Here is a 45,015-nt window from a genome sequence, read left to right as displayed (position 1 = left end):
CCGGAATGGACGCTTGATCTTCCCAATCGCGGCTTTGAACTGAAGAAGGTAAGCGGGATCGACTTCCGGATCGGGCTTGGGATCGCCTGGAACAGAGAAGACCCGACCGCTGGCCGCGACGACATTGTCGACATCGCACGGTCGCTGGCAAGGGCAGGGCGGCAATAGGTACTCGCAGTTACCGCGGCTGGGAACAGCTATTACCTGGCGGTGCCGCGGCTGATCCGCCCATGCCTTCCTGTCTGTCGATTTTCGGGCTTTACCCACACCATCCCGTAGCGGCTGTCCTGTCTACCGCTGCCGTTCTGGCCATTCGGGTCCGGACAGGCGATCCAAACCCCGGCTCAATAGCCATTGGAACAATTCAGAGGTCGCGGGCCTCTATTGGGTCTCGCCTACTGCCAGTGGCGCCCCTGGTGATCCACAGAGGGCAATCCTCCCCGCTGGGTCAAGTCTGCCTTCGTCGAGCAGTAGCAGAGGAGGTGGCGCGGTGCGCGAACCCTCCCGCCGCCGCTCAGCGCGGATTTATGGGCGACGTGTTGGCCGCTCGTGCGATGCCTCGATAGCGATCGGGACACCACCGTCGTGCATCGACATGTCCTTGGCTGCCCGCAGATCGTCGGTGTCGTGGCCCTCGTCGAATTCATCAAGGACTAGCCGGAGGATCGTTGCAGCTTCCTTTTTCTTTCCGAGGTCCGCTTCGAGTGCAGCGAGATCGCACGAGGCGCGCAGTTCCCAACCGCGTGCGCACATCTTTCGACTGGCGGCGATGGCACCTGCAATGCAATGGCATGCCTCATCCGAAGCGGAATTCGCTCCCAAAAGGTTCCCCTTTATTCGCAGAAGTTCCGGGCCGTAGCAGAAGTCCCCTTTGGTTTCGACCGATTGGATGGCTTTCTCGACCCGCTCCAACCCTTCGTTGACTTTGCCGAGCGCCGCTAACCCTTTTATCAGCGAGATTTCCAGCATGGTGGTGAAGACCTCATAGGTGGAGGCATGCAGCCGTTCAATGCATCGGCGGAGGCTGTCGACGCCTGCGCTGGGGTCTCCCCGGCGGATAGCTATTTCCGCCTCGAAGCCTCTCGCTACTGACACGTATGGCGACAGGGAGTGCAGCCCGGCACGCGAAATCAGCCAATCAATGTGCTCTTGCGCACTCTCCAGGTCGCCGCGCCAGAGGAAAACGGCGATGCCACCGAGCAGCGCGATGCAAAGTGTCAACGAATGATCCGCCTCCGCCGCTTCCTTGATCGCTTGCCGCGCCCGGACGGCCGCTTGGTCAGGGAAGCCTTGAAGCCAGAGATTCCTGGCAAGGATCCCACCTGCTAGCCCACGCCCCTGGAAACCGACATAGCTTCCCGGCGCGCGGCTGGGAAGCGGATCGCTCGCTAACGCAGCCTCCAGTTCGAGCCTGGCACGGCCAAGTTCGCCGCCGAAGTGCAATGAATTGCCCAGAAAGAAGTGCCCAAGCGAAATCGCGGACGGCTCCTCGGTCGCCTCAGCGACGGAAGAACAGCGATAGGCACACTGGAGTGCCGATTTGAAATCTCCCGTTCGCAGATGAAACATGTTCAATGGGCCGAGGACCTTCAGTTGATCGACCGCATTCCCTCGACCTTCGGCAATCTCCAGACCCCTTGTGAGCGCGGGGAGCGCGTCACGGCCGCCGTGGAGATACATGCGGGAGATTCCAAGGCCAGCCTGAAGATGCATCTCCTCACGGCTTTCCCGATAATGGTCGCCCATTGCAGAAAGAGCGCGTTCGGACCAGCGCTGGCATTCCGGAAAGAGCGACATCGCCTGAAATACCGGAACAGCCGCGGCAGCCAAGCTGATACCGACATCGACATTGCCGCTGTCGCCGAACGCCCATTCCAGGGCCGCCCGGACGTTATTGATGCCAAGGAAATAAGGCAGCCGTTCAGGTCCGCTCGAGAGCGTTGGCCAATCCGGGCCAAACTGCTCCAACCAACGTCGGTAGTACGAGGCGTGGCTCGCCGCCAGGTCGGCAAGCTCATCTTCAATCTGGCTATTGAGTGCGTAGGCGCGCGTTGTATCGAGCAATCGATAGCGCATCATCGCGCCGAACGAGTTCGCGCTCAGCAGAGACTTCGCAACAAGACTGTCGATGGCACCAAAGAGTGCAGGTCGGTCAAGAGACGGTGTTGCGATCACCTCCCAGGCGGCATCAAGCGTGAAATCGCCAACGAAGATGGCCAGTCTCCGAAGAACGGTGCGATCGAGGTCGGACAGCAGCCCGAAACTCCAGTCGAGCGTCGCCTGCAGGGTCTTCTGACGTGGCGGCGCGTTGCGCGATCCCACCCATGCCAGGGCAAGATGCTGATCGAGCAGGGCAGCCGTCTGGGAGAGGCCATAGGCCTCAACACGTCTCGCGGCCAGTTCCAGCGCAAGCGCCATGCCATCGAGTTTTCTGCAAATCGCCGCAATGATGCGAGCATCGTCGTCGGTGAGGGACAACGGCACTCCGCTCGCGGCGATGCGCTCGGCGAACATCTGGGAAGCCGGATAGGAGAGAATTTTCTCGGCAGTCATTTCCGGATCGACCGGTGCACAGGCCAGCGTGTCGAGCTTGTAGATACTTTCGCCTTCAATCCTGAGGGCTTCGCGGCTCGTGACCAGGATGCGGACGTGCGGCGCGGCATCGATGATGCTTGCCGCCAGGTCTGCGACGGTATCGACCAGATGCTCGCAGGTATCGAACACAAGAAGGATACGCTTATCTCTGAGGTAGGCGAGCAAACTGGGGCGCACGTCATCGGAGCCGACGGGTATTCCGAGCATGGACGCAAGCGCGGGTGAAACGAGCGATGGATCGCTTAGCGTCCCGAAATCAGCAAGCACCGCAGCTCCATCGAACGCTCCCGCCAGTTGATTGGCCAATGCTATTGCGACGGTAGTCTTCCCGACGCCTCCACCTCCCACGATGGAAACAACAGGAAATCTCGACAGCCTCTCGGAAAGGTCAAGGATATCACTTTCGCGTCCGACCATACGTTCCAAGCGGTTGGGAAGATTGGCATGCCTGAATTTCACCGCGTCATCACCGGGGACCAGCGCAGCGGACGAGCCTGAGATCGGGGCAACGAAGCAGTAGCCGCGGCCGGGGATGGTGGTGATGTAGCGTGCACCGTCCCGCCCATCGCCAAGGGCTTTACGCAGCCCGGTCATGTGAAAGCGAAGGTTGCCTTCCTCAACGATGACGTCGGGCCAGACCGCCGACATTAGGTCCTGCTTGGTCAGCAGCGTATTGGGAGCCGAAGCAAGAGCGATCAGTAGGTCCAGCGCCCGCGCGCCAAGTTCGACAGGAACCCCTTCCTTCGCAAGGAGGCGCTGACCCACATTCAGACAAAAAGGGCCGAAGGACAGGTCACCTGCAGCATCGCCTGTCGCCCGCGTCATTTCATGCCCCCTAACCAACTCCACCGTGCTGTTTATACTCCAACCTCTTTTTCGGAGCCACGGTGGCTCAACATTCTGTCTGCGCACTTCGGGGATCAGACAAGATTGTAGAAGGCATGGATGTTGCCATGTGTTGCCCGGCAGTATGGGCACTCAAGTCGAGCAGCTTCAACCAAAGCAGACGCAACTTCCCGATCCAGGCCGGGCAGGTAGATATCAAGGCGAACGCCGACGACGTATCCCTGGTCGTCCGAGGATAACTCCACATTGGCGTATATCCTGACATCCGCGTGGAGCTTGATCCGCCTGATATCGGCGACATGTTTCAATGAACTTGCGAAACTCGCCGACCATGCGATCGCGACGAGCTGCTCAGGGTTCGTGCCTAGCCGATTGCCGGCAGGATTTGAGAGCCTGATATCGAGAGCACCGTCCGAACTGCGCGCGAAGCCGTTCTCTCGGCTGCCAATCGTTTCTGTCCTGGCAGTATGCACATGTTCCATGATCGTACCCCGGGGGAAGGAGGGAGGCGCGCGCATATGCGCGCGCCGGACAAAGGTCAGCCAGACTTCCGCAGACTGCGGAACCCGGCCCGCACTTCATCGACGAACAGCTTGGGCTGTTCCCAGGCGGCGAAGTGACCGCCCTTTGCCACCTTGTTGTAGTGGATGAGGTTGGGGTAGGCGGCTTCGGCCCACTTGCGCGGGGTCTGGTAAAGCTCATCCGGGAAGACACTCACCGCGACTGGTACCTTGACGCCCTTGGGCGCAAAGAAAGCGAGCTTGTTTTCCCAATAGAGGCGGGCGGCTGATACGCCTGTGTTGGTCAGCCAGAAAAGCGTGACGTTGTCGAGCACGTCGTCCGGGCTGAGACCTTCCTTCTGGCCGTCGAAGGAACGGGCGATCAATTCAAGGCTTCGGGCGTCGTGGTCGAGCATGTAGGTCGCAAGCGCGATCGGCGAGTCGGCCAACCCGGTCAGCGTCTGCGGTCGTGTTCCCATCAGGAAGGCGTAATAGACGTGCTTGTAGAAGAAGACGAGCTGGTCGTAGGACCTCCGCTCTTCGTCCGACAAGCCTTCCGGAGCAGGAGCGCCGGCAAAGGATGCGTTGTTGATCTCCACAGGAATTGCTCCGGGCATGTTCGTATGGATGCCGAGCAGTTCGGGTGGCGCTTGGACGCCGATCATGTCGGTGACCACCGCACCCCAGTCGCCGCCTTGGGCGACAAAGTTCTTGTATCCCAGCCGCCGCATCAGGGTAGTCCATGCGGCCGCAATGCGTTCCGGCCCCCAACCGGTGGCGTCGGGCTTTCCGGAAAAGCCATAGCCGGGCATGGACGGGATGACGACGTGGAACGCGTCAGAGGCATTGCCCCCATGGGCTGTCGGGTCGGTGAGAGGGCCAATGATCTTCAGTTGCTCGACGATCGAGCCCGGCCAACCATGCGTCACGATCAGCGGCAGCGCGTTTTCATGCTTTGAACGAACGTGGATGAAGTGGATATCGAGGCCGTCGATTTCCGTGATGAAGTTCGGCACGGCATTGATCCGGGCTTCGACCTTGCGCCAGTCGTAGTTGGTCTGCCAGTGTCGCAGTACCTGCTTGATGGTCCTGAGCGGTACGCCTTGCGAGAAATCGCTTACCGTTTCGTTCTCCGGCAAGCGGGTATGGGCAAGCCGGTAACGGAGATCATCAAGATCGGCTTCCGGAACGTTGACCCGGAATGGACGGATTGCTTCGGGATCGGTCGACGCGATTGAACGCCCAGGAAACACGTTTGCGATACCGAGCGCGGCGATGCCGGTTGCGGCGGCACCCAAAAGTCGGCGTCGATCGAGGTCGATAACTTCGGTTCTGGTGGTGGTCATGGTCTCTCTCCTCGAGAATGGCGGTTGAGAGTCTGCACCGTTGTGCTGCCCGAAAAGCTACGCCGCGGAGCTGCGAAGCTCACGTTAGGCGTTGTTAATCCTTGTTTGTTGGAGGGCTGCGGCAATCAACGTCTAACAACGCCTAACGTGCGATTTCGGTCGTGCGGAAGTACTTCTGTTGGCAGCACAACGGTGCAGACACTCAACCAACACAGAGGAGTTTCGCCATGACACACAAGGTTCTGTTCACGGGTAAGACGCACAACACCAACGGCCGCGATGGCGGCGCACGCAGCAGTGATGGCCACCTGGACATCAAGATGACACAGCCTCATCCAGCCGCAGAAAATCTGTTCGGTGCCGCCTGGTCGGCCTGCTACATGGGCGCTATCGAGTATGCGGCATCGTTGAAGCACATCAAGCTTCCGGCCGGTGTCGCGGTCGACGCCGAGATCGATCTGAACCTGGAGGAGGGTTCGTACTTCCTCAGCGCTCGCTTGAATGTCAGCGTTCCTGGCGTCGACCCCGCAGTGGCAACCGAGCTGCTGCACGACGCCCACAACATTTGCCCCTACTCGAAGGCAACGCACGGCAATGTCGATGTTGTGACAACCCTCATCTAACGGAAGCGCGCCTTGCCTGCCCTGCCACGATGGCAGGGCAGGCAAGCAAATCTTTGATGTAGGAGGCTTCAATGGACAAGGCATTCCGATACCTCGAAGCCAGCAGCGATTTCGCCGAACTGCTGGATACGACAGGCTACACGCCGTTACCCGACGACTGGCTGATTGGAGTAACCGACGTCGTCGGTTCAACCTCAGCTATTGCCCGCGGGCAGTACAAGGATGTGAATTACGCGGGCGCTTCGGCGATAGCGGCGCTTGGCAACGCGTTCGGCAATTACGACTTTCCATTCGTTTTCCGCGGCGATGGTGCAGCGTTTGCCTTTGATCCCGATGCAAAGGAAGTCGCGATTAGCGTCCTGCGGCGCGTCGCAGGCTATGCCCGCGACCATTTGCAGCTCAAACTCAGGATCGGCCTGGTGGCCGTGAAAGACATCCGTGCGGCCGGAAGCGATGTGAAAGTCGCGCGTTACGCGGCGTCGGAGGCCGCCACGTATGCCATGTTCGCCGGCGGCGGGTTGAACTGGGCTGACCGGGAGATCAAAGCTGGGAATCACACGCTCCTGCCGTGTAAGGCATACGCAACGCCCGATCTCGAAGGGTTGACTTGCGAGTGGGCACCCATCGCAAGTCGGCGTGGCGAAATCCTCTCCCTTCTGGTGGAGCCACAGGACAACAGTAGCCCCGAGGCCTTCACCTTGCTGGCAAGGCGACTGCTTGCCCTACTCGGTGTAGAAGATGGCTCATCACGTCCCGTTCCCGAGGATGTCGTGATCACCAGCTCCGTTGCTGACTATCTCGGCGGCAAGGGGTGGACAGACGTCGTTCTCAATTCCGACTACAGACGATACGACGATGTCCTTCGCCTGACCCTGGACTGTACGCCGGAGCAGATCAAGAACGTCGAAGCACTCCTGACGCCGGCGCACGATCGGGGCGAAGTCTACTTCGGCCTGCATCGCCAATCTCATGCGCTGATGACCTGCCTCGTCCCAGTCGGTGCTCGAGGGTCCCATCTGCACTTCCTGGATGGGATGGGGGGCGGCTATACGGCCGCGGCCTCACGGCTCGAGACACAGAAGCACGCTCATCAGCCGCGTTGACGCGACCATCAAAATCTGGCTTCGGACGCCGAGAATCCGAAGATTTACGACTGCTAACGTTTTTCAAACACTAGAGATATTTCATGACCCTCAACCGTTTCGCTCCCGCTATTTTTGTGTTTCTCTGGTCAACTGGCTGGATCATTGCGAAGTATGCGGCTCTTCACTCCGAGCCATTCTCGTTCCTCACGGTCCGTTACGCGCTCTCGGCGGTTGCCTTCTGCGCTATCTCCGTTGCCATCAGGGCGAAATGGCCCAGTGGCGCTTTGGCGTGGCGGGCGGTCTATTCGGGCGCTTTCCTGCACGGCTTCTATCTTGGCGGTGTCTGGTGGGCGGTGGCGCACGGGGTGCCAGCCGGCATTTCCGGCATCGTTGCCGCCATGCAGCCTCTTCTCACGGCACTGGCGGCCAGCATCCTCATTGGCGAGCGGCTGCGCCCTTCACAGACGGCGGGCCTCGCACTCGGATTCGTCGGCATCGCTGTCGCCATTTCACCGAAGCTCATGCAACCCGAGGCGTCCGATCTCCTTCACGCTGGCGTTCCGCTCGCCGTTAATCTGGTGGCCATGTTCGCTGTTACCTACGGGACGATTTATCAGAAGAAGCACCTTCAAGATGGTGATCTGACCGCAATTGCGACGTTGCAATATCTTGGTGCGTTGGCCTTGACCGCCCCCTTCGCGCTCGCCTTCGAGACGTTCCGCTTCGATGGCACATTCGAGACCTACGCCGCTCTGGCCTGGTCGGTACTCGGGATATCGGTGGGAGGTATTGCACTGCTTCTTTATTTGATCCGCCGAGGTCAGGTCTCGCGCGCTGCGTCCCTGATCTATCTCTGCCCGCCTACGGTGGCGATCCAGGCTCTCATTGCGTTCGGCGAGCCACTTACCCCTCCACTCATCGTTGGCACGGTGATTGTCGCCGCTGGGGTTTACCTTGCCAATCGGAAAGCACCCCGAGCCGCGAAGGCATGAGGTATTCCATCTGCTCGCAGCGGCTATGGGCCTCTGCGAGCAGAGAATGTTCAGCGAGCTTTCCGCAGGCTTCGCAAACCTGTCCGAACCCTCATCGACCTCAGTGGCGGTCATCGCCCAGCGAGGATGCCGTCTACGTTGGTCGCCTCGACGCAGGAAGTCGGCAAGCTGGTGAAGCTCCTCGCCAAGGCCAAGGAAACATCAAGCCTGACGGGAACCCACCCGACCTGCTATCGCCCTTGGGGCGGTTATACGTCGCTTTTCAATTTCGATCGTTTCCAGTTGAATCGCCTGCCCGTGTCGCCGGGCAAAAAGTCGTTGCTACAGAGGCATTTCCACCGTTCTCAACACTGGTCTGCGTCAAAGACACGGCTGAAGTAACGGTCGGCGACGAGCGGAGTTTCGTGCGTGAAACGAGTCTGCCTATATTCCGCAGGGCTAACGTAGGCATTGGCTTGAATAGGCGATACGTCAACGTCTTCCGCTTTCCGGATGGCCCGTTCGCGATAGATGCACCCAGGTGGAAACACCGCAAGCGGAATCGGATCAGCCCCGCCGGATAGGCTTCGGTTACCTACCCAGCACAGCGGTTCCTCCCACTTGGCAATGCAGGCACCATCTTCCGGCTCACGCTTGACAAGGGCAAGATCGAGCTCTCCCGCTTGAAGAAGCCTCGACCTGGACAAAGGCAAACACCTCTTTTGACGCGCCTTCATTGAGCGCTAGCGAGAAGCGGCCAGCCATTGAAAGCAGATTGCTAGCCAACTACTCGTAATTTGCTTCGCAAAAATAAGACGACGGGTCGGCTCGACAGCAACAAAGAACTGCTACCGTGCGATGCCGACGAATGCAGAAGATCTCATAGCAACCGCACATCCTGCTTGCGGACGCCCGGACGATTGTCGTAGAGACTACAAAAGTTTCAGTCCGTGGAGCGATCGGCAACAAGGGGGGCCGACCTCGTCAATGAACCTGGGGGGCGCCACCCACTCGCGCTGACGCAGGCCGAAAACTACAGCCTCCGGTGGTCCAGAGACTAGCGGAGGCTCAGAAAACCCAGCCCCCCGAGACACAGGGGGAACAAGGGTATCATATCACTACGAAACAATCGCAACCAACGATTTGCGAAAAATGGAGAGAGAGGCAAATGCGGTTTAAATTCGGGGAGAACTGGGCTGACTTCGTCGAGAAATCCTTCTCCGAAGAAAAGGTTCAAAACTCGATGGATCACATTAGGCGATTTCTTCGTTGTGAAAACCTTCAGGGCAAGAGCTTCCTCGATATCGGCAGCGGATCTGGCCTACATTCATTGGCTGCATATCGACTCGGAGCCAAGAAAATAGTCAGCTTCGATTATGACCCGAGTTCGGTTGCTACCACAGAAAAATTGAGACAGTTAGCAGGTGCCCCTGAACATTGGTCCGTAATGCAAGGCTCCGTACTGGAGTCTCCATTTATGGAAAGCTTCGAAAAATTCGACGTCGTTTATTCGTGGGGTGTGCTTCATCACACCGGCGACATGTGGAGCGCAATACGCAATGCTATGATTCCGTTGAAGGAAGGTGGTGTATTCTACACTGCTCTGTATTCGACGGAAATGTATAGCAACCCTCCGTCCCACCGTTGGTTAGACATTAAGCGCCGCTACAACTCGGCGTCTGAGATTAAGAAGCGCCGGATGGAATGGCAATATGTGTGGGATACGACTTTCAAGCCCGCATTGCGGGCCGGACAAAATCCGTTAAGGATCATGCGGAATTATGGCGAGCGCGGCATGACATTCTGGACTGATGTGAAAGATTGGCTTGGCGGATATCCGATGGATTTCTCCGGCTATCGCGAGACCGCGCAGTTCTGCAAGTCTGAAAAGAATCTTGACCTTGTGAACTCGCTGACCGGCGAAGGTAACACGGAATTCCTATTCACGGATCTCAGCAAAAATGGGCAATGGAGCGAAATCGAAGCTAACCGAAAGCAAATCCCGTTGAGTGGTCCTTTTGTTGCAGAGGGGCGCTATTGCTTCAGCGCCGATCTTCATCTCCTGGCCGAGGCTGCGGATTTCGATGGTCATCCCAAGCGTTCGCGCCTTATGCTCTACGAAGACGGCGCACCTCTCGGGTTGGCGCATTTTTCGCACGAAGATATCCGTATTTTTGGAGCCGGTCGTTTTGTCCATTGGGCGACAAGAATTTATTTCTCGGCTTCCGATTGCACAAATCCTGACTTCAACGGCCGCGCTTATTCTTATGTGGAGAACTGGTAGCTCCATCTGGCTGCGTTGCTTGAGTGTAATTCTTAAAGTCGAGCATTGGGCAATTTGGTGATGGTTATGGTCCTGCTAATCCGCACTGGCATCGCCACCGGCAGTGAAGCTTGGGATTCGACGCGCCGAGATTTCTTCCCGTTATGCCGTGTGACGTAAGGTGATGTCGATGATTATAGTGCAATTAGTAGGGACTGATTAAAATGTGCGGAATTGCCGGACTTCTATCATCACACAGCTCAAGATTTTCTACCGATGATTTTGTGTCCCAAGTGACGGGTATGATGAATTCGCTCCGCCATCGCGGTCCTGATGGTTCTGGTCTCTGGGTCGATCCGGATCGGCGAGCGTGTTTGGGCCATCGGAGGCTGAGCATTATTGACATCACGTCCGCCGGATCACAGCCGTTCCTATCCCGGGACGGCCGCTTCGTACTTACGTTCAATGGTGAGATTTATAACTTTCTGGAAATCCGAGCGGAACTTGAAGCGGAAGGTGTTCGCTTTCGCAGTCGCAGCGATACAGAGGTTCTTATTGAGAGCCTTGCCCATTGGGGGCCGGCGGCGATCGCTCGTTTGGACGGTATGTTCGCGTTTGCGGTTTTCGATACCAAGACGGGAGAAATGATCATTGCCCGCGACCCATTCGGGGAGAAGCCATTCTACTATACGACGCTTGCTGATGGAACGTTCGCATTCGCATCGGAATTGCGCGCTTTGGAAGTATTACCTGGATTTGACACCAGCGTCGATCCGAATGCCATCGCCGAATATTTCGCCTTTCAGTACATTGGAGGGGCACGCTCTATTTACAGCTCGGTCTTTAAGGTCATGCCGGGCCATTATGGAGTGATTGGGCCGAACAGGCCACTTGAATTTATTCGGTATTTTGCCTTCGAGCCGAAAAACAACGCACAGCCGGAAAGGAAGCTCTCCGACCTCGCAGACGAACTTGAGGACATACTGGTACGAAGCCTTGAGAGGCGGCAGATCGCGGACGTCCCACTTGGGGCGTTTCTCTCTGGGGGCGTGGATTCCTCAGTCGTTTGCGCTCTGGCAACGAAGCGTTTGGGCACAGATCTGCATACCTATTCGATGGGCTTTCAGGGTTCGTCTTCCAGTGAGCATGAAGTTGCTCGTGCCTTCGCGGATCATCTCGGCACGCGCCATCATGAGCAGATCATCGCGCCGGACATGGTGGACTTTATGATGTCAGCGGGGAGGGTCTTTGACGAGCCAAACGGTGATACGTCCTGCATGCCGACCTTTCTCCTGTCGCAATTTACGCGGCAGGATGTCACGGTGGCACTATCGGGCGATGGTGGAGACGAACTCTTTGGTGGCTACGGACGGTATATAGCCACGTTAGCTGAGCATGAGTTCGGCCAAAAGGGAGAATTCTTTTCCTGGAGGCCCGGTGACATATACTACGGTCCTCGAATTCTATCTATGCCGCTTGGACGCATGACGGATCTTTTCGGACAGATTCCAGTTCCACTGAAGAACCATGTCCGGGCCCTGAGGGAAGAATTGAACAAGTCGGGCGACGGTCTGCTCGCCGCTATGCGGCGAACGGACGTCGACAATTATCTTCCAGGTGCCGTTATCCCAAAAGTGGACAGGATGAGTATGCAGCATGCTCTGGAAGTCCGCACGCCATTTTTAAACGTCGAGCTTGCACGCTTTGCCGAAAGACTTGCCAACGAGCATATGATAAACCTCGGCAAAGGAAAGAGAATCCTGCGCGAAGTCGCCTATCGGTACTTGCCTCGCCATCTCATCGACATGCCTAAGCGAGGCTTTGGGCTTCCCATGGGCCTTTGGGGACAGGAAAATCTAGTCTCATTGATGAAGTCTAAGCTCGGGGGGGATAGTCTGCTCCGCGCTTTCCTCGGCGATAGCCCAATAGACCACCTGATGGCACGCCACGAGCGCCGTGATACCTTCAATCTCTACGAGCTGTGGCCGATCCTCATCTTGGAACAATGGCTCAGAGCGCGCGATGTGAAACTGGAGCCATATCGGCCGCCAGCGACGCTGGGTTCCTCCTTCTTGCCTAAACTCAATGGTTTCGCGATTGCGGAAAAAACTTACCTAGTCTCCCGTGGACAGGATTTCGAGGAATTGAGATCGAATTGGGGCGGGCTGGCCTGGCCACCTGGACTGGATTCGATTTGCGCAGACCTTTACGACAGAGCGCGGGCTTCTGTGGATGGCGATCCAACACTGACACTGCCGGTCTGGGGGCAGTCATTTGATTCCGCGACGAAGGGAGTGGAAGATCTGCGAGGCAGTACAATGATCTTCACGGATCCGGATGCCGCTCATCATCTCGACACAGCAGAATTGGAAAAGCTAACAGAGCTAGGCGTTCGTCGCGTGATCTGCCTCCATCGCGGCTCTCCCGACCGCTATGAAGACATACAGCTGAAGCCCCGAAGTCTCGGGCTGAAGTTGAGGCAGAAATACGTGCTGAGGAAAAAAAGGCTGGCCACGTTCTCAGCCAAAGCGAGAAGGATTGTCCGGCCAGTCTCCTCTATGGGCCGCGTCGGCGGGCACTTGTTCCACAGCGGTCCCCATAAGGAGATCGTGCGCGAACCTGGCGTCGAAGTGACATCCAGATATGCGATCTTCGAGAATGACCGACAACTGTCTCCTGTCCAGATGGGGCAGGACGAGATTAAGGAGTTTGGCGGCGGGCGCAATTGCGTTGTCGACCAGATAATATGCCTTTCCGGTACGGCGGCGCATCCGGATGGGGACGCTACGTATTGGGTTGTGCCTGTGAACAAGCAAACACGCAAGATGCTTAGCTACGTTCGGACGCCAACCAAAATCGCCCCGTCTGTCTCGGAGGTGGGAGGCAGGCTCGTCGAAGAAATCCACCCCAATCCTCTGACGCACGAACAGACATGCCATATCATCGCGACGACCAACTTCTACCGAAAACTGATCGACGAATTGCCACCATCCCGCCCCAAGAAGCCTTTAGCGCCCGGGGCGAAGATTGCATTGATCACCCATGCCTTGCCACCTGGCGGTGCTGAGCGCCAATGGGTATATTTGGCACAAACACTCAAAAAGGAGGGATACGACGTCAGCGTCGTTACTCATTCGACTTCAGACGAGGGCAACGATCATTATCTCAATCTACTGGGCCAAGCGGGTATAGAGGTGATTGATGCGCAGGGCATGCATCTTATCCCCGAATTGAGCTATCTGCGTCGCCGCTACGGAGACGGCTTTCCGAATATGTTGGGGCTTGCCGGCTTTAGTTCAGCCATGCGTGCTTTGCAGCCGGATGCGGTCATCGCGCAACTCGATGAACCGAACATTGTCGCAGCGACGGCGGCGTTGATACACGGCGTGCCGCACATTGCCATGTCGTTCCGTAACTATAACCCCAGTAACTTCGAATATTTTTATCAGCCTTGGTTCTTATGTGCATATAAGGCCCTGGTCGACACCGGTCGGATAGCGCTTACCGGAAATTTCAGCGAAGCCAATGTCGACTACGCCCATTGGTTGAAAGTAGACCCGAAGCGTATTCATACGATTACCAACGCCATCGATGAACAGATGTTCCCTCTAGCGACTCCCGCAGAGGTTGCGAGACTTCGACTGGAACTTGGAATTAACGAAGCGGACCGAATTGTTTTGGGCGCGTTCAGGTTATCGGAGGAAAAACGTCCGTTCGATTTCATCGATGTTTGTGCGAAAATAGCGCATTCTGTCCCGAATTCAGTATTTCTCCTGGCTGGCAAGGGGCCGATGCGCGTGGCCCTACAGGAGCGTGTGGATTGCTATGGGCTGGGCGACAGGTTTCGCTTCCTGGGCGTTCGGAGCGATCTCAATGTCCTCATGCGGGCTGCGTTCATGCTGCTTCATACCGCGATGAAGGAGGGCACTCCAAATGTCATCCTTGAAGCCGGCTTTTCAGGTATTCCTGTCGTCGCCACCGATGCAGGCGCGACGAGGGATATAGTTGTAGGTGGCAAGACAGGCTACGTCCTGCCGGTTGGCGATGTTGCCGGTCTTGTCGAAGCAAGCGTTAAGCTCCTAACCAACATTGACCTCAGTAGCGAAATGGGGCCAGCCGCAAAGCGGCATATCGGTGAAAAATTCAGCCGCAAGCAGAGCATGGAACTCATCCTCAAGGCATTGAATGACTAGCTTTAGTGCAATTCGACGCGTGAAAAGTGAGCTTGGAAATGTGGTGTCGCATCCACAGGTCACGTTGCGCCGGATCGCCCGCAAGTTGATCCGCGTCGCCAGCGATCATCTGCGACACAACGTCTTTTCCAATGCATATCGTTCTTTCTATTATCGGCGCCATCCGGCTCAGCTGGCCTTCCCTCACGTCACTATAGTTTGGTCGGATAGCTTGAATATATTCGCTACCGATTATGGTGAGAGCTTTGACCAAACGGCGTGTCTCGCTCGCGCAGTAGATGCCGTCCATCCACTGGTCCTGCATCTCACGGCGCCAACGGGCGAGCTGTCCTATCTTGAGCTGAATATAGAAGGCAAGTCGCCTTCGGCAGGCATGACAGCTGCAATTTGGGATGGCCGACGGCAGGAAAAGCGTCATCTGGAAGCTATACCCTCAAAGCGCGGCGTAAACTCCGCCATGCGACTTGACCTTAGTGGCTTCCGAGTGGCTCTCAACACACACGTCTTGATTGCTATTCGGCCGCGCAGTTCGAGTGAGGCCTGCCAAGTTCTCGTTCGCAATGGAAGCCAAGTTGTCACTTCGCAAATGCTTTATCGTGATGTCCAAGGCCGATTGGCGTACGGGCAGGAAGTTTTGGCTTATTCGTTGCGCTGGCAGGATGAAGACCGCCTATACGAGAACGATTGCTGGTTAATGCCACAGGACGAGCAGCGACTCCAGCCGCGTCCCATTTTCGCAAATCATCCGCTGTGCTTCAAGGTCGTCATGCCTGCTGCGGAGCCGCTGACCCTGGACTCATTGCTCTTCACATACGGGCGCGATAATGACGGCGTACTGCATATCGCGATCGAAACCGAAGACGGCGTGCTTATTAGGGAGGCGAATCTACCGACATCGGGTCTGGTGGATGGCAAAAAGGTCCGATTGGTCGATTTGCGAGGACTCGATGTCGCGCCCGGAAGGCCTCTGATCGTCAAAATCTCCTCGACGCAGGCGTTGGGTAGTTGCATTGCCCTGCCAGTGACAACGGTGCCGGAGGGACGTTATTCCACGCGCATACGAGCCATTGACTATCGTAACGACCGTAGCTTTTTGCCTTATTCAACAGCTCGGAGTGACACAATCGCCATTGTGGCTTGTGGCCACGCGGGCCTGTCTGCTGCCTTTTTGAATCATGCCAGCCGTGTCACGAAGGGCATAAGGCCCTTGTTGCTGAATGGAGCAAATCTTGAAAAGGAATGGCAGCATCTCCTGGCGAGCCATTGCGTGATTTTTTTCGCCTCGTGTCTGGATCGTTTCGAAATCGTCGATTTTGAAGCTTTATGCTTTGCGCTCCATCGTCGCGGAATACTGACTATCTTTGCTGACGCCACTTTTGAGGAGCGTCGGCAATTCGCGATGAATGGTGATTTTGCTGGTCTCACGAAGGAGATCGAACGCCGTTCGATGTCCTGCGCCTTCCGATACGTGGGTGACGCCGTAAACCCAACATGTTTCGATACCCTGACGCAGGAGGACATCTCAGTAAACTGTCCGTTAACTGTCGACGACCTGGACATGCTGAGTACAAGGATAAGACAACGCCGTAATCGCAGTGTCGACGTGGTGCTCGTCCATTCCAATGGAGGAGTTTTCGATGTTGATCTCTCTGGTCTGATGCTTGCCGAAGGTCAGATACTCACACTCATTCCAGTAGGAGGCACAGTTCGAGCTGCTGGAAGCGGCTGGCCATCTTCCGTCGAGATTCAGCCGGCAGAATCGTTTGTCGAGGCAGTGGCCTCGGGAAACGGCGAAATAATAATGATCGCGGAGCGCGATGGCGCTGGCCTTGGGGTGGTACTGGCGGAACATCTTTTCGAGCACTACTGTGACGAGGTTGATGTGGTGGCTCCGAGAAAATCCTTCACAGTCTCGGACTCGATCATCGAAGGCGGGCTTGACAGGGTCTCGATCAAGCGGCATCGGACTCTGAAGGAATTGCTTGAGGTAGCTGCATGGCTGCCCGATGCCGCGTGGTCTAGCGTGCGTGCCGGGCTTGAACTTAGCCTTTCTGTTTACCGGCGTGCGGGCGTTGTGAGGAAGACTTATTCGGGCTATTCCACGTCGATAGATACTCCCGTTCCTGTCGACCTAATTGCGGATATTTCGGCCAAAGGCGACGCCGAGACGAGACTTCTACTGCATCGCCTGTCGAATGTTGGGAGGACGACGCTCTCCGCGCCCGCAGTTGATCGTCGTGCACCATTGCGCATCCTTACATATCGCTGGCACGCTCCCCATCAATACGAATTGCAGCGTTTGCCCGCAGATTTCACGCTCGTCAGCGGTCTTAATGGCATGCCGGCCTTCGAACAGTGGCCATACAACCAACGACCAAAGCGAACAAATGTAACCGTAGTGCCATGGAGCGAAATCAAGCCACAAAACTATGATCTAGCACTTCTGCATTTCGATGAAAATATTCTCATACCGTCTGTTTCCAACGGCAACCTACCGCCCGGATGGGGGCAGTCTGCACGATGGCTAGCCGAGTTGGGGCTGCCCTTAATCGGGCTTTGCCACGGCACCCCGCCCTTCGTTGGACAATACGGCGTGGCGCGCGGACCAATCAAAGCGTTTGAACAAATCGAGTCTGCGCGGAGACAACTAGTCGCATGGTTTGCCGCCATGGGAGCTCCTGTCGTTTGCAACTCTTTTCAGGCAAAGGCGGAATGGGACTTTAAGGATTCCCACGTGTTCTGGCACGGTTTCGATCCGCTTGAATTTCCGCAAGCGACGTTACAGAGGGACGTTCTCGTGGTGGGGGGTAACGACCGACCGCATTATCGGGGCTTCTACGAGGAGGAGATAGTCCGAGCGCATCTGCGAACGTCGATCCGCGTCCAAGGCTTGCCACCCGTTCTCACCGCTTTGGAGCAGCGGGACGGAAATCCTTTCGCGGTACGGCAATTTCGAAATTATGTTGACCAAGTGCGGACCTTCTCCTTCTACCTAAACACCACTTTGCGGTCACCTATGCCTAGATCTCGGGGCGAGGCCATGATGACGGGCGTGATCCCTGTTTGCCTGCGCAATCACGATGTAGACATGTTCATTGAGCAAGGCGTTGACGGTTTCTATGCTGATCAGCCGGAGGACCTCGCCGAATTTCTCAACGAAACACACAGCGATCGGGATAAGATCGCGCGGATGAGCAAGGCCGCAAGATTGAAGGCCTTTGACCTATTCAATCACGATCGAAACCTTTCCAGCTGGATTGAGTTAATCGACAAGGTCATCGCTTAATCGCGCGAGTTCCTGTTGATTGGGTGACGTTCCCCCGTTAAATTGGGCCATTCAGACTTGGAATTTTCCACTTATGATCCTTTCTGGGAAGAAGAGGAGAATTCGATGAAGGCTTCGAAGTTTTCGGAAGCGCAGATCGCGTTCCTGTTGAAGCAAGCGGAGGACGGAATACCGGTCGGTGAGGTGTGCCGCAAAGTCGGCATTTCGGCCGCGACCTTTTACAGTTCCCGTGGCAGGTCATTGAAACCACCAATTGAGCGCTGGCAATTGGTCGCAGCACACGATCCAGCGTCACTTTCTCCTGATCGAAAAAAGATTCGATAAACTCATATAGGTTCGTCGATGAAGTCCCTGGCTCGGGATCTCCTACCGTTTTCTGAAGAGCAGTTGTATGGCTGCAGTCGAGAGATCTAGTAGCTCTAGAGACCTAAACTCTACATCCATTTGTTCGCGAATAGCTTCCGTCACGCCTAAAACGAATTCATTTGGATGATCGGTCCATATCGGCGAGCCTGTTGACCGAAGCAAGTAGTAGCGTGATGCGACCACATCGAAACCAAACTGGTCGGCAAGCGCAATATGGTGAGAGCTGCGCAAGCGGTTCTCCGTCTTGACCGAAGCATACTGCCCCTCTGTCTCTCGAAGAAAGGCCAGGGGATCCGTTTCGAAAAAGCGGTGATCGCGCAGATCAATCGAGTGGAACATGAAGCCACCGGATGGCGTTACCTCGCTCAGCTTTCGATAGATGCCGGTCGGATCCATGACGTGTTCGAGCACCGACGTTGATATCGTACAATCAACTTCGTCGGTGAATGTCAGCGCCTCGAATCCAACGCCGTCCCGGACATCGAGGCCGGTGGGAATTGAATCTCGGTCCTCATACGGAAAGACCTTGGACCACTTTGCCAGGAGCTTCGGCTCGATCAAGGCGCAGGTTGACTTTAGCAATTCAATCTCCGCCTTGGGGAAAGCCCGCCGAACGCACATGATGTCGTTCGCGATATAGTTCTCCGTACCATCCAGGAGGAACCGCAGCGCCGTCCAAGGAATGTTTCCACAGCCGAGTTCAACCATACGCCGCGGCACCGTCATGTTCGCGCGTTCGATCCAACTGCCAATGGTGTGACGATAGCCGAAGAAGTTTGACAGGAAGCTGTTATTGCGATTGCCGCTATCGGCGAGAAACTGTAGCACGGCCTTGTCGTCACGGCTGGCTCTACGAAGAACCGCATCGGAGGTGGCTGATCCTGCCGACACATCAATCAGCAAGATCCGATACGAGCGTCGATTCTTGTTGCAGTCTTCATTGGCGGCAGAAGAAAACCACAGAGAACCATTCCATACCGAATACGCGCCCCGTCCCATCTTCCTAATCGCATCATGCTGCGCATCCGCAGGGCCTAGTGTGCGGCCATCCTCTTGTAGTACGGCGACATATTGCCCGCCCTGGAGCGTTTCAACTATCTCAGCAGGCAAGTCAGCGATGAACGCGTGGCCGCCATCGCGTCTGAACGGTCCTGCGAGATCGTAGTACATCAAATTTTCCCTCAGATTTCAGCTAATCTAACACCCCGCATTCGGAAGTCGAGGGCCGAATTTTTCCGTCCATCGGAGCCCGGGATGTATAACCCGAGCGACTGGTATTGGAAAAAGGCTGTGACGTCCTTTCTACGTTGCAGTCGCCTTTGACCTTCAAAAAAGGCCAGCACCGGCGAACTGCGGGAGATCTACAAGATGCAATACTAAATTAGACTCACCAGATATGGGCGTGCCTGATACTTGCCGTAGTGTTGCAGGCCCTCCCGGCGTGCGTCGAATTAACTCGGTTCGATAAGCTTGTCGTTCAGCCGATGCCCACAGCGCTTGACCAAACAGGAGAGTGCGCTCGTACAGAGGTGCGTGGACCGGTCGACATCTGCATCAAGGAATTAGCGCAGGTCGAGGTAGAGCAGTTCTGGTGACCTGCATCGCGCCAATGAATGTAGCAGGCGGCTTGCCAAATTGGCCTCCCCGCCAGCGCGATAAAAAATGCGCCGTGCTGAGCTGAAGCAGTGAACTTGAAAGAAAGGAAGCAGATGGTGTGATCGATCGATCCAAAACGCGTGACACTCCGCCTGTTCCAGTGGCCATTCAAGGCCGCTTGCCTGTTAGGAACACGCGTTGAAACCATCTGGTCAGTTGTCATGTGCAACCACACAAAGGCCGCACATATGGAAGCAAGCGATCTGATCAAAAATATCTGCAGAAAAAGCTTGCACGTGGGAGCTGCCGGATCCGACCGCTGGCCGCGACGATATCGTCGACATCGCACCGTCGCTAGCCAGGGCAGGGCGGCAATAGGTATTCGCACTTAGCGCCGCCATGCACAAGCCATTGCCTGCCGGCGCCGCCGCGCGTTGCTTGCTTTTTCGCGCGCGGCTCGATTTCTTTAGTCGTGGGCAAGCGCAATGCAACCCGGACAGCTTTGGGCGTTAAAAGATGCCTCTTGCAAACTGGAGTGACCTGACTAGAAAGGACTTCAAGAAACGGACAGGTGCGTGATGAAAGTCGAGATTTTGCCGCTGGCCGGCTTGGCCAAGATCATTCCAACAAGGCTGGGCGATCATCGCGGATATTTTTCGGAAGTGTTCAAGGATAGCTGGTTCCGCGAGAACGTTGCGGATGTAGCGTTCCTGCAGGAGAACGAATCTCTTTCTGCGACGATCGGCACGGTGCGTGGTCTGCATTTCCAGCTTGATCCGTTTGCGCAGGGCAAGCTGGTGCGCTGCATCGCCGGCAGGATTTTTGACGTCGCCGTCGACATTCGCGCCGGTTCGCCGACCTATGGCCAATGGTATGGTTGCGAGCTTTCGAAAGAGAACGGCGAACAACTGTGGATCCCGGTAGGCTTTGCGCACGGTTTTGCGACGCTTGTTCCGGACTGCGTTATTTCCTACAAAGTGACGGCTCCTTACAGCGCTGTCAGTGACCGCGGTCTCTTGTGGAACGATCCCGAGATCGGTATCGAATGGCCCGTGCCGCTCGATAATACGGTCCTTTCGGACAAGGATAAGATACAACCAAGACTGGCGGATCTAACGCCGTCTTTCAAATATTGACCGTTACCAGAACGGACGACGAGCGGAGATAACCCATGCGTATTCTCGTAACCGGCGGAGCGGGCTTTATTGGTTCGGCCCTCGTCAGGTATCTCGTGAAGAATGTTGGCGCGGAAGTGCTTAACGTGGATAAGCTTACCTATGCCGGGAATCTTGCTTCACTCAATGAAATCGAAGGCGCTTCGAACTATCACTTCCTGAAGGCCGACATTTGCGATCTTCCGAAAATGTCGGAGGCGATGAACGGGTTCCAGCCCGACCGAATCATGCATCTCGCCGCTGAAAGCCATGTCGATCGCTCGATCACCGGTGCCGGCGACTTCGTCCAGACCAATGTCATGGGCACTTTCAGCCTGCTGGAAGCGGCGCGGCATTATTGGAACGACCTGTCTGCTGATCGCAAGGAGACATTCCGCTTTCTGCATGTATCGACCGACGAGGTGTACGGATCGCTCGGCGACGAGGGGCTGTTCGAGGAGATCACGGCTTACGACCCGTCATCGCCCTATTCGGCTTCGAAAGCGGCGAGCGACCACTTGGCGATCGCATGGCATCGCACTTACGGTCTGCCTGTGGTCGTGTCGAATTGCTCGAACAATTACGGACCATATCATTTCCCGGAAAAGCTGATCCCGTTGATTATTCTTAACGCGATGGACGGAAAGCCGCTGCCGGTCTACGGTAAGGGATTCAACATTCGCGACTGGCTGTACGTTGAAGATCACGCCCGCGCGCTTGACCTGATTGCATCGCGCGGCCGTCTTGGTGAAAAGTACAATGTTGGCGGCCGGAACGAGCGCCGCAATATCGACGTTGTGCGCCGAATCTGCGCGCTGATGGATGAATTGCGCCCACAGGCAAGGCCGCATGCCGATCTGATCACCTTTGTCACCGACCGGCCGGGCCATGATGCGCGCTACGCCATTGATGCCACGAAGCTGGAAACGGAACTGGGCTGGAAGGCACAGGAAAACTTTGACAGCGGCATCGAACGGACGGTGCGTTGGTACCTGGAGAACGGGTGGTGGTGGCAGCCGTTGCGGCAGGGCGTCTATTCCGGTGAACGTCTTGGTGTTTTGAACAGGGGCTGAGCCATGCGCATTGCCGTGACGGGAAAACAGGGCCAGGTCGTCTCGGCCCTTCTGGAGCGCGGTTCGGTTGCCGGTGTCGAGATCGTCGCCGTAGGCCGTCCGGAACTCGATCTCGTCGACCGGGCGTCGATCCGCGCAGTCTTTTCGCAGATCAAGCCGGATGTGATCGTCTCCGCAGCCGCATATACGGCCGTCGACAAGGCCGAAAGCGAAGAGGAGCTGGCCTTTGTCGTCAATGCGGAAGGACCAGCGGCGATAGCGGAAGTGGCTAAGGGGCTCGGGATTCCGATCATGCACCTGTCGACTGATTATGTATTTTCCGGCGATAAACAGAGTCTCTATGTCGAGACGGATGCGACTGGGCCGGTGTCGGCCTATGGCCGCTCGAAACTGGCCGGCGAGCAAGGCGTTGCCGCTGCCAATCCCAACCATGTTATTTTGCGAACCGCTTGGGTCTATTCGCCTTTTGGCGCCAACTTCGTGAAGACAATGCTGCGCCTCGCAGAGACTCGTGATGCGCTCAACGTGGTGGCTGACCAGCGCGGCTCGCCGACCAGCGCGCTTGACATCGCCGACGCGGTGATTGCCATCGCAAAGCGCCTTTCTGCCGACAACGACGAGAATCTGCGCGGGATATTCCACCTGACGGGCAGCGGCGAGGCCACCTGGGCGGACTTTGCCGAGGCGATCTTCGCTGGTCTCAAGACCAAGACCGGTAAGGTTGTCTCCGTCGGTCGTATCACGACGGCCGATTATCCGACACCGGCGAAGCGCCCTGCGAACTCGCGGCTTTCGAACGACAAGTTGAAACAGACCTATGGAATCGTTCTGCCAGACTGGAAGGAATCCACAAAGGTCGTACTGGACCGCCTGCTTTAGGAATTGGCGCTTACTAGCTCCCGACACACGGAAGGAAAAAGAATGAGGGGTATTATTCTCGCTGGTGGTTCCGGCACGCGGCTCTACCCAATCACCCAGGCCGTGTCAAAGCAGCTCATGCCGGTCTACGACAAACCGATGATCTATTATCCACTGACCACGCTGATGCTGGCGGGGATCAAGGAAATCTTGATCATCACCACGCCCCACGATAACGAGGCCTTCAAACAACTGCTGGGCGACGGAAGCAAGTGGGGCATTTCGATCGAATACGCGGTGCAACCGAGCCCGGACGGTCTAGCGCAGGCCTTCATCATCGGCGCAGATTTCGTCGGATCGAGCCCGTCGGCGCTGATTCTCGGGGACAACATCTATTACGGTCACGGCTTGCCGCAGATTTTGCGTTCCGGCGCTTCCACCGTCGAAGGCGCGCGCGTCTTCGCTTATCACGTTAGCGATCCGGAGCGTTACGGCGTCGTCGAGTTCGACGACAGCATGAAGGCGCTGTCAATCGAGGAAAAGCCTGCCAAGCCGAAAAGCAATTGGGCGGTCACTGGCCTTTATTTCTACGATCACCAGGTCGTCGACATCGCTGCCAACCTGAAGCCGTCGCCGCGCGGCGAATTGGAGATTACCGACGTCAACCGCGTCTACCTTGAGCTCGGACAGCTAACGGTCGAATTGATGGGGCGCGGTTATGCCTGGCTTGATACCGGGACACCGGACAGCCTGCTCGAGGCTGCCGACTTTGTGGGAACGCTGGAAAAGCGCCAAGGCTTCAAAATCGCCTGTCCGGAAGAGGTCGCCTACCGTCTGGGTCATATCGACGAAGATCAGTTGCAGAAGCTTGCCACCAAACTGGGCAAGAGCGCTTACGGTCAGTACCTGACGAAGCTCGCAAAGACCAAGCACGACTTGGAATTCTGAAACACAACCGCCTGCCCATTGGAGATGGGCGGCCGGTGATCAGAGCGGCCGGCCGATCGCGTTGCAGATATTGCGGTAGACGTCCTGCACCTGCTTCACGACATGCGCTTCGGTGAAGCCCTGAACGACGCGCTCTCGGGCTTTGGCACCGGCCGAGACAATGCTGGACTTGTCGATCGCAAGGGCGCAAATTTGCGCTGCCAGCGCTTCGGCGTCGTCCACCGGAACGAGCCATCCTTCCTTGCCGCCGCGCACGAAGTCGCGGCAGCCCGGCACGTTGGTCGTCAGAATGGCTCGGCCGCAAGCCGCGGCCTCCAGAATGGAGCGGGGCAAGCCTTCTCCACCGCGCGTGGGCATACAGCAAAGATCGTGCTGCGCCCATACCTCGCGCACGTCGTTCGTCGATCCATGCCATTTGACTCCCGAAAGCTCCGACCACGCGCTCAGCGTCTCGACAGACAGCGATCGCGGGTTGGAGGGGTCGGGGAGACCGAAAAGCGATAGGCTAACCTCGTGCCCCCGCTCACGCGCCATCGATACCGCCTTCACAGCCAGATCGGCGCCCTTCGACCATACCATGCGACCCACCATCGCGAGCTTGAGGCCATCGCCGGATGGCTGGGGAAGGGGCTGGTAGTGATCGGGATCAACGCCGGCTCCGCCGAGCACGGTTACGCCGGCATCTCCGACGTCGAGCCCAAACGTATCTGGATCGGTAGTATTCTCGAACAGAAAGTGATTCTTGCCGCGACCGCGGATGGCACGGAACAGATTGCGCAGAGCAAAGCGCGCAAAAGCTGCCTTGGCACTTCGATCCGCGGCGAGAAGCCCCCCTCCGGTGACAGCTAGGATCCGGCCCTTCACGCCAGCCAAAGTGGCGGCAAGGCCGCCGGTGACTACGCAGCGGAGCGCAATGCAATGGATCAGGTCGATCCTCTCACGCCGGAGCGTCTGCGCGATCTGGCCGATCGACGAACCGATCGACAGGAAACCGAGGTGTCCTCTCTCAATGTCAAGCGGTATGACGCGAGCGCCAAGCCCCTCGATGAGATGCGCGTGTTTGCCGACGCGAGTAATGACGACCACGTCCAGGCCGAGCTCCTTGGCGGCGCGCAACATCGGCAGAAAATGCGAAACAAAGAACCAGTCTTCCGTAATGATGAACGCGATCCGAACTCGCGCTTTGGAGAAGCTCATCGTCACCGTCCGATGCTGCGATGTAATAGCCGCACGGTGGCTTTCGGCATTCTCGCATATATCGCGTGCGCGCATTTCAGAAGGGCAGGGTGGCGGCGCCAGAAGTCCGCGAGCGGCAGCGCGAACGGATTGTCAGGTGCCAGACTGTCGTTGATGAGTTCGATTAGCTCCGCTCGCGATGAAGGCGTGCCACGACGGTGAAGAATTGGCTCCACATTTTCCATGCTGGCCGCGATGAAACCTTCTCGCTCTGCGATGAACGCAAATAGGCGTTCGAAGGCATGGGCAGCTGTCCCGTCAAGCTGTCCACTCTCACGAGCGAATTGATCGGCAAAATCGATTTCGATCACCTTTCTCAAGGCCGCGCGCCGAAACCAGAACATCGATCCGGCGGGAAAGCGGTGACCTTCGAGTGCCGATAGATCAAGACTCGCTTCCATTCTCTGCAGGGTCCCCAGCATGATGGTTTCATTGATCGAGGTGCGCCCGCCAAGCGGCAGCAGGTGGGCCCGTGGCGCAATCAGCCCGATGCGAGATTCAGTCGCCAGTAGCTTGTGCCCTGACAACTCTCCGCCTTCCTCCGTCTTCAACAACGAGCCAAGCAGAAAACGCCGCCAGCCATCCCCATCGTCACGATGCGGCGAGCGCTTGGTATGCAGTTTCAGGCCGATGTCGAAGGACGGCAGGGGCTGTTGTCTTAGCGCCATCAGGAACGGCAAAATATCGCGGCCTCGATTGTCGACTTCCAGTTCGGTCGCGAAGCGAAGATGCGAACTCTCGGGGCGCGCCACCGGACGGGAACCGACCGGTCGGGTGATCACCAGGTCAAAAGTCTGTCGGATGATCGCATCGAGGTCCTGGACCATCTCCTCCCAAATATCGGGATAATAGACGTGGGCGAGGATGGTGAAGTTTGCCTGGTGGGTGTCGTTCATCGAGTCTGCTCTTCAAATACCTTGGATCGTACTAACCCATCGTGGGCTATGCCATCCAGGAAAAACTAAGAATCCTTAGAGCGATGCCCTTCGCTAGCTTTGCTTTATTCGTGCTGTTGTTGCAGGATATCGCCAATTCCCAGCCTTGGAAGCGATATTGCCTTCCTTAGGGTGGTGTGCAAGTGCTTCAGCGAGGATAAGAATCTTCACGATTTTTGCGTCTCAGGGTTAGGTATCCCCAGCCGAACCACATGATGACAGCCATCGATTGGCCCCAGAGTTTACCTCCTTTCACCAAACGGATTCGGGAAAGGACAGATTCTGCATGGGAGTGCAACAAAGAACAGAGTCAGATATGCGCATGATCGAATTTCGCGATACGAGGAAGGTGTAACGTCGCGCTCGCGGTGAGGAAAACTGTCAATGTTCCAGCAGCCGTCGCCGAAGAATCACGAGAAGTTGCCCCAGCGCTTTAAGCATGAAGCCGATCGCTTCCGTACTTACTACAAGGCAGTACCTGCCCTTAGTCGGATATATGATCATTCCGATATCTTCGCTATTGCCTGAAACGGCTGCAAGACGAACGCAGTGCGACGCGACGTGTCATATTGAGCAGGCATTTTGCCACGAAAATAACGATCAAAGCCCTCAAGAGCTTGCTGATTCAACAGCTTGGAATTTCCTTAACAATCGATGTTTCGATGTAAGAGTGGACCTTTCTGACGCGCCACCGCGATTGCTTATCGGTTGAACCGCTTGCTATGCCTCGGGTTTCCGAAAGACCTTGCTTGAAAAGGCCGGGCGAAAGGTGATAGCAGCGCTTGTGCCGCTCGTGCAAAGGATGTTCCAAGTGCAAAGAAACCCGTCGCAATCGGATTATGATGAAAATTATTACCGATGCCATTGTGGCGGACTTCCTTATAACCGGAGCGAGCCACACTGGTCGCGCTTTTTTGGGATTGTCGCTGAACGGGTGGCACAAGACATCCGCCCAAGAACCGTTTTTGACGCAGGTTGCGCCATGGGTTTCTTGGTAGAAGAGCTAAGAAAACGCCATGTTGAGGCGTTCGGGCGAGATTATTCCGAGTACGCGATCAGCGAGATACCAGATGCGCTGCGGCCCTTCTGCGAGTTGGGCTCAATCGTCGATCCGATTGAGGGTTCCTTTGATCTAGTGACATGCATCGAAGTCTTGGAACACCTGCCTGAGGGTGACGGACGTCGAGCAATCTCAAATCTCTGTGCTGCTGGTCCACTTATCCTGTTCTCCTCAAGTCCGGATGACATTGACGAACCCACACATTTGAATGTGCGGCCCCCCATCCATTGGCTACGCCTTTTTCGGGAACATGGATTTGGTCCGCGATCCGATTTTGATGCGAGCTTTCTGTGTCCGTGGGCGATGCTCCTTGAGCGGCGCGCTCAGGCGCCGACTGATGAGGAACTGCACGCCTACGCAAGTCTAATTTTGATGCGTATGGAGTACTTTCGGCACACTCATGAGCTACGGCAGGCGCAAGATCGTCAGCTGGTGGCGATAAAAAACGAAATCCATGAACTGAGACAAACACATGCTCTCACCGTTTCCGATCTAATGCAAAAGCAACTCGTTGCTCTTGCCGCCGCTGATCGGGCGCAGACCACTGTTGACCAATTGCTTGCCTCAAAGAGTTGGCGCATGACTGCTCCTTATCGCTGGGCAGGGCATCAGGGCAGGCGCGCTCAACATGTGATGCGCGCTTTGCCGCTAATGGCGAAGCGCCAGGGCGGTTATCTAAACCTTGCCCGGAAAGCTTGGTCGATCATGGCACGCGAAGGGCTTAGCGGAGCGAGATCGGTGTGGCGGAATTCCAACGCGCAGATAAATACCAGCTCGAACAACGACTACGAAAAATGGCTGCGGACATATGCGACATTGGACGATCCGGCGCGCGCCAGAATCAGACGCGACATCGACGGATTTGCAAACCAGCCTCTGATCTCAATCGTGATGCCGGTCTATAATGCCGAGCCGAACTGGCTCGCGGAGGCGATTGATTCCGTTCGCAACCAACTTTATCCGCACTGGGAGCTCTGCATCGCGGATGACTGTTCGACGTCCGAAGCAGTGCGCCCCGTCTTAGAGCGATATGCTGCCATCGATCCCCGCATAAAGGTTTTCCATCGACCGACCAACGGCCACATTTCGGAAGCGTCCAATTCGGGGATCGAAATGGCGACCGGCGACTGGATGGCGCTGCTGGATCAGGATGACCTGCTGAGCGAGGATGCGCTTTTCTATGTTGCGCGGACAATCAACGAAAAGCCGCAGATTGAGCTGATCTATTCCGATGAGGACAAGATCTCAAGTGGCAAGCGCTTCGATCCCTATTTCAAGCCGGATTGGAATCCTGATCTGCTGCGATCACACAACGTGATTTGCCACCTCGGGGTGTACAAGCTTGACCGCGTGCGGTCGATCGGCGGCTTCCGCAAGGGATATGAGGGAGCTCAGGACCACGACTTAGTACTACGTTTCACCGATCAGTTGTCCGAGGCTCAAATCGTTCATATACCGCGTGTCCTTTATCATTGGCGCAGCCACGCCAGCAGCACCGCACAAAGCGGTGGAAACAAGAGCTATGCAGCGCTTGCGGGACAAAACGCTGTGAGCGACCATCTGAAGCGAAAGGGTATCAGCGGACGTGTCGAGATACTTCCGACCGGCATGTATCGCACACTCTACGACCTTCCTGAAGAACCGCCACTGGTCAGCCTGATCATTCCCACGCGAAATGGGCTGCGCCTCCTCCGCAAATGCGTCGAATCGATCCTTCAAAAAACGGACTATCCCAATTACGAGATCGTGATCATCGACAACAATTCCGATGATCCGGCGACGCTTGAATATTTCAGGCAGATAGAAACCGATAGCCGCATCTTCGTGACGAGGGACGAACAGCCATTCAACTATTCTTTGATCAACAATGGTGCGGTTAGCAGGGCTAGGGGCGATTTTGTCGGTTTGATCAACAACGACATCGAGGTCATATCACCGAACTGGCTGAGTGAAATGATGAGCCACGCCATCCAAGCCGGTGTCGGCGTCGTTGGTGCACGGCTTTGGTATCCTGATGACCGCCTGCAACATGGTGGTGTAGTCCTTGGGATCGGGGGAGTCGCCGGGCACGCGCATAAATTTCTTCGGAAAGGAGCGCACGGATATTTCTCTCGGGGAGAATTGACCCAGACATTTAGCGCAGTGACCGCGGCATGCCTGGTCGTTCGGAAGAGCACCTACGAGGCGGTTGAGGGACTGGACCAGAACCTCACGGTGGCCTTCAACGATGTGGATTTTTGTCTTAAGGTACGTGAGGCGGGCTGGCGCAACGTCTGGACACCATTCGCAGAACTCTATCACCATGAATCCGCGACGCGTGGCAGTGAGGACACTCCCCAAAAAAAGGAACGGTTTCGGGGGGAAGTCATGCACATGCTCGCCAAATGGGGAGAGAAACTGATCATGGATCCTGCCTACAATCCAAATCTGACTTTGGACCGTGAGGACTTCTCTCTAGCTTGGCCGCCGCGGAACCAATCGGATCCTACGCTTGCTTCCTAAGATACTTTGGTATTAATGCAGCCTCCGAGCACTGTGGCAAATGCGCGAGGCGCTTTTCCTGCGATGACACGACAACATGACGATGGAACATTCTCGCGATCCTTGGGAACGTGAAATGCTTTCGCTAGAAGTTTGGAAACTGGATCGAATATGGTATCCGAAAGTGACAGCAGCTTGGCGAAGGCTCTGGCCGATATAGGGCGGAGCATCAACCGGCGCGAGTTATGGCTTTATCTGGGTTGGCGAGACGTGAAGAGCCAGTACAACCGATCGATTATCGGACCGTTCTGGTTGACTTTGTCGATGGGCGTAATGGTGCTTGGACTGGGCGTCCTTTACTCGGAAATATTGAACATCGATGTTGCGGTCTACCTTCCCAAGCTCGCCATCGGGTTAATCGTGTGGGGATTGATAAACGGTACGGTCATTGGCGCGTGCCGGGTATTCATCTCAGCAGGAACCGCGCTTCGCCAAATAAGGTTGCCTGTCAGTGTCTTCGTATTTCAGTTCGTCTGGGGACAGCTGATCTCGTTCGGGCATAACTTCCTGATATATATCGTTGTCGCTCTCGTCTTTGCGATAAATCCCGGCTGGGTCGTCCTTCTTTTCGTTCCTGCCATGATGATTGTCGTTCTGAACGGCTTCTTCGTTTCTCTCATTCTGGGGCCACTCTGCGCCCGCTTTCGCGACGTGCCTATGATCGTCGCCAGCGTGATGCAGATAGTCTTCTTTATGACACCGATCATCTGGAGCACGGATTCGATGTCGCATCGGTCACTCCTTCTGACGGCGAACCCATTCTATCACCTGATCGAGATTATTCGCGATCCGCTGCTCGGCCGGACCGGCACGCTCGAAAATTGGATGGTTTGCATTGGATTGACGGTCGCCTTGGGAGCGTTCGCGACAGCCTTCTTCGCTCGCTACAGGGCGCGCATCGTGTATTGGAGTTAAGTGCTTGGCGAGAGTTTCCCTTACCGACGTTACCGTTGATATTCCGATTTACGAACCAGCCGGTCGGTCTCTTAAGAACAATATCCTTTCCACGGCGACGGGGGGGCAGATCCGACCCCGCGCCGGTACGACAGGGACCGTCATTCGCGCGATAGAGGGCCTGACCCTGGATGTTGAGCACGGTTCACGCATCGGGCTGATCGGCCACAATGGTGCCGGGAAGTCCACGATTTTGCGGGTGATGGCAGGGATCTACGAGCCGACCGGCGGTACTGTTTCGATAGATGGCGAGGTGGCTTCGCTTTTCGATATCGGCTTTGGAATGGACCCGGAAGCAACCGGCTGGGAAAACATCGTTCTCCGAGGCATGTATCTCGGTTTCAGCCGCAGAAACATCGAAGCGCGGTCAGAGGACATCGGAAAGGCGACGGGGCTCGGCGAATTTCTCGACATGCCGCTTCGAACCTACAGTGCAGGCATGTCCACCAGGTTGGCTTTCGCGGTTTCCACTTCGCTGACGCCGGAGGTGCTCCTGATCGATGAGGGGATTGGAGCCGGTGATGCGGCCTTTTTAGCCCAAGCGCAGGAACGGATGCGAAGTTTCATTGGCGAGGCGGGCGTGTTGGTTTTGGCATCACATTCCGACGATCTTTTGCGCGCGTGGTGCACGGAAGGGATATGGATGGAACACGGCAAGATGCGGATGCGGGGACCGATTGAGGCTGTGCTTGAAATTTATACGAAGTCGGTCAGGGGTGGATAGGTACGTATCCTACCATCTCGTCCACCAAGTAATTGGTTATCGGAAGCGCAAAATCGGAGCCCGGTTCAATCTCGTTCTAGCACTTCTGTGGTTGCCGCCCGTAATGCAAGAATTTTTTGTCCATCGGAACGTGCGATCGAGTGCGGTCTTCTGTCAGGCCTTTAATTGCGGCATTTCGAAAGACCGCTGGCCGGTATGGTGATCTGCGGATCAGGTCCAAATCTACTTTCCGAGCTGTAAAGCTCATAGTGCTAACTGGTTTTCCTGATCCAGATCGGTTCGATCATTCTCCCATTCAGGTCATCGACTTCTCACACCTCTTTCACCAGATTCAGCGTTTTGGGCGGGGCATGGATCATGCCATCGCCGGCGACGCTTGCTCCCGGTAATCCTCCCGTTTCGTCAGCATGACCCAAATTGTCCGTGCCATCTTGTTCGCCAGTGCAATGGCAACGAGTATTTTGGGCTTGTGCATCAGCATTCGGCCAAGCCATGAGCCTGGTGCTGGCGGTTTCCGGTTTGCCACTCTTACATGCGACATTGCGCCGATGATCAAAAGCCTGCGTATGTCAGCCTGTCCCGCCTTCGACACTCGGCCGAGCCGCTCCTTGCCTCCAGAAGAGAATTGTCGTGGTACAAGTCCAAGCCAAGCTGCAAAATCGCGCCCAGACCGGAAAGTCGTCATTGCTGGTGCAAATGCCTCAACCGCCAGCGCGATCATGGGACTGACACCCGGCATTGTCTGAAGACGTGTTGCAGCGATACTATCTCGGGAGACAGCGGTAAGTTGTGCCGTCCTGGTTTCGATACGGGCTGTCTTCTGTGCGATCTGCGCGAGTAAATCCCGGCATTCGTCCCGCACGGCATCCGGCAAGTCTATCGCTTCATCACAGATTATTGCATCAATGCGCTTGATACTGGCGATGCCCTGCGGAACGATCTGACCAAATTCGTAGAGAACGGCACGCAAGGCATTCACCAGTTCGGTACGCTGATGAACAAGCCGCTCTCGCCCCCGGAAGAGCACTGCTCTCGCTTGTTTATCCGTATGCGGCGTCCACGCCCCATCGATTTTTCAGTTGCAGCGATCTGAGGTTGATCTATTGGCCGTCCTATGAGCTCACCGAAGAGTACCTGACGAGCTCATATTGAGGCCTTGATGCGGGCGACATAGGCCCACGGCATCAGGGCATTGATGTCTTTGGCGAGGTGGCCGTTTGCGAGGCGGGTGAAGAGGTCGGGGAGATAGGCGTAGGGTTCAACGCCGTTCAATTTACAAGTGCCGATCAGGCTGGCAAACCGGGCCCAATTACGGCCCCCTTCATCGTGCCCCGCAAAGAGCGCATTGCGCCGGTTCATGGCGGGTCGGCGGATCGCGTTTTCCACCAGGTTGGAGTCGATATCGACGTGGCCGTCGTCCAGGAACAGCCGGAAGCCGTCCTGCCGCGTTAGCATATAGGCCAGGGCTTTTCCGAGATCAGACTTACGTGAGACGCGCTTGGCTTGCGCTGCCAGCCAGGTGAAGAACTCGTCCACCAGCGGGAGGGACAGGTCCTGTCGAACTGCCGGCGATGTTCGGGATCTGAGCCCCGGATACTGTCTTCGATCTTGTAGAGCGCGGCGATCCGCACCAGCACCTCGTCGACGATGGGCGATCCACTCTTTGGCGTGGCCCTGATGAGCTTTCTGCGTCCGTGCGCCCAACAGAAAGCCAGCTTCAAAGGATCGCCACCCATCCGGTCCGACGTGGCGAGGTGAGAGTAACCACCGTAGGCATCCACCTGGATTGTCCCGTTGAACGCGTCGAGGATTTCAGCGGCATATTCGCCTTTACGCCCAGGTCGATAATGGAACACCACACCCGACGGCGCGGAGCCATTCCAGCCGCGATCGTCACGCAACACGGCCCAAAGATAACCGGTCTTCGTCTTGCCTCGCCCCGGATCCAACATCGGAGCCGTGGTCTCGTCGACATAGAGCCGCGTGCTTTCCGACAGAAGCCGCTTTGCCATGTGGTCGACCACCGGTGCGATTGCGCTGCCCGTGCGCCCCATCCAATCGGCCAGGACCGTGCGATCTATCGGCACCCCATGTCGCGCCATGACCTCGGCCTGCCGGTTGAAGGGCATATGTTCGGAATGCTTGGAGACGGCAATCTCAGCCAGAAGGGCTTCCGTCGGCCAGCTCCCTTCCAAAAGATGCGCCGGCGCTCTGGCCTGGACGACACCCGTTCGACCCTTGGGGCAGGCGTATTTCGGGCGGATCGTGACGATCACGTCGTAGCGCGCCGGAACCCGGTCGAGCCGTTCCGTCCGATCCTCGCCGATCCGGACCACGTTGCCGCAACCGCAGGGACAAACGATGCTCTCAGGCTCGATCACTCTCTCGACCCGCGGCAGGTGTTCGGGCAGTGCACGGCCTTACGCTCCTTGCGAGGAACGGCCTTGTCCGATCCGATGCGCTGGCTTCGATCTTTTTCTCGACCGCGGCGATCCGCGCCTGTGTTTCGGCAATCGCCGTTTCAAGGTCTTCCAGCGCCAGTTCCATCTGCGCCGGATCGAGCTTTTCCGATTTCGGTCCGAACTTCGTGCGCCGATCGTCGTGAACCTGCCCCTCAAGCTTCTCGATCAGTTCCTTCAGCTCGGCGATGAAGGCGTCCTTTTCGGCAACCACAGCCTGCTCATGCTGACGTGCAGCACGCTCGACCGACAGCTCGAACTGCATCGCCGCAAAGGCTTTGACAACCTCTGGCGGAAGGTCCGGAAACAGGCTGAGATCAAGGGGCGACGACATGCGGCCTTATAGCAAGGCAGCATAAAAAAGCCCAACAAAACAACGCCAAAATTAGGCCGGTGAGTCATCCTGCCCCAGTCGGCGGCGCGATCCGTCGCGCCATGACCCGTCGCCAGTCAAGACCTTCGAACAAAGCCTCATATTGACCCCTGGAAAGACGCATCGTCCCATCCTGAACCGTGGGCCAGGCAAAGTTTCCATGTTCAAGAGTTTTGTAGGTTAGCACCATTCCGGTGCCATCCCACACCAGGATCTTCAGGCGATCCCCGCGCTTCGACCGGAAGATTACCATCACCCCGGAATGCGGGCCGAGCTTCAACTCGGTCTGCACCATCAGAGCCAGCGCCTGATGCCTACAGCGAAAGTCCACAGGCCGCGTTGCAATCAGGATCGGCAGTCGTTGGCCCGCGACGATCATGCCGTCCCTCGCACCAGAGCCGCAACACGTTCAACCGGCATCGCCGGGAACCCGCATCACAACGTCCGGACCGATCTCCAACGTCAAGACCGGCCAACCCGCCTCCGGCAGCGGCGGCGCCAAAACATTCACAGCCTCGCCCGGCTCTGCCGCAATCGCCAGAGGCACAAATGCAGGCTCGGCATCGTCGCTTTCCGACAGGCCCGACATAGTCTCAAAAGGCAGCGCCAGAATGCGCTCGCGCACTTGCCGGCGCCACAAGGAAAGCTGGCGCGCAACAATGTCATGGCGGCGCGCGACATCAACAACACGAACACCAGGCTCAAGGCTTTCCGCCACGATCCGCGCCTTCACATCATCCGGCCAACGCCGGTTTCCGCGGCGCGGATCGACAACTTCGTAGCGCCCAACAAATCCATCATCTGCATGCAAATCTCCAGATAGTCCTGGAAACCTTCTTGCACACGCAGCAAGTCTCAAAATACAGCCAATCCAATGGGGCGGAGACGGCGCTTACGTTGATCCGGCGTTTTCGGTTCTACAAACCGCATTTCTGGCTGGCGTGCCGCAACCGCGATCGCTTCAGCGTCGCCCATATCGTTCTTCTGGCACTTGACAAACGGCCGGACGTATTGTGGCGCAATCAGCTTCACCTCGTGGCCATAGGCCGCCAACTCGCGTGCCCAAAAAAGGGCACTCCCGCAAGCTTCAAAAACAACGACGGCCGCGGGCTGACGCTGCATGAATTGTATGAACTGGCCACGTGACAGCTTTTTTCGAAATCGCAGTTCGCCTGTCATCGACGTTCCATGAAGCACGATGATATTCTTTGGCAAATCCACGGCTGGGAAGCTGGAGAGAACGCACTTGGGTTGCCTTCGCGGAGGCTGGGTATGCAGGACAAAGCAACTGTGATAGTTAGCCACTCGAATAAAAAGGGAATCATTAGGGGTCAGTAATTGAAAATACAGTGCAATGGCAAAGTATTCTGATATGTGTAAAGATAAACTAAAGAATGCATTGCATATTCCCATATTTGCTCTGATATTGATCGGGTATGCTATTCAGATATTCACCTATTCTGGTTTTTTGACTAAGAATATTACTATCAACGCTGCGGAAATCCAATCCGAAAAGGGCGCGGCCTATCGGGTTGACCTCTCGTCACTAGCTACCCACTTCCCATTCCGCATAGCCTCCGACGCAAATGGTTCGGGCATGGGGTCCAGTATTGAGCTGCGGGAATCCGGCCTCCAGCTAGGCCCTCCGCACGCCCAACATGATCATATCCGCAACGTGGGAAAAGGCGCGTACTCCCATTGGGGTGGCGAGTTGTACTTTTCTAGCAGTGACGGCACCGACCCGCGGACCAACGGCAGGACATATCAAGTAGCCGCTGTCGTGGGACTCAATCCTCTGGTTTCGGTGGGGAACCTCGCGATAACGTTTGTCTTCGCTCTATTTTGGGGCCGGTGGCTGCTGGCCTGGTACTCGCGAAATGAGACGAAGTTAGTCCTTCTTTGCACAGGGGTTGTAGTCGTCCTAGCCTGTAGGGCCTTCGTCGCGATTGCGGGGGTAGAGTCTACGCATTCCCCTTTGGATTATCGCATCGCGTCAGCTTTGTTGACAGCTGCCTTCCTGGCGCTGTCTACATTTGCTATTTCATTCGACGTTCTATCTCTAAAACATCACGTATCGCCGCTCGCGCGGCGTTGTTTCTATCTTTTGGCCGCGTTTGTATTGGTCGCCGCGGCGGGCTTCAGCTTCGGGCTATTGCCGCCCGTTAACATCGGCGCCGCAGGCTTTGAGCCCATGAGACACGGGCAGGCGAAGCCCGCCGGACTAGCCCTCGCAATTCTCTGGCATGCCCTCGGCGGTTTTCTAATCGCGCTGCTTCCACTTTTCCTGGGAGCGGGGCTTCTCCTATGGACAAAATTCGGGCGTGAGCTTTCCTTTCACGGGCTTCTCGTTGCTGGCTATCCGATTGGTCTCACGGTGTTGGCCATCGCGACAGGGACCGTAATCTCGATTACAGAGGGATGGTTGATACCTCTATCGGTAGCGATGATTGCCACCGCTGGGTGGGTGAGGTCTCCTCCTGATTTCAAGTTGCTTCGGCACTACATGATCCTGGCAGCAATTCTCTGCCCGTTTGGATTTCTATATGCGGAATGGACCGGCCTCGATTGGCACGGCCCATTCAATGGCGCAAATGGACTAACTTCGGGCGATCTATCTTTCTATGCTAACTCCATATGGGTTTTAGCAGCGCATGGATTTCCAATGCGCAATCTCGGCGTGGATGGCGATCTTTCCTTTCATCTGTTCGGAATGCCGAATATGGTACTGTCGGCGCTGGGGGCCACTGGAATTCGACTCGTTCCGCTAGACCCCTACCTGTTTCTAACGTCAACGACCACCATGATCTATGTGGTGGGGCTAGGCGTTTTGCTGGCTGCTTTCTTATCCGATGTCTGCAATGAGCGGCCGCTTCGAAAGATCCTGTTGGCTTTGGGCATCGCCGTAGTTGCTGCAGGCCGGTATCCCTACTGGATGGCAGAGAGCCCGCCGGTCCCGCACGCAATTCTATTGGCTGTATCAGTTGTCTGGTATATGGAGCGTGCGTCTGGAAACGTGTTCGGCATCATCGTGGGCATCCTCTCGGGTCTTACCGGCTCTGCTGTTTCCAAAGTCGTGTCGGCGCCATTTTTCGTCAGCCTTAGCGCTTCAACTCTCAACAACCGTCTGCGTCACCGAATGAGATTTCCGAAATCCATCATTCTCGCTGGCGCTGCGATCGTTCTCTTCTACTTCGTCTACATGATTTCAACGTATGGAAGACTATTTTTGCTAATCGGCAGGTTCGGGCCAGAAACCTACCAGCATTTTCTCGCTACTGATGCGGCATTCTTCGATGTTTGGCCTTTCATCTCCAGAGATGCAGGGGTCCTGCTTCTGATCGCTGCGAGCCTGATATCTTTCCCTGGTTCAATCGGGGGGTCTCTCGTTCTCGCGTTTGTTAGCTTCATTGCTTATAGCTTCTTGTTCCAAATAAATATGGTGGTGGGAGTCTTGACGGCAGCTTTGTTGCTAGTCACCCATCCGCCGGACGTCTTCCGTAGAACCTCTTTTGTCTGGTTCCTTGGCTTCGGGCTGGCCGTGCCGGCAATGCTGTTGACGGATGCCTCTGGCATTGCGACCGCTCCAATCTGGATCGCGGTCGCCTTCGGCGTGGTTGGATGCGGATTCGCCTTTGTAACGTGCGGCGACATAGCTTTCTTTCCCAAAGTCATAATGATTCGCCTTTCGCTCTACGCGCTCGTTGCTCTCGGTCTAGCAGTCATTGCCATCGAACGAGGTCAGCTCAGCGTTCAAACACACCCTGCGAGCATTCCCTATGATGCGATGGAAATCTGGTCGCAAGTTCGCGCACGCACATCAGCGGACACGATTATTTTTACCGATCAGACATCCCCGGATGATAGCAGTTTGATCGGTGGCTGGAACAGCGTTGCGCTTTCTGGCACTCGACAGGTCTATGTCGCAGGCTGGTTGCAGTCGTCACTGCGGACAGATGCAGACGCCAAGCGTCGACGCTTCGATATAAATGAGGCCGTTCTTTCCGGGAGCACTAGGCCAAACGATGTTGCGACATCGCGACCGTTTCATTCCTTCGCGGCAGTCGTGCATCGCAATCGCGTTATGCCTGCGGGCTGGGGCCAGGCCAGCTCCAACGCCGAGTGGTCTCTGTACGTCTGGTCTGGCACCTAATTTTGGCTGGAAGACCATCACGCTGTGAGGTTTCCAGTTGCTGGGGTTTGGGTTTAGGGGTGCGGCAAAGCTAGTGGCGAGCAGACGAGGCTTAATGGCGGACTGAAGGCTTGTGCTGTCGCGCCGGTTTACATGGTATCGACTCTCAGTTCACGATAGTCGGGAGCGGAATCAGCGAAACAAAAGGACATTGCCACCGCATCGCTGGAATGTGATATAGCGAAGCGGTAGGAGTGGCGACAACTAATGGTATTAAGCAATGAAAAAAGTTGCAATTTTGCAGTCAAATTACATCCCCTGGAAGGGTTATTTCGACCTCATCGCGGCCGTCGACGAATTTATAATATTTGATGATATGCAATATACTCGCCGCGACTGGCGCAACCGCAATCAGATCAAGACGCCGCAGGGAGCGGTGTGGCTAACGGTTCCGGTAAAGGTCAAAGGAAAATATCATCAGACAATCAGAGATACGGAAATTGGAGGGGCGGAATGGGCGGCCAGTCATTGGAAGGCTCTTGCGCTTAACTATAAGAAAGCGCCACATTTCAATGAAGTCGCGGCCATTCTTGAACCCTTGTACCTAGGCAGCAAACACGAATTCCTTTCGCCTCTTAATCGTGAGCTCATCGAAAGTATTTGCCGCTATTTAGGCATCACAACAAGAATAACGAATTCTTGGGATTACCACCTTGTCGACGGGAGGACGGAACGCTTGGCCGAATTGTGCACCCAGGCGCAAGCCACCGAATACGTCTCAGGCCCGGCCGCGAAAGAGTACATTGACGAGAGCGTATTCAACGGAAGAAACGTGAAACTGACATGGTTTGACTACACCGGCTATCACGAGTACCCCCAGCTATGGGGCTCGTTTACCCACTTCGTTTCAATTGTCGATCTACTGTTTAATTGCGGAAACGAAGCGCCTCGTTACATGAGACATGTACGCAAATGAAGCTCTCGGTCGTTACAACACTTTACCAATCAGCACCCCACATTCGAGAGTTTCACCGCCGCGTCGAAGCGGCAACAAAGCAGCTTGTTGGCGAAGACTATGAGCTCATTCTGGTAAATGATGGCTCGCCCGACGAGAGCCTCGACATTGCGGTCGCCCTTACCGATTCCGACAGCCACGTGATCGTTATCGATCTTTCGCGCAATTTCGGCCATCACAAAGCCATGATGACTGGCTTAGCCCATGCAAAAGGCGAGTTGATATTTCTAATCGACAGCGATCTAGAAGAAGAGCCCGAGTACCTTGCAGCCTTCGCTGAACAAATGCGCTGCGGTGCTTGCGACGTGGTGTACGGCGTGCAGCAACAACGCAAAGGCGGTTGGTTCGAGCGTGTTAGTGGCGAGTGGTTTTACCGTTTTTTCAAGGTGCTAACAAAAACGGCGCTTCCACGAAACGTCGTAACCGCGCGGCTTATGACGCGTCGCTATGTTGACGCGTTGTTGCGTCATGAGGAGCGAGAAGTCTTCATGGCAGGCTTGTGGTATATAACCGGTTTTTCTCAGCAACCGCATCTTCTCACAAAGCACAGTACGAGCACCACCACATACACGCTGCGCAGAAAGATGTCTCTGCTTGTAAACTCCGTAACCTCCTTCAGCAACGCGCCGCTTGTAAGCATCTTCTATGTGGGCGTAATGATTTCCATCGTGGCGGTGGTCTACATCAGCTATCTGGTGATACACTGGGCATTCTTCGCAAAGGCGCTGAGCGGTTGGACGTCTGTGATGGCTTCGATTTGGCTCTTAGGGGGGATGATCATTTCATTCATCGGAGTCGTCGGGATATATCTCTCGAAAATCTACTCTGAGACGAAGCAGCGCCCCTACACAATCGTGAGACAAATCTATGCAAAACGATAAGGGCGATCTCCTAGCTGAGGTTGCGGGGTATTATTCAGACAAACTGGCCCAACACGGACAAACGCCCCGCGGTGTCGATTGGAATGGAGAGGAAAGTCAGAGGCTGCGCTTTGAACAGCTTTGCAAAGTGATCGGTGACGTGAAAGGGTTTTCCTTGAATGACCTGGGATGTGGCTACGGCTCACTGTATGAGTTTCTCACACCGCGATATGAAGCCCAGAAATATTCGGGATTTGATATCTCGGAGGATATGGTTCGCGGCGCGAGGCAACGGCACAGAAATGCAAGCAATGTACGATTTGTCAACTCCGGCGAACCGGATGAGATCGCCGACTACGGCATCGCGAGCGGCATATTCAACGTCCGCCTTCAACGATGTGACAGCGAATGGCGCGAATATATTGAAGCGACGATACAAGTGCTCGATCGGACAAGCAGCATTGGATTTGCGTTCAACTGCCTGACCTCGTACTCCGATGCGGGCAAGATGCGAGACTATCTCTACTACGCCGACCCAATCGTACTTTTTGATCTTTGCAAACGCCGGTACTCACGCAACGTGGCTCTTCTCCACGACTACGGGCTCTACGAATTCACGATCCTGGTGAGGAAATCATGAAGAAAAGACTAGTTATATTCGGAACCGGCGATATAGCGCAAATCGCGCACGCTTACTTCTCCAACGATTCTAACTTTGAGGTGGTCGCCTTCACGGTCGATGGCGAATATCTAAAGGAATCGGAATTCTGCGGGTTGCCTACGGTGCCGTTCGAGGTCGTTACAGAAGCATACCCCCCCTCGGAGAATGCGATGTTTGTGGCGCTGAGCTATACCAAGCTGAACGCTGTACGACGACAGAAATACGAAGCGGCCAAAGCGCTCGGATACGGGCTTGCCAGTTACGTGAGTTCGAGGGCGAGCGTCTTGAATTGTGGTCGAATTGGTGAAAACTGCTTCATCTTTGAGGACAATACAATTCAGCCATTTGCGACCATTGGCGACAACGTTACGTTGTGGAGCGGCAACCATATTGGGCACCATTCCACGATTGGAAGTCATACTTTCATCGCATCACACGTCGTGATTTCGGGGGGCGTCAACATCGGAGAGCAGTGCTTTATTGGCGTGAACGCGACGTTCAGGGACCATATAACGGTTGGCAATAAATGCATAGTAGGTGCCGGCGCGCTGCTCCTCGGGGATGCGGAGCCGGAAGGCGTCTACATGGCCCAGGCCACGGAGCGGTCGCGCGTCCCAAGTTCGAAACTGAGAAAGATATAAAATACTGAGATGAAGTGGCAAAAACTCGGACGAATATTTTATGTTAATGGCCAAACAGATTGGATGCATACGCATTCCGCCGTGCCGTTTGCGGAGCATCTAACAGAAGATACTTTCAGAATATATTTCACGACTAGAGATAAAAAACGCCGCTCCCATGTGGGATTTGTCGATGTAGACTTCCGTAATCAACTAAAGATTCTCAATGTCTCCTCTGATCCAATCTTGATCCCAGGTTCTCTGGGTGAGTTTGATGACAGTGGCGCGATGGGTTGCTGGCTTACCCAAAAAGGCGATGCGCGTTATATGTACTATCAGGGCTGGAATCTTGGTGTCACCGTGCCCTTTCGAAACTCAATCGGGTTGGCTATCAGCCGAAATCATGAGAATTTTTCGAGATACTGCCCGGGTCCGATACTCGATAGGTCTATGCTGGAACCACATTTTACGGCAACGCCTTGTGTCATCCTGAGTGAAGACAAATGGCGGATGTGGTACCTGTCATGCACAGAGTGGACCGTAGAGAACCACATGCCAAAGCATCGATATCATATCAAGTATGCAGAATCTGACGATGGAATAAGTTGGCGCCGCGAAGGAATCGTGGCCATTAATTACGCCAACGATGAGGAGTACGCGATTTCGAGGCCGTCCGTAATGCAAGACTCTGATTGTTGGAGAATGTGGTATTCACACCGGGGCGAATTTTATCGAATTGGCTATGCAGAGTCTCACGATGGCGTAAAATGGCAACGCTTGGATAGCGAGGTCGGAATCGATATATCGCCATCTGGCTGGGACTCCGAAATGATTGAGTACCCGTTTGTATTTGACCACGCGGGTCGACGTTACATGCTATACAACGGCAACGACTATGGCAGGACGGGCTTTGGCTTGGCTGTATTATCGAATGAATAGTCGTCTAATCTCTGTCCCCCGCGGAGAGGTATTAAAGCAACTTCTTAGATATGTCCTTGTAGGTGTGGCAAACAATGCTGCGGGGTATTTCTTATATTTGCAAGTTACATATCTTGGCGTTGCTCCAAAACTATCAATGACTATTTTGTACGTTGCTGCTGCGATAGTAAGTTTTTTCGGGAACAAGAACCTTACATTCTCCCACAAAGGGGGAGTGAAGCGATCTGGGCTTCGTTATTGCGTAGCCCACTCGGCGGGCTATTTCGTTAACCTTGCTATCCTTTTTGTGTTCGTGGACGAGCTAGGGTTCCCACATCAAATTGTGCAGGCAGCAGCGGTGTTTGTTGTTGCTGCGCTCCTCTTTATTGCTTTTAAATTCTATGTGTTTCATGCACCCGATATGGGATCAACTGGAAAAAAGAAATGAAACAATGCATTGCTTGTGGTGATAAATACCATGTATCCGGAAGGACCTGTCCGAGTTGTGGCGTATCTCCAGCTGTTGTTGGTGGGTTCGACGCATACGCACCCGATTTCGCATATGATGGTGGAGGGTTTAGCGCCTCCTATTTTTCCGAGCTAGCTCGCCTTGAGGAAACTAACTTTTGGTTTCGTGCAAGGAACAAGATAATTTTGTGGGCCCTAGAAAGGTATGTGCCGAATTGTAAATCTTTGCTTGAGATTGGCTGCGGCACAGGCTTCGTGTTGACAGGGATAGCAAGTAAATTTCCAAGTATCGAGCTAACGGGAAGCGAAATTTTTGCCGAAGGACTCGAATTCGCTTCGAAGAGGCTTCCATCAGCCGATCTCATGCAAATGGATGCGCAACGGATACCTTTCGTCGATGAGTTTGATGTAGTGGGCGCCTTTGATGTGCTTGAACACATCAAAGAGGATAAAATTGTTCTTGGTCAGATTCACAAGGCTTTAAAGCCCAATGGCGTTGTGCTTCTCACTGTTCCACAGCACCAATGGCTTTGGAGCACCGTGGACGAATATGCGTTTCATGAGCGTCGTTATTCTGCCTTCGAGATCGAAGAAAAAGTGAGAGACGCAAACTTTCAGATCATCCGAAGTAGTTCTTTTGTGACCGCGCTTTTGCCAGCGATGGCAATTTCTCGGGTGTTTCAGAAGCATATTGCTAAAGAATTCGATCCGGCGGGTGAGTTAAAAATCAACCACTCCGTTAATTTCCTACTTGAGAAGATGATGATGATCGAACTGGCAGGCCTCAAGATAGGTATGAACTATCCGCTCGGAGGGTCCAGGCTCGTCATTGCGAGAAAGTCCTAAGGGATGATCTCTGTGAACCTTGATATTGCCGTGGTGAAAGATGAGAACAATGCGTGAAAGAATTCCCTTCAACTGGCCCCACATGACCGGCAAGGAGCTTTATTACATTGCTGAGGCACACCATAACGGTTCCCTGGCTGGAGACGGCCCCTTTACCAAGCGTTGTCAAGAATGGTTTGAAGCGAAAACCAGATGCAACAAGGCGCTGCTGACGCATTCGTGCACTGCCGCGCTCGAGATGGCTGCGCTGCTGCTCGACATCAATCCGGGCGATGAGATAATCATGCCATCTTACACATTTGTTTCTACGGCAAATGCGTTCGTCTTGCGCGGGGGCGTGCCCGTTTTTGTTGATGTTCGAGCGGACACGTTAAATATCGATGAGCAGCTAATTGAGGCAGCTATCACCCCGCGCAGTCGCGCGATCGTGGTAGTTCACTATGCAGGTGTCGCGTGCGACATGGACACGATAATGGAAGTCGCCCGACGCCACGGACTCAAGGTGGTAGAAGATGCGGCGCAGGGCGTCATGTCTACCTACAAGGACCGCGCTCTTGGCAGCATTGGTGATCTCGGTGCTTATAGTTTCCATGAAACAAAGAATGTCATATCCGGTGAAGGTGGTGCGCTTCTGGTCAACGACGCAGATTTTGTCCAGCGCGCTGAAATCATCCGAGAAAAGGGCACTGACCGCAGTCGCTTCTTTCGAGGCCAGGTCGACAAATACACGTGGCAGGAAGTCGGATCGTCATTTCTTCCGGGTGAGATAATTGCGGCCTTCCTCTGGGCACAGCTCGAAGAAGCAAAGGCAATCACCGAAGGGCGCTTGGCCAGTTGGGACTGGTATCACAGAGCGCTGGCCCCGTTGGAAGCCAAAGGCGCCTTGCGCCGTCCCATTGTGCCGCAAGATTGCGGGCATAACGCGCACATGTACTATGTACTCCTAGCTTCAGAAATTGAGCGGAATGCGGTTTTGAGTGAATTGAGCCAACACGATATTGGAGCTGTTTTCCACTATATCCCTTTGCACTCGGCACCTGCGGGCAGGCGATATGGGAGAGTGAGCGGTAGTATGGAAATCACCGATTCGTTGTCAAGCCGACTCGTTCGCCTGCCTCTCTGGGCAGGCCTGTCGGAGGATCGTCAGGCGCGAGTTGTCGACGTGCTGTCTAAAGCTTGTCGCGTCTAGATCGCCTCATACCCTGCGGCCCTGAAGTAGTTTCGACATTCTTCGACGGGGAACAGTGCACAGATGTCGCTTAGGGCATTTGATATTGCGTCGAAACTCCTTGCGGCTTTCTTTCGTAGGAGCGTCTTGAGTTTCGAGAAGGCCATTTCGATCGGATTCAGATCGGGCGAGTACGCAGGTAGAAAGAGCAGCCAGGCACCTTTTTGTCTGATGAGATTTTCGGCCTTTTCGCTTTTGTGGAAGCGAACATTGTCGGCAATCACGACGTCGCCCTTGGATAGAGTTGGGACGAGTTGCGTTTCGATCCAGGTCTCGAATATCTCG

The 45,015-nt window shown here is 55.5% G+C and carries 31 protein-coding genes and 6 pseudogenes; 24 read left to right on the top strand and 13 right to left on the bottom strand.

Annotated elements, in window-relative coordinates:
- Nucleotides 1-525 precede the first annotated feature (525 nt).
- From AF71_RS28035 to AF71_RS28025, 3 genes are all read right to left on the bottom strand, one after another.
- Complete coding sequence (locus AF71_RS28035; RefSeq protein ID WP_169683950.1) at nucleotides 526-3,420, bottom strand: winged helix-turn-helix domain-containing protein; 2,895 nt, start codon at nucleotides 3,418-3,420, stop codon at nucleotides 526-528.
- 95 nt (nucleotides 3,421-3,515) lie between these two features.
- The gene (locus tag AF71_RS28030) at nucleotides 3,516-3,923 is read right to left on the bottom strand and encodes an Ohr family peroxiredoxin (RefSeq protein WP_169683949.1); all 408 of its coding nucleotides are present in this window, start codon (nucleotides 3,921-3,923) and stop codon (nucleotides 3,516-3,518) included.
- Between the two features lie 56 nt (nucleotides 3,924-3,979).
- A complete protein-coding gene (locus AF71_RS28025) occupies nucleotides 3,980-5,287 on the bottom strand; it encodes an epoxide hydrolase family protein (RefSeq protein WP_169683948.1) in 1,308 nt (435 codons plus the stop codon).
- A 227-nt stretch (nucleotides 5,288-5,514) separates the two neighbouring features.
- Here AF71_RS28025 and AF71_RS28020 point away from each other — a divergent pair, with 227 nt between their 5' ends.
- The 4 genes and pseudogenes from AF71_RS28020 to cpsB form a co-directional block, all read left to right on the top strand.
- A complete protein-coding gene (locus AF71_RS28020) occupies nucleotides 5,515-5,910 on the top strand; it encodes an Ohr family peroxiredoxin (protein ID WP_113489752.1) in 396 nt (131 codons plus the stop codon).
- 71 nt (nucleotides 5,911-5,981) lie between these two features.
- A complete protein-coding gene (locus AF71_RS28015) occupies nucleotides 5,982-7,013 on the top strand; it encodes a DUF3095 family protein (RefSeq protein ID WP_169683947.1) in 1,032 nt (343 codons plus the stop codon).
- A gap of 83 nt (nucleotides 7,014-7,096) precedes the next feature.
- Entirely contained in the window at nucleotides 7,097-7,987 is an 891-nt protein-coding gene (locus tag AF71_RS28010) for a DMT family transporter (RefSeq protein ID WP_169683946.1), read from the top strand.
- A gap of 103 nt (nucleotides 7,988-8,090) precedes the next feature.
- Nucleotides 8,091-8,379 (top strand): annotated as a pseudogene (gene cpsB, locus AF71_RS28005) (mannose-1-phosphate guanylyltransferase/mannose-6-phosphate isomerase); the annotation flags it as partial.
- 82 nt (nucleotides 8,380-8,461) lie between these two features.
- Here cpsB and AF71_RS31945 read toward each other — a convergent pair.
- Nucleotides 8,462-8,661, bottom strand: a pseudogene (locus AF71_RS31945) (LysR family transcriptional regulator); the annotation flags it as partial.
- A 473-nt stretch (nucleotides 8,662-9,134) separates the two neighbouring features.
- Between AF71_RS31945 and AF71_RS28000 the strand changes: the two are divergent.
- The 4 genes and pseudogenes from AF71_RS28000 to AF71_RS27985 form a co-directional block, all read left to right on the top strand.
- Nucleotides 9,135-10,250: a class I SAM-dependent methyltransferase gene (locus AF71_RS28000; protein ID WP_169683945.1), complete on the top strand. Its 1,116-nt coding sequence runs from the start codon at nucleotides 9,135-9,137 to the stop codon at nucleotides 10,248-10,250.
- A 203-nt stretch (nucleotides 10,251-10,453) separates the two neighbouring features.
- Nucleotides 10,454-14,422, top strand: a complete 3,969-nt coding sequence (gene asnB, locus AF71_RS27995) for an asparagine synthase (glutamine-hydrolyzing) (protein WP_169683944.1) — start codon at nucleotides 10,454-10,456, stop codon at nucleotides 14,420-14,422.
- Between the two features lie 19 nt (nucleotides 14,423-14,441).
- Complete coding sequence (locus AF71_RS27990; protein WP_210258416.1) at nucleotides 14,442-17,708, top strand: glycosyltransferase; 3,267 nt, start codon at nucleotides 14,442-14,444, stop codon at nucleotides 17,706-17,708.
- Nucleotides 17,709-17,813: 105 nt separating this feature from the next.
- Nucleotides 17,814-17,933 (top strand): annotated as a pseudogene (locus AF71_RS27985) (transposase); the annotation flags it as partial.
- 141 nt (nucleotides 17,934-18,074) lie between these two features.
- On the opposite strand, the gene AF71_RS27980 reads toward AF71_RS27985, so the two are convergent.
- Nucleotides 18,075-19,244, bottom strand: a complete 1,170-nt coding sequence (locus AF71_RS27980; RefSeq protein WP_169683942.1) for a hypothetical protein — start codon at nucleotides 19,242-19,244, stop codon at nucleotides 18,075-18,077.
- A 1,004-nt stretch (nucleotides 19,245-20,248) separates the two neighbouring features.
- On the opposite strand from AF71_RS27980, the gene rfbC reads away from it, so the two are divergent.
- Genes rfbC through rfbA form a run of 4 tightly spaced genes read left to right on the top strand, consistent with a single transcriptional unit; the run spans nucleotide 20,249 to nucleotide 23,703 of the window.
- A complete protein-coding gene (rfbC, locus tag AF71_RS27975; RefSeq protein ID WP_169683941.1) occupies nucleotides 20,249-20,806 on the top strand; it encodes a dTDP-4-dehydrorhamnose 3,5-epimerase in 558 nt (185 codons plus the stop codon).
- Between the two features lie 35 nt (nucleotides 20,807-20,841).
- A complete protein-coding gene (rfbB, locus tag AF71_RS27970) occupies nucleotides 20,842-21,897 on the top strand; it encodes a dTDP-glucose 4,6-dehydratase (protein WP_169683940.1) in 1,056 nt (351 codons plus the stop codon).
- 3 nt (nucleotides 21,898-21,900) lie between these two features.
- On the top strand, nucleotides 21,901-22,776 hold the full coding sequence (gene rfbD / locus AF71_RS27965) for a dTDP-4-dehydrorhamnose reductase (RefSeq protein ID WP_169683939.1): 876 nt from the start codon (nucleotides 21,901-21,903) through the stop codon (nucleotides 22,774-22,776).
- Nucleotides 22,777-22,818: 42 nt separating this feature from the next.
- A complete protein-coding gene (rfbA, locus tag AF71_RS27960; RefSeq protein WP_169683938.1) occupies nucleotides 22,819-23,703 on the top strand; it encodes a glucose-1-phosphate thymidylyltransferase RfbA in 885 nt (294 codons plus the stop codon).
- Between the two features lie 39 nt (nucleotides 23,704-23,742).
- Here rfbA and AF71_RS27955 read toward each other — a convergent pair whose 3' ends face one another.
- Nucleotides 23,743-24,900 (bottom strand): glycosyltransferase family 4 protein, encoded by a 1,158-nt coding sequence (locus AF71_RS27955; protein ID WP_169683937.1) that lies wholly within the window; start codon nucleotides 24,898-24,900, stop codon nucleotides 23,743-23,745.
- 2 nt (nucleotides 24,901-24,902) lie between these two features.
- Nucleotides 24,903-25,835, bottom strand: coding sequence for a rhamnan synthesis F family protein (locus AF71_RS27950; RefSeq protein ID WP_169683936.1), 933 nt, complete (start codon nucleotides 25,833-25,835; stop codon nucleotides 24,903-24,905).
- A 784-nt stretch (nucleotides 25,836-26,619) separates the two neighbouring features.
- Here AF71_RS27950 and AF71_RS27945 point away from each other — a divergent pair.
- The 3 genes from AF71_RS27945 (at nucleotide 26,620) to AF71_RS27935 (ending at nucleotide 31,153) form a co-directional block, all read left to right on the top strand.
- Nucleotides 26,620-29,436 carry a glycosyltransferase gene (locus tag AF71_RS27945; protein WP_169683935.1) on the top strand — a complete coding sequence of 939 codons (2,817 nt, stop codon included), beginning with the start codon at nucleotides 26,620-26,622 and terminating at the stop codon, nucleotides 29,434-29,436.
- Nucleotides 29,437-29,586: 150 nt separating this feature from the next.
- Nucleotides 29,587-30,390, top strand: a complete 804-nt coding sequence (locus tag AF71_RS27940) for an ABC transporter permease (protein WP_169683934.1) — start codon at nucleotides 29,587-29,589, stop codon at nucleotides 30,388-30,390.
- Between the two features lie 4 nt (nucleotides 30,391-30,394).
- Complete coding sequence (locus AF71_RS27935; RefSeq protein WP_169683933.1) at nucleotides 30,395-31,153, top strand: ABC transporter ATP-binding protein; 759 nt, start codon at nucleotides 30,395-30,397, stop codon at nucleotides 31,151-31,153.
- Between the two features lie 355 nt (nucleotides 31,154-31,508).
- On the opposite strand, the gene AF71_RS27930 is transcribed toward AF71_RS27935, so the two are convergent.
- The 5 genes and pseudogenes from AF71_RS27930 to AF71_RS27910 form a co-directional block, all read right to left on the bottom strand.
- Complete coding sequence (locus AF71_RS27930) at nucleotides 31,509-32,180, bottom strand: IS110 family transposase (RefSeq protein ID WP_169683932.1); 672 nt, start codon at nucleotides 32,178-32,180, stop codon at nucleotides 31,509-31,511.
- Nucleotides 32,181-32,296: 116 nt separating this feature from the next.
- Nucleotides 32,297-33,946, bottom strand: a pseudogene (locus AF71_RS27925) (IS66 family transposase).
- 64 nt (nucleotides 33,947-34,010) lie between these two features.
- Nucleotides 34,011-34,364, bottom strand: a complete 354-nt coding sequence (gene tnpB, locus AF71_RS27920) for an IS66 family insertion sequence element accessory protein TnpB (protein ID WP_169683931.1) — start codon at nucleotides 34,362-34,364, stop codon at nucleotides 34,011-34,013.
- Nucleotides 34,361-34,796 (bottom strand): annotated as a pseudogene (locus tag AF71_RS27915) (transposase). The gene tnpB and the pseudogene AF71_RS27915 overlap by 4 nt, the downstream one beginning before the upstream one ends.
- Nucleotides 34,797-34,879: 83 nt before the next feature.
- A pseudogene (locus tag AF71_RS27910) lies at nucleotides 34,880-35,200 on the bottom strand (IS110 family transposase); the annotation flags it as partial.
- Nucleotides 35,201-35,339: 139 nt separating this feature from the next.
- On the opposite strand from AF71_RS27910, the gene AF71_RS27905 reads away from it, so the two are divergent.
- From AF71_RS27905 to rffA, 9 genes are all read left to right on the top strand, one after another.
- Nucleotides 35,340-38,135, top strand: a complete 2,796-nt coding sequence (locus tag AF71_RS27905) for a hypothetical protein (RefSeq protein WP_169683921.1) — start codon at nucleotides 35,340-35,342, stop codon at nucleotides 38,133-38,135.
- Nucleotides 38,136-38,394: 259 nt separating this feature from the next.
- The gene (locus AF71_RS27900; protein ID WP_169683930.1) at nucleotides 38,395-39,090 is read left to right on the top strand and encodes a WbqC family protein; all 696 of its coding nucleotides are present in this window, start codon (nucleotides 38,395-38,397) and stop codon (nucleotides 39,088-39,090) included.
- A complete protein-coding gene (locus AF71_RS27895; protein WP_169683929.1) occupies nucleotides 39,087-40,010 on the top strand; it encodes a glycosyltransferase family 2 protein in 924 nt (307 codons plus the stop codon). Before AF71_RS27900 ends, AF71_RS27895 begins: the two co-directional genes overlap by 4 nt.
- A complete protein-coding gene (locus AF71_RS27890) occupies nucleotides 39,997-40,629 on the top strand; it encodes a class I SAM-dependent methyltransferase (RefSeq protein WP_169683928.1) in 633 nt (210 codons plus the stop codon). The genes AF71_RS27895 and AF71_RS27890 overlap by 14 nt, the downstream gene beginning before the upstream one ends.
- Nucleotides 40,626-41,291, top strand: a complete 666-nt coding sequence (locus tag AF71_RS27885; RefSeq protein WP_169683927.1) for an acetyltransferase — start codon at nucleotides 40,626-40,628, stop codon at nucleotides 41,289-41,291. The genes AF71_RS27890 and AF71_RS27885 overlap by 4 nt, the downstream gene beginning before the upstream one ends.
- A gap of 9 nt (nucleotides 41,292-41,300) precedes the next feature.
- Entirely contained in the window at nucleotides 41,301-42,209 is a 909-nt protein-coding gene (locus AF71_RS27880) for a hypothetical protein (protein WP_169683926.1), read from the top strand.
- Entirely contained in the window at nucleotides 42,202-42,636 is a 435-nt protein-coding gene (locus AF71_RS27875; protein WP_169683925.1) for a GtrA family protein, read from the top strand. Before AF71_RS27880 ends, AF71_RS27875 begins: the two co-directional genes overlap by 8 nt.
- Nucleotides 42,633-43,502 (top strand): class I SAM-dependent methyltransferase, encoded by an 870-nt coding sequence (locus AF71_RS27870; protein ID WP_169683924.1) that lies wholly within the window; start codon nucleotides 42,633-42,635, stop codon nucleotides 43,500-43,502. The genes AF71_RS27875 and AF71_RS27870 overlap by 4 nt, the downstream gene beginning before the upstream one ends.
- A gap of 49 nt (nucleotides 43,503-43,551) precedes the next feature.
- Nucleotides 43,552-44,691, top strand: coding sequence for a dTDP-4-amino-4,6-dideoxygalactose transaminase (gene rffA, locus AF71_RS27865; RefSeq protein WP_169683923.1), 1,140 nt, complete (start codon nucleotides 43,552-43,554; stop codon nucleotides 44,689-44,691).
- Here rffA and AF71_RS27860 read toward each other — a convergent pair.
- Nucleotides 44,688-45,015: transposase (locus tag AF71_RS27860; protein WP_169683922.1), on the bottom strand; the 328-nt coding region annotated here is incomplete at its 5' end. The two genes, rffA and AF71_RS27860, sit on opposite strands and share 4 nt — an antisense overlap.

Origin of the sequence: Rhizobium sp. 57MFTsu3.2 (genome assembly GCF_012932765.1) — a bacterium.
GTDB classification, from domain to species: Bacteria; Pseudomonadota; Alphaproteobacteria; order Rhizobiales; family Rhizobiaceae; genus Rhizobium; species Rhizobium altiplani.
This window is presented reverse-complemented; position numbering and strand designations above follow the sequence as displayed.

What these genes read in the sequence shown, in the direction of transcription:
- AF71_RS28035 (WP_169683950.1), bottom strand. Translation starts at nt 3,420, where the DNA reads ATGACGCGGGCGACAGGCGATGCTGCAGGTGACCTGTCCTTCGGCCCT.
- AF71_RS28030 (WP_169683949.1), bottom strand. Translation starts at nt 3,923, where the DNA reads ATGGAACATGTGCATACTGCCAGGACAGAAACGATTGGCAGCCGAGAG.
- AF71_RS28025 (WP_169683948.1), bottom strand. Translation starts at nt 5,287, where the DNA reads ATGACCACCACCAGAACCGAAGTTATCGACCTCGATCGACGCCGACTT.
- AF71_RS28020 (WP_113489752.1), top strand. Translation starts at nt 5,515, where the DNA reads ATGACACACAAGGTTCTGTTCACGGGTAAGACGCACAACACCAACGGC.
- AF71_RS28015 (WP_169683947.1), top strand. Translation starts at nt 5,982, where the DNA reads ATGGACAAGGCATTCCGATACCTCGAAGCCAGCAGCGATTTCGCCGAA.
- AF71_RS28010 (WP_169683946.1), top strand. Translation starts at nt 7,097, where the DNA reads ATGACCCTCAACCGTTTCGCTCCCGCTATTTTTGTGTTTCTCTGGTCA.
- AF71_RS28000 (WP_169683945.1), top strand. Translation starts at nt 9,135, where the DNA reads ATGCGGTTTAAATTCGGGGAGAACTGGGCTGACTTCGTCGAGAAATCC.
- asnB (WP_169683944.1), top strand. Translation starts at nt 10,454, where the DNA reads ATGTGCGGAATTGCCGGACTTCTATCATCACACAGCTCAAGATTTTCT.
- AF71_RS27980 (WP_169683942.1), bottom strand. Translation starts at nt 19,244, where the DNA reads ATGTACTACGATCTCGCAGGACCGTTCAGACGCGATGGCGGCCACGCG.
- rfbC (WP_169683941.1), top strand. Translation starts at nt 20,249, where the DNA reads ATGAAAGTCGAGATTTTGCCGCTGGCCGGCTTGGCCAAGATCATTCCA.
- rfbB (WP_169683940.1), top strand. Translation starts at nt 20,842, where the DNA reads ATGCGTATTCTCGTAACCGGCGGAGCGGGCTTTATTGGTTCGGCCCTC.
- rfbD (WP_169683939.1), top strand. Translation starts at nt 21,901, where the DNA reads ATGCGCATTGCCGTGACGGGAAAACAGGGCCAGGTCGTCTCGGCCCTT.
- rfbA (WP_169683938.1), top strand. Translation starts at nt 22,819, where the DNA reads ATGAGGGGTATTATTCTCGCTGGTGGTTCCGGCACGCGGCTCTACCCA.
- AF71_RS27955 (WP_169683937.1), bottom strand. Translation starts at nt 24,900, where the DNA reads ATGAGCTTCTCCAAAGCGCGAGTTCGGATCGCGTTCATCATTACGGAA.
- AF71_RS27950 (WP_169683936.1), bottom strand. Translation starts at nt 25,835, where the DNA reads ATGAACGACACCCACCAGGCAAACTTCACCATCCTCGCCCACGTCTAT.
- AF71_RS27940 (WP_169683934.1), top strand. Translation starts at nt 29,587, where the DNA reads ATGGTATCCGAAAGTGACAGCAGCTTGGCGAAGGCTCTGGCCGATATA.
- tnpB (WP_169683931.1), bottom strand. Translation starts at nt 34,364, where the DNA reads ATGATCGTCGCGGGCCAACGACTGCCGATCCTGATTGCAACGCGGCCT.
- AF71_RS27905 (WP_169683921.1), top strand. Translation starts at nt 35,340, where the DNA reads ATGGCAAAGTATTCTGATATGTGTAAAGATAAACTAAAGAATGCATTG.
- AF71_RS27900 (WP_169683930.1), top strand. Translation starts at nt 38,395, where the DNA reads ATGAAAAAAGTTGCAATTTTGCAGTCAAATTACATCCCCTGGAAGGGT.
- AF71_RS27895 (WP_169683929.1), top strand. Translation starts at nt 39,087, where the DNA reads ATGAAGCTCTCGGTCGTTACAACACTTTACCAATCAGCACCCCACATT.
- AF71_RS27890 (WP_169683928.1), top strand. Translation starts at nt 39,997, where the DNA reads ATGCAAAACGATAAGGGCGATCTCCTAGCTGAGGTTGCGGGGTATTAT.
- AF71_RS27885 (WP_169683927.1), top strand. Translation starts at nt 40,626, where the DNA reads ATGAAGAAAAGACTAGTTATATTCGGAACCGGCGATATAGCGCAAATC.
- AF71_RS27880 (WP_169683926.1), top strand. Translation starts at nt 41,301, where the DNA reads ATGAAGTGGCAAAAACTCGGACGAATATTTTATGTTAATGGCCAAACA.
- AF71_RS27875 (WP_169683925.1), top strand. Translation starts at nt 42,202, where the DNA reads ATGAATAGTCGTCTAATCTCTGTCCCCCGCGGAGAGGTATTAAAGCAA.
- AF71_RS27870 (WP_169683924.1), top strand. Translation starts at nt 42,633, where the DNA reads ATGAAACAATGCATTGCTTGTGGTGATAAATACCATGTATCCGGAAGG.
- rffA (WP_169683923.1), top strand. Translation starts at nt 43,552, where the DNA reads ATGCGTGAAAGAATTCCCTTCAACTGGCCCCACATGACCGGCAAGGAG.